Genomic DNA, 43227 nt, shown 5'->3' with positions numbered 1-43227 from the left:
CCCCACGCCGGCCGCTCCGCTGAAACCCAGCAATGCCAAGCCGCCCACTGCGCCACCCACCCGACCGGCTCCCAACGGTCAAACGATGTTTTGGATGGAGCAGGCTCCCCAGCGGGCGTTTAATTTGCAAAAAGATTTGCCGGTTTATGCCCAAATTTTCCAAAGCCCCACCTCCATGGGTGTGGTGGCTGTGGGAGTGGCCGAAGGAAACTATCGGTTGATGGTGCAAAACGGCAGCTTGTTTGTGCAGCCCACGCCGAACTATTACGGCCACACGGATCCGGGCAATTTGTCTTGGGGGCAGCGGGTCACCAACTACGGGGCTTGCAGTGACCAGGGCCGCAGTGGCGGTAACTTGGCCGTGGCCGATCGCGCCTGTGTGGAGCGGTTGTCTGGGCGGTTGCCCACGGCCCTCACGGATCTGTATGCCGCTGGCATTGATCCCTACGAAGATTTGCAAGCCTTGGTCAACGCGATCGACCTGTATAACCAAGCCAGCCCGGTTCACTCCCGCTGGTTTCCCCAGGCCTTGGCGATCGCTCGGCGGGGGGGTCTCTCGGGGCTGGAGGCCTATGCTTGGGCCCGAACGGCTTCCTTTTATTTAGACAGCAACGATCGGTTGGACATCCGCAACGGCACGAACCGGGCTTCGGGCCTGTTGGGCATTTGCTCCCGGGAAGGTCGCGCCGTCACGCAGTGGGAATGTGTCTATGCGGATCAGGCCCGTCGCGTCCAGGCGATCGCCACCACTTACCAGAGTTTCTTGAAGCTGGCCACCAACAAGAGTCGCCGGAGCTAGGAGCTGACTGGTTTTTGCCCGATCGCTCCATGGATGATTGAGGTGATTGAGGTCACCCTTAGGCCTAAACCACTGCCGCCGCTCGATCGCCCGTTAACCGTTCAATGCTGGCCACCAACTCCGGCGTAACGTGGGGCTTCAGCATATAGTCTGCGGCCCCCAAACTCAGGGCCACCTGTTTATATTGCGTGCCGCTACAGGAAGTCAGCAGGATCACGGGCACTTGGGCGGCGTTGGGATGCTGGCGGCGGGCGTTTAAGAACTCTAAGCCCGTCATGCGCGGCATTTCGATATCAGAAATGACAAGATCAATATCGGAGCGCTGCCGAAGCTGGGTCAAGGCTTCCAACCCATCAACCGCTTGCACCACACGATAGCCCTGGCGCTCCAGGGTCAGGGTCAAAAGGCGGCGCTCGGTGTCAGAATCTTCCACCACCAGCAAGGTTTTGCTGCCTTGGGCGGTGGCGGGACTGTGGGGCGCGATCGGGGCATTGGGCAACTCAGCGGGCAATTCCGGCGCGATCGCTGGCGGGGCGGCGGGCTGGGGCAACTCCGGAGGCGCGGCAGCAACGATCGGCACGGCCTCGACTTGGGCCAACAGTTCGTTACCGTCGATCGCCAAGACCATGCGCCCATCGCCCAAAATGGTGCAGCCATAGATGTAGCGCGGGGCGGGCAGGGCTTCCGACAGTTGCCGCAACACCAGTTCCTGTTCACCCACAACCCCATCCACCTCGATCGCCACGGGGGTGTCACCGGCATCCATCAACAGCAAGGGCGCGAGGCGATTGCTCAAAAATGGCGTGATTGCGCCCATGTCCGATCGCAACAGGCCCGGAGCCAAGGAACTGTAGCGCATCAGTTCCGCCAGTTTGCGAATGGGAATGGTGATTTCGGGATCTTCGCTGCTGGCTCGCCACCGCAAAATCCGCTGTCCCCCGAGCATTTGGGTTTGTTCCGGTTGAGGAATCAGAATTTGGCGGACGCTTTCTGAGGGCAGAGCATAGGCCGCGCGATCGGCCTGGCAAACCAACAGGCGAGCGGTCATCAAACTCAGGGGCACGCGCAGAATGAAGGCCGTGCCACGCCCGGGACTCGATTGGATGGTGACGGAGCCTTTGAGGGATCGCATTTGCGATCGCACCACATCCAACCCCACGCCACGCCCAGACAAATCGGTGACTTTATCGGCAGTGGAAAAGCCCGGCTCAAATAGCAAATCCAAGAGGGCTTGGTCTGAGGTGGCTTGGGCCCGATCGGGCGTGAGCCAACCGCGTTCGATCGCCTTCTGTCGCAGCCGTTGGGGGTCGATGCCTTTGCCATCGTCGGCCACCCAAATCAACACATGGTTGCCCTGTTGTTGGGCCCGCAGCTCGATCGTCCCTTCGGCGGGTTTGCCCCGATCGCGCCGTTCTTCCACCGCTTCAATGCCATGGTCAAAGGCATTACGCACCAGATGTAGCAGGGGATCATAAAGCTGCTCGATCGCCACCTTGTCAATGGCAACCCGCTCCCCCACCACTCGCAAATGCACCGTTTTGCCATAGCGGGCGCACAGTTGCCGCACCAGGGGCCCGAAACGATCGAACACGGCCGCCGCCGGTTGCATTCGGGTATCCATCAAACTGTCGCGCACCTGACCCAATAATCGGCGTTGTTTGTCGAGGGTGGTGGCCGTTTGTTGGGCATAGCGTTCCACCACTTCCGCCGTGGAATCTAGCCGCTCGGCACTGTCGAGGGCCGCATCGATCGACTGTTGCAAAATCAGATCGTTGGCACTGGTGACGGCGGGAGAACCATTGAGCGATCGGCGATCGGTGGGACGCTTTTCCAGTCGATCGCGTGCTTCCGCCAGCAAGCGACGGTGTTGGCGCAGGCCTTGGCGAAACCGTTCCAGGGCCGATCGCAACTGTTCATCCTGCAAACTTTGACGATTTTCATTAATCAACAGCTCCCCCACCAGGTGTTGCAGGGATTGCAGCCGATCGATCTCCACCCGAATCAGGGGAGTTGGGGTGAGCGGTTTGCTGTCCACCCGTTGCGGTTCCGCCGATCGGGCCGGTTCCGGAGTTCCACGGGGGGCCGTTTCCGCCGTCACCAAGGGGGCAGGCGGGGGATTGGGCGGGGCCGGAACCGGTGCGGCAACGGGCGCTGGAGCAGGTGCGGCAACCGCAGGCGATCCCCCAGCGATCGGGGGGGCAGGTGTGGGAGCTGGCGGGGAATCCGTGGTCAGATCCAACGTGCCATCGGTCAAATCCAACCACCCGGCCGGCATCTCATCACTGAGATCCATGCTGAGATCCAACGTGCCATCGGTCAAATCGCCCAGGTCTCCCGGTTCCGGCTCCTGACCCGCCAGGGCCGCCAATTCCGCCGACACTTCGCCGCCTTGGGTGCGATCGCCCGCCAAAACCGCCTCTTGGGCCGCTTGCCAATTGCTTAATACGGCCTGGGCCACCACCAAGGGCCGATCGCCCTGGTGAGCCACGGCCTGGAGTGCCGCCTCCGCGATCGCCTGGAACCCCGGCAGCCCCAAGGATTCCCCTAATCCCGTAAACACCTCCGATTGGGTGGCCACCGTTTCCAAGGCCGCCGGCCCATCCCCCGCCGCCACCAGCGTCGCCAACTGATCGATCCGTTCCTTCACCCCCGTTTCAAAAATCGACTGCACCAGGTCAAACCCCAGTTCAGCGGAGGTGGGCAACTTTTGTTCGCGCTCAAAGCAGTCTCCCAACAGGGTTTGGATCCGGGCAAAGGCATCGATCGCCTGATCCAACACCTCTTGATCGGCCTCCCGTCCCTGTTCCCATTGGGTGGTCAGGGCCAAGCGCAAACATTCATAGAGCTGAAACAACAGCCCCTCCAGTTCCACCTCCACTTCCGCTTCCGGGTCAAACAGGGCCCGAAACACGTCCTCCATGTGGTGGGCGATCGTGGAGATGGTTTCCAACCCCACATTGGCGGAAGCCCCCTTCAGGGTATGGGTGGCACGCATCAGGGCATGGATCCGCTGTTTCGAGGGATCGTCGCGCAGTTGCAACAAATCCGTCTCGATCGATCGCAGCAGGTCTTGGGACTCACTGAGGAAGTATCCGTAGGCTTCCTCGCGGATGGCGGGATCGAGCATAGGGGGCTACCGGAAACGACCTGGTTTTGGTCTGTTGGAAAAACGAACGGGGGTTAAGCAAAGCAGCAACAGGGAGCATCGGGGGCAACCGAGGCGCAACCGAGGCGCAACTCAGGAGCGGCGCGATCGCCCCCCGGCGATCGGGGCTAAGGCACTCGGCCGTTAGTTGACCTTGAACCGGCCCACACTGGCTTGCAGCTCTTGGGACATGGCCAACAGATCCTCAAAGGAAGCGGTCAGGGCCACGGAACTGGAAGAGGTGCGATCGGCGATCGTCGCCACCTCCGTCATCGTGTGGGCCACCGCTTGGGCCTGTTGGGTTTGGCTGGCGGCGGCTTGGTTAATGCCCTCCACCAACTGGCCAATTTGGGCCGTCACATCCACAATTTCGCTCAGGTTCGATCGGGTATCGCTGACCAGATTCGTCCCCGCCACCACCTGCTGAATCCCCGCTTCCATGGCCTGGGCCACCGCCTGGGTTTCCGCCTGAATCTCTTCCACCAGGGCCGCAATTTCCGTGGTGGCATCGGCCGACTGGCGGGCGAGCGATCGCACTTCATCGGCAACCACCGTGAAGCCACGACCATATTCCCCGGCGCGCGTTGCCTCAATGGCAGCATTCAGCGCCAACAGTTGGGTTTGGGTGGTGAAGTTGCCAATCAGGCTCACGATCTTCGAGATCTTTTGGGACGATTCGCTCAGGGACCGAATCTTGCGCCCCGTTTCCGCCACCGTGTCCCGAATCGACAGAATGGCATCCACCGTCCGGTTCATGGCCGCGTCGCCTTCCTGGATTGTGTTGGTGGCTCGTTGCACCGCCTGGGTCACCTGCTGGGCGTTTTGGGTCACGTCCGTGCTAGCTTCTGCCATGGTTTGCACCCGCTGCACCGCCTCCAGCAGGGCCCGATATTGTTGCTGGGCTTGGTTAGACAGCTCACCAATGGCGCTGGAACTGGTGGTGGAGGTATTGGACACCTTGGCCGCCGTTTCTTGCAGCTTCACCACAATCTGTCGCAGGCTTTGCAGGGTGTTGTTGTAGGCATCGGCGATTGTGCCCACTTCGTCTTCGGTAATCGGCGCGCGCACGGTGAGATCCCCTTCCAGGGCCGGCCGCACCGCCATCAGCAGGTTCAGGGCCTTCTGTTGCAGGGCTTCGCGGGCGGCCTTGTCCCGTTGGGCGGCCTCTTCCACCTGGGCCGATTTCCGCTGCAATTCTGCCAGGGTTTCCGCCTGCTTCAGGGCGATGCCCAACTGTGCCCCCACCTGGGCCACGAATTCCACTTCTGAGGTTTCCCACTGACGCGGGCCGCTGTTTTGGTAAACCGCCAGCAGCCCCCACAGTCGATCGCCCTGAAAGATCGGGGTAATGGCGTAGGCGCGGGCTTGGAACCGTTCCAGCACACTCAAATAGCAGGGGGTGAACCCGGCTTTGTAGATATCAGGAACCACAAAGCTTTCGCCTCGGGCATAGCGGCCCCCTTCGTTTTCTTGAAGGTAGGTGTCTCGCACTCGGCCGGCGTTGGCGGGGCGAGCTTGGGTCAAGCTGTTGATGGCTTCGCAATCGCTCATTTCCGTTTGGACACTGCCATCGCTGTCGGGAGAGTCCAACAGCCGCAACCAACCGGGGCCGACGGATTCCGCCATGAATTGCCCGCTCCAGTCAGGCTGGAATTGATAGATTCCGACCCGATCGACCTCCAGAATTTGGCGCAATTCCGTGGTGGTGGTGCGGAAGATGGTGCGGATGTCCAGGGAAGCACGAATTTTGTCGATCGTCGCGGAAATGGCCTTATTCCGTTCGGCAGATTTTTGGAGCTGGGCCGCTTGGGTTTTGAGCTGTTCCACATACTCGGCCTGTTGCAGGGCCAAGCCCAGTTGGGTTCCCAACCGAGACAGAATCTGCCCTTCCAGTTCTTCCCACTGGCGGGAGTTGCTGTTTTGGTAAACCGCCAACAGGCCCCAAAGGTCATTGCCCTTGAAGATCGGGGCGATCGCGTAGGCCTTGGCTTGGAACTGCTCCAGCAGGTCAAGATAGCAGCGGCTGAAGTTGGCTTGGTAAATGTCGTTGACCAGCAGGGTTTCGCCTTGGCGATAGCGACCGCCCTGGTTGTCTTGCAAATAGCTGTCTTCGACGCGGGCCAGGGAGCGCCCGCCCCGTCGGTTGTTGCCATCCCGCAGGCCAGCCCCATCGCGATCGAGCAGTCGTTGCCAACCGGGGGTGACCGCTTCGGCCACAAACTCGCCGCTCCAGTCCGGATCGAACCGGAAGATGCAGGCGCGATCGGCCTGGAAAATTTGGCGAATTTCCTGGGTGGTGGTGGCAAAGAGGCTGTCAATATCCAGGGATTCGCGGATTTTGTTCATCACCGTCAGCAGGGCGCGGTCTTGCTGCACATTGCGCTCAAGCTGTAGTTTTTGATCCTGAAGCTGCTTCAGATATTCCGCCTGTTGCACCGCCACACCCATTTGCTGGCCCATTTGGGTCACCAGGTCGGTTTCTTCCGGCTCCCAACTGCGCACCCGATCATTTTGATAGACCGCCAGCAGTCCCCACAGCTTATCGCTGGCAATCACGGGAGCGATGATGTAAGCCCGGCATTGGAACTGTTCCAGCAGTTTCAGGTGGCAGGGATCGTAGTCTTGGGTTTGGATGTCCGCCACGGTCAGGGTTTCGCCGTTGATGTAGCGGCCGCCTTTGGTGCGCTCAAAATAGCTGTCGCGGAAGGTTTTGCCCAACAGCGGTTTCCAGCCCCGACCCACGGATTCCGAGACGAAATCGCCGCTCCAATCGTCGCTGAATCGATAGACGGCGGCGCGATCGCACTCCAACAAAATCCGCAGTTCGTCGGTGGTGGTTTGCATAATCGTGGCCAGATCCAGGAATTGGTGAATCTTGTCCACGATCGTGGCGATCGCCCGTTGGCGGGCCACTTGTTTTTGCAGTTTCTCGATCGCGCTGAGCTGGGCAATGCTGCGGCTCACCTGATCGCTGGCATATTTCACCAGTTCCGCTTCCAGGGGACTCCAGGGGCGCGGGCCGCTGTTTTGATAAATGGCCAGCAACCCCCACAGTCGATCGCCCTGGAAAACCGGCGCAATCATGTAGGCTCGTCCCTGGAACCGTTCAATGAGCTGCACATGGCAAGCGCTGAGGCCACCGCGATAGATGTCCTCGCATTGGTAAACATCCTTGGTGTTGTAGCGGTTGCCTTGGGTGCTTTCAAAGTAGGTGTCGCGGAAGGTGTTCCCCACCAGGGCCATCCAACCGGGGGCCATGGATTCGGTGATGAATTCCCCAGTCCAGTCGAAATTGAACCGGTAAATGGCCACCCGATCGGCCGACAGTTGCAACCGCAATTCTTGGCAAAGCCGCCGCAGCAGTTCATCCAAACTTTGGCTGTCTTCGATGGTGCGATCGATCCCATCCACCGGTAGGCGGTTCCCGCTGGCCGCTTCCCCATCGGTGGTCACCAGGGCCGTGCCGATCGACTCCGCAAACTGCTCAATTTGCTCCATCTTTTCCATCACGAATCGATCGGGCCGGCCCGATCGTTCCAATTCCGCCTTCAGGGCATCGACTGCATCTTGGAAACGGCGCAAATCAGGAGCGGGGCTATGTTCAACGGGGGGAGTGCCGTTGCGGGCCGGGCGATCGTCACGAACCGTGCGCGAAGCATCAAAGTAAGCAGTCATAGGAATTTAGGCCAGAGAGCAATCGGAAAAACAGAGAGTCAGGGAGCCGTTACCAGTGGGCCCGCCAGGCCGCCAGCCAAGAGACCAGCAACCATTCAGCAGTTCCCCATCACGGTGGAAATCACGGCCACACTGGGGCCCTCGGGGCAAGGGGAGCCAAGCAACATCAAGCAAGGGAACGTCAAGCCATGTCCAAAAACATGAAGCAACATCAAACAATCAAACAAAGTTACAAAGGTTGCAAAAGTTACAAAGGAGCAGAAGCGGATTTGAGCAAAGGTGAGTTGGGAAAACAGGCTCAGGGCTGGGAAATTTCCCAGCAATGGCGGGGCAGGATTGGCGCGATCGCCCCGAGGGCCAATCCCAATCCCGATGGCCAAGCGTCCTAGCCGGCCTGTTGGGCGCTGGCCCTGGCGATCGCGCTGGGGTTCAACACCATACTGCTGGCCTCGCTGAGGTAGCCCTGAACAAAGGGCAAGAGCCGATCGGGAAACAAACCCGCGCTGGGCGGCTGAACATTTGGAGAATCGTGCCACTCGATATCTTCAATTTGGGGCACGACCAGCCCCAGATTCTGGCCATCACACTCCAGAACAATGGCGATGGCGGATGAGGTGGCCGTCAAATCCGGCGCAATGGCCGGAAAACCCACCAACTGGTTAAGGTCGATCGTCCAAATGATTTCACCGCGCCAGTTGTACACCCCTAAGACCGATTCTGGCATATGTGGCACGGGCAGAATGTCCGTGGCCGCAATTCGCAGCACTTCCCGCACCTCATCGATCGGGAGCAGGGCCGTATCCTCAAAGCCCAGGTGAAAACGCAGGAAACGCTGGCCATCGGTACTCAGGGCGCTGCCGGCCGACCTGGTGGGCAGGTTCAAAATGGCGGATCCGTCGCCCTGTTGCAGCCATTGGGCGAGCGGATCCAGGGGGGCGCTGGGTTCCGGCTCCGACGAGGCGATCGGGGCTGGCTCGGCCGCCTCCACCACCGGCAAGGGCGGTTCCGGCTCACGAACCGATTCATCTACCAATTCACGAACCGGCGCAGGCTCGAAAGCCACCGCTGCCACCGGAGCCGCAGGCACTTCAGCGGCGGTGTCGGCGGCTAGGGCTTGGTTAGCAATGTCCACCAGGGCCGCGAATCCTTCATCCCCAAAGAACCCCGAAGGCTCATCGTCGTCATCTCCGAAAAAGCCCAAGGGTTGATCGTTTTGATCCAAATCTGGGCCCAAATCTGGCCCCAGATCGGGTTCCGTATCGAAGGCGATGACGGCGGGGGCTTCCGGCAGCGACTCCACCAATTCCGGCAGCTCCGGCAGTTCCAGTAGTTCCGGTAACGGCTCGGCGGGGACGGCGGGATCGGGTTCCGGTTCCTCAGGCAAATCCAGAACATCGGCCAACGCTGGTAACGCTTCTGATAATGCTTCTGAGTCGGCCGCTTCAGTCGATTCCGTCAAGGCAGGAGATTCGGTGGCCTCAACTACCTCGGTGGGTGCAGCCGCTGCGATCGGCTCGGTGGATGCCGCTAACTCGGCCGCTGGGACAGATTCAGCAGGTTCCGCAGGGGCGATCGGGATAGGCTCCGGCTCGCGAGGGGCAGCCGACGCGCCATCGCCCAAGGATTCCGCCAGGGCCAGCAGCGCCGATCGGGGATCGCTGGATTCGGCTAATAACTGTGCCACCAAATTGACCAAACCGCTGCGCTCATCCGAAACAACGGAAGATTCCGGGGATTGCACCGGTTCGATCGGGTCGGGTAATGGTTCGATCGGCTCTGAATTCACCGGCTCTAGGGATTCGGTGAAATCCGCTAGGTCATCGGATAAATCATCGGTTGGATCATCTAAATCATCTGACACAACTTCTTCAGCCAAATCAGTTAATTCAGCTAGATCATCTTCATCAACATTGCTTGGCTCGATCGGGTCTGATAAATCGGTCAAGTCTGATAAATCATCTGGCTCAACTTCCTCAGCCAAATCAGTTAATTCAGCTAGATCATCTTCCGCTAATTCATCGACTAAATCATCGGCCACCACCTCGGGAGAAGCTGGCTCGATCGGGTCAGTTACCTCAACGGCCGTTGAATCTAAATCGGCCAAATTCGATAGATCAGCCAGATCTGACAAATCAGATAAATCATCGGATAGATCCGAGAGATCCGAGGAATCGATCGCCTCTTCGGGTTCCACCCAATCCAGCGATTCGGATTCAGCATCTGCTGATTCAGCTAATTCAGCACTCTCTGCCAATTCGTCAACAATTGCGGCCGATTCAGAAATTACTGCCGATTCCGGGTCTGTCGATTCAGTGGAGGCCGCCGCTGCGGGAGGTGGTTCTGGTGGGGGAGCGATCGGCTCGGGGGCAAAGCCAGCCAAACGGGCGATCGTGGCGATCGCGGCGTTCAGATCCAAATCGCTGCGATGTTCTGCCAGTTGGGTCAGTTGCGCAATGGTGCTGAGGGCTTCCCGAGGGCTGATGGTTGTGGGTTCTGCAATCAGTTCCGCTGCGGCCGTGCCAGGTTGTGCGATTTCTGGGTCTGCACTGGCTGGTGGATTGGTTAGATCTTCACCCGCTGAATCTTGATCAAGCTGGCTTAATTCATCATCCAGTTCATCGCCAAATTCATCGCTCGTTAATTCATCATTCAGTTCGTCACTCAGTTCATTGACCGTTGATTCATCACTCAGCTCATCGCTTGTTAATTCATCGCTCAGTTCATCACCAAATTCATCGCCTGTTGATTCATCGCCCGTTAATTCATCACTCAGCTCATCACCAAATTCATCGCTTGTTAATTCATCACTCAGTTCATCACCAAATTCATCGCTCGTTAATTCATCACTCAGTTCATTGCCAAATTCATCACTGAGCACATCACCTGTTAACTCAATATTTAGTTCACCAGTCAACTCATCACTGCATTGATCGTCAAGTTCATCACTGGTTAATTCATCATTCAGTTCCCCGATCGGGTCAGCCTCTTCCTGAGTGAGTTCTGCAATTTCTGGTGATTCCGGTAGCTGATCTAGAGTGATTAACTGGTCAGAGTCCTGCGCATCAATCAAATCAGTCGAGTCACTCAATTCATCTGATTCAGTCAAATCCAATTGCAGATCATTGAGGTCTTGATCGATCGGTTCGGGATCAGTTAGTTCCTGAGTTTCTGGATCAACGAGTGCCGAATCCAGTAATTCTGGATTGGGTAATTCTGGATCGGGTAATTCCAGATTCGCTGAATCGATCGCGGCTTGCTCTCCTTGATCTAAAGGTTCTGAGGAGGGTTCGGGCGATCGATCTGAAGGGGGTGGTTCCGGCGCTGCCACCGGGGGCGGACTGGCCAAGGCACTCAACCGGGCGATCGCCGCCAACGCCGTGTTCACATCCGCGTTGGGATGATGTTCCACCAACTGCACCAGACTGCTGATTGCGTCGGTCACTTTTTCAGCGATCGTTTTACCGCTGTCTGAGGCGATCGCGGCCAAAACTGTCCCGATCGGCTCCGATTCTGGCTCTAGCTCTGGCGTTGGGGAAATTTCCGTTGGCTCCGTGGGCGGCTCTGCGGGGTCGATCGGGTCGATCACTGTTTCTCGATCGAAGTCCAGGCTCGCCCCATCATCCTCCAATGCATCAGGGGATTCCAGCAAACCTGCCGTTTCTTGTGCCGCATCTGCCAAGGGATCCAGCAGCTCGGAATCAGCCGCCAACTCGGCCACCAGTTCCGCCGCTTCATCGATGACTTGATCGATCGTTTCGTCGATCATTTCATCAATCGCGGCATCGCTGGCGAACTCATCAATCGGGTCTTCTGAGTCGATCGCCGGTTCCACCAAGGTTGGCAGCTCAGGCAAGGAGTCGATCTCCGGTTCCGGTTCTGGAGCCACGGCCTCAGCGTTGGGTTCCGCCATCCCTTCTTCTTCGATCGCGGCCCAGTCGGCTAACTCGGCTTCGGTGAGGGCCAAGGCATCCGGATCCAGGCTGAGGGTCTCCGGTTCTAGGTCGCTGGTTTCCTCTGAGGGCAACGAATCCAGGACATCGATCGCCCCTAAATCCTGTTCATCCACTGCGAAATCGGGTTCCTCGGTTTCTGATGCGAGTTCTGGTGCTGGCTCTGGCTCTGGCGGTGACTCAACAATCGCCAGCTCTGGTTCTGTGATGGGTTCCGGCTCGGGTGGTGATTCGAGGATTTCCACCGGTTCAACGGCCGGCGCGATCGACTCCGCAGCACTTAACTCCGCAGCACTTAACTCGGGAGCTGCCAACGGCGATGGAGCGATCGACCCCACAGCCGTGACCAGGGAAGCGGCGGCTTTTTCCAGGGTGCTGGCCAAACCCGTCAGGGCGGCCAGGGTGGCTTGCAGTTGGGCTGCTTCAGTGGGAATGGGCAACGGTGGCGTTGGTACTTCTTCCGGCGTAATGACTTCCGGCGTGCTGACTTCCGGGGCGATCGGCTCTGGGGCGATCGGGTCTGAATCCGGTCGGTCAAGATCCGTTACCGCTGACTGATTGCAGTCCTCAGTTACATCTTCGGTTGTGTCTTCTCCCACCTCGATCGCGGGTTCAGGATCGATCGCGGGTTCCGGTGGGGCCACCGCAACCCCATGACCATTCTGGGACTCCGGCCCAGCAACGTCCGACAGGACAGCCAAGGGCGAATCGCTGATCAAGGCCGCTACGCCATTGGCCATGCTTTGCACCTGGGACTCCAAGAAGTTGACGATCGGGTCTGTTTCCTGATCGCCACTTTGGCCATAGGGCAAGGGCGGCAAGTCGATGTGATAGCACCATTTGGGCGATCGCTCATCCAGCGCTTGGCCGCCCACTTTCACCGATTGGATCACGGCCCGGTTCAATCCGGCCACGGCCAAATCCTCGATCGCCGGCTCAACGGTTTCCAAGGCCAAGCGGGCCGAAGGAGCTTGCTCACTGGCCAGCAGCAGATATAAACATCCCTCCTTCAAGGCCGCCTTCACGGTAATGGTCGGTTCCAGTCGATCGCGAATGAGCAGGGCGATCGCCTGGGGGTTGGCATCCAAAGCCTGCTGAATCAATGCGGTTTGCTGCTGTGCGTCCATCGCCCACGTTCTCCCACATCCAAAAACCCAATTTTTAATTGGCCGTCCTGGCCCGCCTCGGCTGACGCTTCGGCCGGAACCCGGCCATGGTGCAGGCCCCGGCCCATGAACAATCCATGGTTCAGTGTCCCGAACCCGATTATTTCTCTCAATTCCAGGCCCCACGGGCCCAATGGCAACCCCAATCGCACACCCTGATCATTGCCGGACTGATGCCTAATCACTGGTTGATCAATTCAATTAGCTGGGATTGGTAGCTGGGATTGGCTTGATCATCGGTTGGGTCATTGCTTAGGACATCGGTTGGATCAGTAGTTTTAACTTGCCCCGATCGCCCCTGTTTGATATCGATCTCGCAGCTTTCAAATTGTCAATTTCCTGCAAGAATTGTGGTTTTTTGTTGATGAACCTCAAGCTGAGCCTCAATCCCAATTCAGTGCAAATGAGACTCAATCGGCTTGATTTTTCATGGCTTACCGATCCGTCTGTTGCATCCGTCTGTCTCAACGGATGAACTTAAACCCCAATCCCCACACAGTCCCCACATACAATTCCCACATCCCGATCGGGCGTAGGTGGCAACCCCATACAATCCTTTCTCTATTGTTTCGCCAAAACTCCAAATTCATAGCGATTGTTGAGCATTTCTTCACCGAGTAAGTATCGATTCAGGGGGCCGGCGTTGTTGGGTTGAATGCCAGCGGCGGGGGCCGGATGCCAGCCACCACCATTGCGCGGCGGTGTGGGGAGGGTGCCTGCGGTTGTTGGCGAGGGTTGTGGTCGTTGGGGATTGTCCTGGGGTGGCGGTTGCAATCGATCGGGCAAATATTGCTGAAGCAGCGCAGCCACCTTTTCCAGGCGCAGAGGCTTGGGCACAAACACCGAAGCCCCAACCAGCTTGGCCCGCACCCGGTCGATCGCCCCGCGATTACTGGTGACAATCGCGATCGGCACATTGGCCAACAGGTTCACCCGTCGCAACTGGGTACAAAGCTCATAGCCATTCACAATCGGCATCACCAAATCCAGCAACACCATATCTGGTCGCTGCTCGATCGCCGCCGCCAAGGCCCTTGTCGCCTCCGTGATATGCACAAACCGACAACCCAAACGATGCACCACGGGGCGCAGCAGCTTGCCCACCATTGGATCATCGTCAATCAACATCACCAAGGGTTGTTCAGAGTTGGGGCCTTGGGTTGCTGGAGTGGGCTGGGGTGTTGGGGTCTGGTTCGCCGCCGGCCCACCCGATCGCCCTGGAGCGGTGGCGGCTCTGTCCCGGGGCACTGCGGACTGTGCGGGCTTAACTGGTGCTGCTTGCGGCGTGAACAGCAAATTCAGCACCGTGTCCGCCGGGCGATCGTCCAAGGGCAGAAAATCCAAGCCCCCACGCTCTACCAAGTGATGCAGCAGATGCACGACGATCGACATGGGCTGTTTCATCACCAGCGAGACATCCCAGGTCGATCGTTGACCATTCAGCAACGGAGCCAACGTTAAAAACGTCGATCGGTCATTTTGAGTTGTTGCGGACGGGGACCAATCCAACTGGGCCAACTGCGGCGCGCGATCGGCCTGCTCTGGCGACAACCCCACCGACTCCCACCGTTGCAGCAACTTCACCACCAACTGCATCACCGTCAACAGGGCCTCACTGCCGAGCAACTGTTGCGCCACCGCCCGCGTGTCCGGCAAAGCGGGCACATACTTATCCCAGTGAGACACCACCGTGGGATCGCTCGCCGCCGCAAACAGCACCTCCTGAGCCACCGACTCCAGCACCGAGTGCAACTGGACCGGTGTGACTTGACCCGCCAACAGCGCCGTCGCCAACCACCACACTTCCCATAGGGGCCGTGCCGTTTCCGTCAGCGGAACCGGCTGCAAATTCACCCCCGATCGCTTCAGGGCCCGTTGCCAACGGCGAATCCGAAACTGCTCATCGATCGCCCACAACAAGCGACCCTGCAAAAAAATCAAGCGCCAGCGACTCGGCCCCCGCTCCAGCACCAACACCCCCGAAGCCCGTCGCTGCACCACCGTCGCCAGTGTCCGCGACACCTTTGTCCATCCCGTTGCTGCTTCAGTCATCGATGGACACTCCCAATCCAACCCATTGACCCATTTGACCCATGGCTAATTGATCACGACGCTCCCGTCGTCCTCAAATAATCATTCGAGAATCATTCACCAATCACCGATTCCTCAGACCATTCATCGATCCCATTCATCGATCGCTGGCCAATTCCTTGGCCCTGGACTCACACCCCCAATTCCACCCCGATCATCCTTAATGCTCCCTTGCGAACCTTAATGACAGTCATGAAACCAACCTTCAACCCAATGGCAACCGCTGCGCCAGTTTTGCCCAAAGACCTGAAGCTTTACGACAGGCCCCGCAAAATTGGCACAGTAGTTTGATCTTGGTCTTGAGTCAGTTTTCAGGGAATTTCTGCCGCTGTAAAACTGATTCCGTCTGGGCGATAGATTCCTGAGTGATGGTCAACTTTGCTCGCCAAATTGCTTGATTTTGCTAATCAATGGCGATGAACCCAAAGCCGATGTGAATGTTATGTATTAATTGATACTCCAAATTCACCTCCTACTGAACTGATTTGAGAACAGGTTGAGCAAGCTCAAACGTTGTCGTGGTCTACAAACAGTCGCCTAGCAGCAATCGGGAAATTTACCGAAGAAATGGCGAGAGTTAACCCAGAGATCATGAGGACATATTCAATTATTAAATAATAATTTAATTGATTTCAAACGGTTATTAACTTTTCTTGATGATCGTGTTGGCTTCGGATCTGCTCTCTCGCGTCTTTCGCAGACTAAAACCGCTCCTCAGAACAGTTTAGGACTTGCCGGCTAACATATGAATGATTGGTATTTTTAATCCACTGGTTGCTTGGATGTTTACCAGATCTGTCTTTAAGGAATTTTAGATTTTTTTCATGTTTACAAAAATCACTCATGATCAAGCGATCGCTCGACCCACTCAGGGAATAATTCTCAAGAGATTAGTCACCCAAAAGCAATTGAATGATTTAGAAAAAATTCCCAAGAAATATTGATTCTATTAATTTTTTGCGCATTTAAACCCACCAACAAGTCAAGCTACCGCATAACTTGCTGCGCCTAATTAGCAAATCATGAATGGAACTTTATTCCATGCGATCGCAACTCTGGTCAGTTTAAGTTTTCACCAATGCTGCCAAGGCCTAAAACAATGACGAAAAGTGTTTTTTCAGAAAGCTGACCAAGCGTCAATTTTGACACGCTGGTCGCGACTGGAGCAGATTGACCAGCAAAATGCGGTCGATATGCTCAAAATTCCGCCAAAATGAGCCGATTGCCCTTTTTCGATCATTCCCAGGTTTTTCTTTGCATCCTGCCACTTTATTCAACCTTCAAAGATTGGTCGAAAAGCGAAGGAATTGTGGAGCAATGATGAAGGAGATCGCTAATTTTGGGTCATTTAGGGCATTTTGAATGAGACCCCAATTCAACTTCTCATCAATCGGTGGCGGGGGCTGTGGCGGCAAGGATCCCATTAGCCACGGCATAGCCCCGGGGGGTGATCACCTTGCCGCTGTGGGTGAAGGTGCTGGCGTTGCCAATTAAGACGACGGTGAGCATATCAATCGCCTGTAAATCAACCGTAGCCAAGGTGGCAATGGTGATTTGTTCGTCGGGCCGGTGGAGCGATCGAGCCAGAACCACGGGGGTTTCGGGCGATCGCTTGGCTCGCAAAATCTCGAAGGCCGTTTCAATTTGGGTTTGGCGCGTTTGCGATCGGGGGTTATACAACGCCACCACAAAGTCTCCGGCCGCCGCCGCCTGCAACCGCTGCACAATGACGGGCCAGGGCGTGAGCAAGTCCGACAGGGAAATGGCGCAAAAATCATGCATCAGGGGCGCACCCACGCGGGCGGCGGCCGCTTGCAGGGCTGTGATGCCGGGCAACACTTCCACCTGTGGAGTCTGGCCGTCCCAATGGCGGGCCGCCAAACATTCCAGCACCAGCCCGGCCATGGCATAAATTCCACAGTCGCCAGAGGAAACCACAGCCACCCTTAGCCCCCGTTCCGCCAGGTCGATCGCCCGTTCAGCACGCTGCTTTTCGCGGGTAATGGGGCTACCTTCAATGATTTGCCCCGGATGCAGCAGGGGGCGCAGCAGGTCTAGGTAGAGTTGATAGCCAATGATTACGTCGCACTGGCTGAGGGCGGCGCGGGCGGCGGGGGTGAGCTGATCCAAGGAGCCGGGGCCCGTACCAATCAGCCACAGCTTGCCCAGGTGGGGGGTATATTCCCGATCGGCCCGGGCCAGGGCGATCGTGCAAGCGCCGGAGCCACCGTTGGGGGCCCGAAACACCTGTTTTTCCCGGATCAGTTCGGCTCCGTCGGCCGCCAACCGGGCCGCCGCTTCCGCCACCGAGGGCGTGCCCACCTCTGAGCGCACCACCTCCGAAGGGTTGGGCACGGCGATCGGGGCCAGGGCGGCGGCGGTGAACCAACGGGCGGCCAGATCGAGCCGATCGACCAAAGCCAGCAACCCCACCTCATCCTGTTTCAGGTCGATCGAACCAATCCCGGCGATCGCCTCCGGAGCTAAATCCGCTTGCTCCAATACTTGGGACAAGGCCGCTGCCATCTGACCTTCGGGGGTGTGACGTTCGCAACCAATGCCAACCCAAAGGGTACGCGGATGCCAGGCCACGGCGGGCAAGGGCAAGGGCGGCAAGGGGCGATCGCTAATCCAAACGATCGCCCGCAAATTGGGGGGCAACTCGTCCAAATCCACCAAGTCCGCTTCCGACAGGAGCACAAAGGGGTGAAACTCCGGTAACTCCTCAATCCACAGATTCCAGCCGCAGGTTTGCACCACGCCCACGGTCTCGAACCGGGCGATCGCGCTGGCCACCCCCAGCCAATCCCCTTGGCCCCGTCGCCAACCGTAGCGATCGCCCAACAGATCGATCGCCGGGAGCTGCTGCCCTTCGGCGGCACTGGTAATCACCGGCTCCACCGCCAACAGTCCCGCCACCTGCCGGGTCAAGGCATCAGCCCCGCCCAAATGTCCCCCACAAAGGCTGATCACATGGTGACCCGTTTCATCAACCACCACCACGGCCGGATCGGTGCGTTTGTCTTGCAAATGGGGGGCGATCGCCCGCACCGTGGCCCCCACCGCCAACACAAAAATCAGCGGTTGCCCCGCTGCCCAGCGATCGGCCACCAGGGACCGAAAGTCTTCGTAGGTGCGAAGGGCATTCTGGGAACCCGCCGCCGCACTGCCCCGGGCCGCATCCTTCGTCCAAATCACGGAGCCGGGCAGTCCCGCTTGGATTTGTTGGGCCAACCGCAGACCGCGAGGCGTGGGCGCTAGGATGGCAACGGAAGGGCGATCACTCATGGGTTGGGTGCCAGGAAGAGACAGGACTTTTCAGCTTACCGACTGAGGGGCGAAGGTGATTGAACTGTGAGTAAAAAAACTAGCACCTACGGCTGGGTGGCCACGATCGGCTGGGTGATGGTGGCGGGCTGTGCGGTTCAGGCGGAAGCCCCCCGATCGGCTCAATCCTCCCGATCGGCTCAATCCTCACCCCCGGAGCGATCGCCCAACCCCAGCCCGATCGCCGCCAACGTCCCGATCGTCCCGCCCGACGGAGCCAACCCTTGGCCCGCAGAGTGGGAAGCGGTCTACCAAGCTCGGGGACGGGCCCTCATTGCCCAATTTGCCAACCCCAAAACCTACGGCAATGGCTATTTTGAAAATGAGAAAAAGTCCTATCCCAAGGCCATGCTGGACTTTTTGGCGGGCAACCGCGATCGGGCGATCTCCTTCCTGCAAAACCCCGACCCGATCCCCAGCAGCACCGAACATACCCTTGGCATCGATTTCTATCCCGCCTTCACCCTGAAGGGGCAGGTGCGCAAATACTTTTATTTTGGGCAATTTCTCGATCCGGCCTATCGCGATCAGATGAAGCAGGGAGCCGCCCTCTGGACAAAGTTGGATCCCCTGAAGCAGTTTTTCAGCACCCCGCAGCCCTTTTGGAATCGATCGCGCGATAACTGCATCACCTGGGTAGATTGCCGCAACACCGATAATTTGCGATCGATGCGAGAAACGGCCGTTTATCTGTTTGCCATGGAAGCCGGCAACCGAGAAACCGCCGCCATTTACCGCGATCGCCTGCAAAGTTTCGCCCGCAATCTTTACAAAATTGGCCAGGGGGAATGGGACTCGGAAACCTACTGGGGCCACACGTTCACCGCCTGGCTGAATCTTTACGACTTTGCGCCGGAACCGGAAATGCGTGCCACGGCTAAGGCCGCCCTGGATTGGTTAAGCATCACCGGAGCGTTGAAATATTGGCGCGGCGGCTTCGGGGGCCCCAGCAAACGCGACGCTAGCAAGGGAAATGCGCCCTTGGCCGCTTTGGCGAGCAAACTGCTGAATTTATATTTTGGGGAGGCGATCGCCCCGGATCCGGATCCCGACCCCGATGGTGTTCATGCCCTCACCAGTGGTTACCGACCGCCGGCCGTGGCGGTGGCCCTGGCCCGCAAACGGTTCGATCGCCCCCAAGAGGTGTTTGCGGGCAAACCCACCTATGAACATTGGAAACCGGGCGCGCGCGATCGCCCCTTGTATTACGAAACGCTCTACTTTGGCCGCACCTTCCAATTGGGCAGCCTGGCCCAAGGATCGATCGATGATGTGAACGGTTTTAAACTGCTAGCCACCCACCCCAGCCGGGGCGTGGATTACCTGCTGGCCGGTTCCGGGGTGAATCCCGAAAAAATTTCTACCCACCACCAACCGGACACCCACGACGCGATCGGGCAGTTTGGGCCCCTGTTGGTGTGGCTGAATGACGGGCGGGCCCCGTTTCAGTGGAGTTTGCCCCAAGCGGCCGCCAGCGAAACGGCCCAAACCGCCGCCGGTCAGCCGGTTTTGTTTTGGCAGTTGGCCGAAACTTGGATTGCCATTTACCCGATCGGGCTGACGCTGCCCCAGGTAAACGACAGCGAAACCACCAAGCTACAAAAGCGCTATCCCACGGATCAACTGTGGGTGGCTCGCCCCGATCGCCCTGCCGGAACCCTCACAGGCTGGGCCATGGAGGTTGGAGAACCGGGAGCTAATCAGAATTTCGCTACGTTTCGGGCGGCGGTGTTGGGGCGATCGCGCTGGGTTGTGAACCAAAACACGGTCACTTTCACCGGTTCCCAAGGCGATCAACTGGCCGTGACCCAACGGGGGCCCGATCGCCCCGTTGTGAAACGCAACGGGGAAAAGCTCGATTGGGGCCAGTTTGCGGCCTATCGATCGCGCAACCCAGCCCGCCCCGATCGACCGCTGATCACCCAAGATTGGGAAGGGGGAACCCTCCGCGTGATCGTTGGTGATCAAACCTGGACAGGCTCCGCTCCCGATCGCTAGATCAAGCAATCGCTCAATCAGGGCGACTCGCGCAAAACATAACCAACCCCCCGCAAGGTGTGGATCAGGCGAGGGCGCTGGGCCATTTCTAATTTGATCCGCAAGGCTCGGATATAGACTTCCACGATGTTAGATTCGCCACCAAAGTTATTGCCCCAGACGGATTCCAACAGTCGATCGCGCGAAATCACCTGACGCGGATGGCGCAACAAAAACTCGAGTAAATCAAACTCCTTGGCCGTTAAGTCCACCCGATCGCCCCCACGTTGCACCTCCCTGGTTAGCGGATTCAGGGTCAAATCTGCCAGGGTGATTTGATCGGGTTCGTGGGGCGAAACTCGCCGCAAATGGGCCCGCACCCGCGCCAACAGCTCCGCAATGCTGAAGGGTTTCACCACATAATCATCCGCGCCCGCATTCAAGCCCGTGACCCGATCGAGAATTTCATCCCGGGCCGTCAGCAGAATAATGGGGGCCTGTAAGCCCGTTTCCCGCAACCGCAAACAAAGATCCAAGCCCGACAGCCCCGGCAACATCCAATCCAAAATCAGCAGATCCGGCGACGGGTGCGATCGGGCGGCGTTCAGCCCCTCCAGTCCTGTGGTTGCCACGGTTACCCCGTAGCCCTCCAGTTCCAATTCTCCCGCCACAAATCGCGCCAAATTGGCATCATCTTCCACCACCAGAATTCGGGCTGTGGGGGGATTAAGCTTCAAGGGTGAAACCATAATGGCCATCAATCACGGATTGATCAACGGATCAACGGATGAATCGGATGCAGAGGGCATGTGCCAGCGAGGAAGTCTGATCGTGAAGGTGCTGCCCAGGCCCGGTTGCGATTGCAGATCGATGCGGCCGCCCATTCCTTCCACGGCTCCCTTGGCGATCGCCAGGCCCAAACCCGTGCCATCGCGCGATCGGGTCATTTCATCTTCACCCCGATAGAAGCGTTCAAAAACCCGGGCTTGTTGATCCGGAGGAATGCCCATCCCGCGATCGCGCACTTCAATGGCGGCCCAGCCCGCCTGATGGCTCAGTTGCAGGGTCACGGGCTGCTCAGGGGCGGAATATTTCACGGCATTGTCGAGCAAATTCCGAATAGCGCGGGTCAGGCGATCGCGGTCAGCCAAAACCACCACATCCTCCGCCACCAAATGCAAATGAATGGGCCGATCGCAGGCCAGCCGTTGCCAATCCGTCACCTCTGACAGCAGGGTATTAAGGACGATCGGCGCTTGCCGCAAGTGCAGTTGCCGATTATCAATGCGGGCCAGATCTAACAAATCCTGCAACATGCGCACGGTGCGATCGGCCTCCGCTTCCGCCGTGGTCAAGGCTTGCAACTGATAGTCATTCAGGTTGGTGCTGCGCCGCAGGAGGCTTTGCAAATAACCCAACACCACCGTGAGCGGGGTGCGCAATTCATGGGAAACATTGCCCACAAATTGCCGTTGTTGTTCCCAAGAACGCGACAGCCGCGCCAACATCTCATTAAAGGCTTGGGCTAGGCCCCGAACTTCATCGGGGGCCCCTTGCAACTCCAGGCGGGCCCCGGCCAAGTCATCGGCAGAAACGGCGCTGGCCACTTGGCTCATGGTGGCCAAGGGCAGGAGGGCTAAGCGAATTCGCCGCCCGATCGCCCCCAGAGCAACCACCATGGCTAAACCATTCACCAACCACAGCAGCCGCAAACTGCCATGGAGCTTGTGCCAATCATGGCTCACGTCTTGGGCAAAGTAGACCCGCCCGATCGCCCGGCCCCGTACCGTCAAGGGCTGCTCGCATAAAACCCAAACTCGGCCATCGCGGTGAACAATGGTCAACCGTTGGGCAGCGGCCGGTAAAGACTGCACCAAATTGCGGACGATTTGATAATTCTGATCATCTTTGGGTTGGGCCAGCAAGCGCCCTTGATCATCGGTGACCCAAGCTAACAGCCCCGCCATGGCCACCTTATCGATGGTGGTGGTTAATCCACTGGCTAGCCCTTCGTGCTGATCGTAGAGGGCCAGCTCCTCGGGAAAGCGCTGGGAAATATAACTGAGGGTTTGCTTGTGGGCGGTGGCGAGGGTCTGCTCCATTTGCCAGGTGGACCAAAGGGCCGCCGTGCTCAGGCTCAAGACCGCGATCGCCCCTAATTCAAGGGTGAGTCGCCCCTGCAACGATGACCACCGCCAGCCCGATCGGCCCAATGGCCCTGATCGATCGCCCGGGGCGGGTTGCGGGGCGATCGCGTCAGTCCCTCGCTCGGGCAGAGTTGGGGTTGCGGTTTGGGGCGATCGCTGGGAGGGCTTAGACCTCCAATGGGCAATCCTTCCCCGAAGCACTTGAGTGAACAGCATGGGAACCTTGGCCTCAGGGTCGCTTTCCCAGTCTAAACCCGTTCCAACAGGCCGATCGGGACTTGCTGAAACGGGTTAGGGCCTGTCATGGGTTTAATCGTAGGGGCGGGGTCTCCACGCCCAGCCCCTGTGATCCCGGTTCCAGGGCTGGGCGGGGTTGTGGCGATCGCTCGGGTTAGGGTTGGGAGACCCAACCCCTACGGCAATGGAAATGACGACAGGCCATCAAGCCCCTTGCCCCCTATGATCTTCAGGGCGGAATCAGAGTTTCAGACCATAGGGTCTCAGGCAATTCGCCGACCAGTCCTAGCCTTGGCGCAGTTTTTCTGACCAAACCCGCGTCGGCAGACCCCAAACATAGATGAAGCCCTCGGCGGCCTTGTGGTCAAATTCATCATCAGACCCGTAGGTAGCCAGCTCTGGCGTGTAAAGACTCTGCTCGGACTTGCGACCGACGATCGCCGCATTGCCCTTGAACAGCTTGATCCGCACTGTGCCGGTTACCCGCTTTTGGGTTTCGTTGATGAATCCGTCCAGCGCTGCCTTCAAGGGGCTGTACCAGAGACCGTTGTAGATCAATTGGCTGTAGGTTTCTTCAATGCCGCGCTTGTAGTGGCTCACATCAGCGGTCAGGGTCAGGCTCTCCAGATCCCGGTGGGCGGCGATCAGCACCGACAGGGCCGGCACTTCGTAGATTTCGCGGGACTTAATCCCCACCAAGCGGTTTTCCACCATGTCGATCCGGCCGATGCCGTGGTTGCCGACGCGGGTGTTGAGTTCCTCAATCAGGGCGATCGAGTCCAAGGTGCGGCCGTCCAGGGTGACCGGCGTGCCCGCTTCAAAGCCAATTTCCACGTAGTCCGGCTCATCCGGCGTGTCGGCGATCGCCTTGGTCATCAGGTAAATTTCTTCCGGCGGCTCCGTCCAGGGATCCTCAAGGGGGCCTGCTTCAATGCTGCGGCCCAGCAGGTTGCGATCGATGCTGAAGGGCGACTTTTTCTTCACGGGCGCGGGAATCCCGAACTTTTCCCCGTAGGCGATCGTTTCTTCGCGGCTGAAGCCCCACTCGCGAGCGGGAGCCAACACCTTAATGGTGGGGTCGAGGGCCGCGATCGCCACATCAAACCGCACTTGGTCGTTGCCCTTGCCCGTACAACCGTGGGCTACCGCGTCTGCGCCATATTCCGCCGCCGCCTCCACGAGCGCCTTGGCAATCAGCGGGCGCGCCAGGGCCGTTGAAAGGGGATAGCGGTTTTCGTAAAGGGCATTGGCCCGCAGGGCCGGGAACGCATAATCCTGCACGAACTCGGCCCGCAGATCCGCCACCAGCGAAGTACTGGCTCCGGAGTCGAGGGCTTTTTGCTTGATGGGGCCCAGTTCGTCGCCTTGCCCTAAGTCGGCGGCCAGGGTAATGACTTCTTCAACGCCCCATTCCTGCATCAGGTAGGGAATGCAAACGGAGGTATCCACACCGCCGGAGTAGGCGAGGACAACTTTCTTGGCGCGACCCATGTATTTTGCTCAAGCTGCGAGAAAACAACCCCATATTGTAGGCACGGCCCGGGCGATCGCAACGGTCAGTTAGCGTACCAACTTTGAGGACTTCTTGACTTTGGAGTGACTTGGGAATGATTTTGGAGGGATTTTGCAGGGTTGGCATTGATGGCTGGGCGATGGGGCCGTAACCGAAAATGGCTCATTGTTTTTTTAATGAGTCCCCCCAATTAGCGCCCTGATTCGCCCTCCTAGTAGCGCGACAGGCTTAATACATTGGGTCAAAATTGCGGAGCCAGTCGTGGTAACAAGGGGCTTGAGCATCTTGCTGCTTAACGATCAGGTGACGGTAACAGCTATGTAATTTAACCCAGCGAATTAAGGTAGCCATGCTACTAGAGCTTGGCTTGGTAGTCATCGATCGCCTGATAAAGCCGCTCCACCTCCCGATCGGGAATGAAATCCAACAGGGGAATCGATCGCTTGCCGGCCCCAATTTCGATCGCCATTTCCCCTAACAAAGCGGTCAGCTTGGCACGGCTGAAGGTGCGATCGAGCAAGAGGGGATAGATTTTTTCAGCGAGGGCACTGTGCAAATGGGCATGGGCCAAATCGAGATGCCATTTGGCAATGTCCAGATAGGCCACATCGCCAATCTCTGCGGCCAGGGTTTCGATCGCTTCATTACTGACAGATTTCGACATTTCAGCACCTGCGGTTGAGTTGGATCACTTGCAGACTCAATTATCCAGATTGCTGGGCGGTGAGGCCAGCTTTTGCAACTGAACAGCACATGCCTTCAGTTCCGGTTCAAAGGAGTCGGGACAAGCTTCCGGGTGGGTGAGGGCGTTGGCTTCGGCCCCGTCACCCCACAGGGATCCCCAATGCATGGGCACAAACACGGTTCCCGGCGCGATCGCCCGGGTCACCTTGGCCGGAAACCGCCCATCGCCCCGGCGCGACTTCACCGCCACCCAGTCGCCCTCCCGGATGCCCAGGGGTTCCGCATCCTTGGGGTGAATTTCGATGAAGGGATTCGGGTGCAGCTTTTTGATTTTTTCAATCCGACCGGTGCGGGTTTGGGTGTGCCAATGGCCATAGAGCCGGCCTACGGTCAACACGAGGGGATAGGCCGCATCGGGTGGTTCCGCCAGCCCGCGCGAGTGCACCGCCAAAAATTGGGCCCGCCGATCGGGAGTATGGAATTGTCCATCGGTATACAACCGCTTGGCGGGGGCTGGCTGCAAAGGGTCGATCGCCCCATCCGCCGGAAAAGGCCATTGTTGGGGGCCAGCGGTTCTGAGCCGATCGTGACTCAAACCGGTCATGTCGCAAGGGCGGCCTCGGGTCAATTGCACAAATTCGCCGTAGACCTCCGCCGAGGATTGGAACCAAAACTGCTCCCGGAAGCCGAGCCGCCGGCCCACCTCCGCAAAGATGGCCCAATCTTCCTTGGCTTCTCCCGGAGGGGGCTGAAACGCCTGGGAAAGGGTCACCATCCGCTCAGAATTGGTCATCGTGCCGGTTTTTTCGCTCCATTGGGTGGCGGGCAGCAGCAAATGAGCAAAGGCACTGGTTTCCGTGGGGTAATAGGCTTCTTGATAGATCGTGAAGGGCGATCGACTCAGGGCGGCTTTGGTGCGGTTCAGGTCGGGAAAACTAACGGCGGGATTGGTGGCCGCAATCCACAACAGGCCCACCGCTCCCGCCTCCAGCCCTTCCACAATTTCCCAGGCGGCCCGGCCCGGTGTTGAGGAAATGCGACCCGGGGGCAGGTTCCAAAAATCCTCCACTTCGGCCCGGTGCTGGGGATTGGTCACGGAGCGATAGCCCGGCAGCAACCGCGACAAACCGCCGGCCTCGCGGCCGCCCATGGCGTTGGGCTGGCCGGTGAGGGAAAAGGGCCCCGCGCCCGGTTTGCCCATTTGCCCCGTCAGCAGGTGCAGGTTAATGATGCTGCGGACTTTGGCTGTGCCTTCGGAGGATTGGTTAATGCCCATAGACCAAAGGGACAAGACCCGATCGCTCTGGGCCCAAATTCGCGCCGCCGCCTCGATCGACTCCACCGAAATGCCGCATTGCTCGGCCACGCGATCGGGCGGGTAATGTTGCACCAAATCTTCGTAGGCTGCGAAGCCGCCCGTGTGGGCTTCGATATAGGCGCGATCGATCTGATCCCACTTCAGCAGCAGGTGGGCCATGCCGTTCAGTAAGTCGATGTCAGTGCCGGGGCGAATGGGCAAATGGAGATCGGCCACCTGGCCCGTTTCGGTGCAGCGGGGATCCACCACCACCAATCGCACTCGATCGGGGTTGGCCTTGTGGTGTTTGCGGAACCGGTTAAAGACGATCGGGTGACATTCGGCCGTGTTGGTCCCGATCGCGAACAGGCAATCCGTCAGCTCCAAATCGTCATAGCTACAGGGGGGCCCATCGGCCCCAAAGCTGCGTAAGTAGCCCGAGACGGCGGAAGACATGCAAAGCCGCGAATTGGCATCAAAATTGTTGGTTCCCAGGCAACCCTTGATCAGTTTTTGGGCCGTGTAGTAATCCTCCGTGACAAACTGCCCGGAGCCATACATACAAAGGCCGTCGGGCCCTTGGTTGGCCAAAACGGTTTGGATGCGATGCACGATCGCCTCAAAGGCCTCGTCCCAACTAATCCGCTGAAAGTCTTGATCCAAAGCAGATCGCCACATGGGGTACAGCAGCCGATCGCGGTCGATCGACTCCAAAATCGTTGCCCCTTTTACGCAAACCATGCCTTGGCTGGAAGGATGGGCCCGATCGCCCCGCACCTTCAGCCCCGCCGGCCCTTGCACCACTTCCAAACCACACCCCACACCGCAGTAGGGACAAACGGTTCTGACAGATTCCATGGATTAATTAAAACAACCTCTAAGTTGCGAATATGTTGTGAAAATAAGTCAAGCCGCAGCTAGGCAACGATTCCAGCGGGCCATGAGTCAAAAAAATGCCCCTGGCGGGGCGTTGAACTGAATGTTGAACTGAGCATTGAGCTGAGGAGAGAGGCCCATGAGGCCAATTAAGCGCTGATCGTGTAGGAGCCGATCGCGTAAGAGCCGATCGGGGGCCAACCCTCAGCCCTATTCCGCCGCGTCATCGTGGGCATAGCGGTTATAGAGGAAGTCGAGTGCGTAGTTGCGCAGCTCGTAATATTTGGGATCTTCCAAAAGTCGGGCCCGATCACGCGGTCGGGGGAACGGAATATCCATCACCTCCCCAATCTTGGCGGCGGGGCCATTGGTCATCATCACCAATCGATCGGACAGGTAGAGCGCCTCATCAATGTCGTGGGTGATCATCAACACCGTGACCTGATTTTCCCGCCAAATTTGCAGCAACTCGTCTTGCAACTCTTCGCGGGTGATGGGATCCAACGCCCCAAAGGGTTCATCCAAAATCAACACCTTGGGGCAAATGGCCAGGGCCCGGGCGATCGACACCCGCTGTTTCATCCCCCCGGAAATTTCCGCCGGCCGCTTGTGAATCGCCTCAGTCAACCCCACCATCTCCAAATATTTCAGGGCCAATTGCCGTTGTGCTTCCTTGGGTTGGGTGGTGTAAACGGCTTTTACCGCCAACAACACATTTTCCAAAACGGTTTTCCAGGGCAGCAGGGCATAGTTTTGGAACACGACCATCCGATCGGGGCCGGGCCGAGTGATTCGCTGCTGCTCTAGGCGCACTTCACCGGCCGTCGGTTCCGCAAAGCCCGAAACCATGTTCAATAGGGTGGACTTGCCGCAACCCGAGTGACCAATCACCGAAACAAATTCACCTTCGGCTACCCGCAAGTTGACCCCATCCAGCACGGGGTATGGCCCCTTGGGCGTTTGATAGACCTTGGAAACTTGGTCAATCACCAAAAAATCGGGTTCCGCTGCGACAACCATGGGCGGGACGGTTTGAGAAGAGAGGGTTTGCATAGGATTGCCAGGGCTGAGGAAGGGGTCGATCGAGTCAGAGGATGAAGAGTTGGGGCGATCGGCATCGGGCCACAGGCGGGCCCCTTAGCTAGGGGAAACGGAGCAGCTAAAGATTTCATCGACCCGAATTTCGGCCACACGGACATTGCGTTTAATCGCCAGGTTGTCGAGGTAGTCGATCGGGCGATCGGGGTCAAAGGTTTGGCCGTCAAATAGGACGATCGGCTTGCGGTCTAATTCCACCTCCGGCAGTCCCAAATTGCGAGCCGCAGTCAGATAGGTGGCCGTCGGGTTCACCCGTTCCATCACCTCCACCCAATTGCGGGGGAAGGGCGTAATTTCCCAGCGGGCCATTTGGGCCAAAGTCCAAAGGGACTGTACCGCGTCGGGACAGGCCGATCGGCTCACAAAGAACTGATGGAAGGTGTAAAGCGCTTGGGCCTCGGAACCATCACCCCGATCGAGCGGCGACAGGAACCCGGGCGAAATCATCTCCACCGGCAGCCCCACATAGTCGGGGCGGGCCAAAATTTCCAACACCTCAGCCCGGTTGCGATGATCATCGCAATATTCACAGGCCTCCAGCAGAGCCGTCAGCAGGGCAGCATGGGTATTGGGATAGGCCTGGGCCCAATCTTCCCGCACCCCCAGCACTTTTTCCACATGACCCGGGAACAGGTCAAGATCCGTGGCCATGATCTGACCAATGCCCTCTTGCACGGCTCGGGAGTTCCAAGGCTCTCCAACGCAATAGCCGTCAATGTTGCCCGCCTTCAGGTTCGAGACCATCTGCGGCGGCGGCACGGTGGCCAAGCTGATATCCCAATCGGGGTCAATGCCCCCGGAGGCGAACCAATGCCGCAGCAACAGGTTGTGCATGGAAGCCGGATGCACCATGGCAAAGGTGTGAACCTTGTCCGGATCCCGCTCAATCAGACTTTTGAAGGTGGCCAGGTCATTCACGCCCTGTTCGATCAGGCGTTTGCCCCAGGTGATGGCGTTGCCGTTGCGGGACAGCACCATGGAGGCTTGGATTGGCACGGGTTCGCTTTCGCTGCTGCCCAGGGTCATGGCCAAGGGCATTCCGGTTACCATTTGGGCCGCGTCGAGCTGGCCGCTGGCGACCCCATGGGCGATCGATTTCCAATTGGGTTTGCGCTGAAGGGTGACCTGCTCTAGGCCGTGCTTGGCAAAGAATCCCTTTTCCCGGGCGATCGCCAGGGGCGCACAGTCAGTGAGGGGAATGAAACCCAGCTCCAAGTTGACCTTTTCCAGGCCATTGCCGGCCGCCACCACAGGGGCCGCCACTTTCCGTTTTTTGGAACGTTTTTGTTGATTGAGGAAGTAAACGATTTCGTTGCGCAGGCTGTAGTAGCTGGGATGGTTCACCACGTCCATGCGGCTGCGAGGACGGGGAATATCCACCTCCAGAATTTGCCCCACATGGGCGGCGGGGCCGGTGGTTAGCATCACCACCCGATCGCTCAGGAGCAAGGCCTCGTCCACATCGTGGGTCACCATCACGCAGGTGACATGGCTCTCTTCGCAAATGCGCATCAGTTGCTCTTGGAGGCCGCCCCGGGTCAGGGCATCCAAGGCCCCGAAGGGTTCATCGAGCAACAACACTTGAGGACGGGTGGCCAGGGCCCGGGCGATCGCCACCCGCTGTTTCATGCCGCCGGACAGTTCGCCGGGAAGCTTATCGGCCGCGTGGGCCAACCCTACGAGCTGAATATTTTCCTCCACGATCGCCCGCCGCTCTTCCTTGGGCAGGTTCTTGAGCACCGTGTTGACGGCCAGGGCGATGTTGTCGCGGACGGTTTTCCAGGGCAACAGGGAGTAGTTTTGGAACACCACCATCCGATCGGGCCCCGGGGCTTCAATTTGGCGACCGTTCAAGATGGCCCCGCCACTGGTGGGGCGATCGAGGCCCGCAATGATGTTCAGCAGGGTGGACTTGCCGCAGCCAGAGTGACCAATCAGGGAAATAAATTCCCCTTGCTTGATCTCAACGTTGATGTTTTGGAGCGCAATGTAGCGATCGCCCCCCGGCAGCGGAAAGATTTTGTCAACGTGATCGATTTCCAAAAAAGGAGTCATGGTGTTGTGCGATCGGTGTTGTGCGATCGAGTGAGTTATCCAAAGCTATGCCCAAACTTCGCCCGTTAGCGGCGTTCCGGCGGCACGGCAATGCTGCCCAAAAAAGCCACGAATCGATCGAGCAACAGCCCCACCAAGCCCACAAAAATCAACGCCAGGATAATTTCACTGGTCAGGGAGCTGTTATAGGCATCCCAGATGAAGAACCCAATGCCAACACCGCCCACCAGCATTTCCGCCGCCACAATGGCCAACCAGGACAGCCCAACGCCAATCCGCAGACCCGTGAAAACATAGGGAACCGTGGCCGGAAACAGCACGTTCAGGAAATATTCCACTCGCCCCAAACGCAGCACCCGGGCCACGTTTTTGTAGTCTTGGGGCACTTGCTGCACACCGGTTACCGTGTTCAGCAAAACCGGCCAAACTGCTGTAATGAAAATTACAAACAGCGCCGCCGATTGGTTGTTTTTCAAGGCTTCCAAGGAAATGGGCAGCCAAGCCAATGGCGGGATGGTTCGTAAGAGTTGAAAGACCGGATCCAGTGCGTCATAGATCAGCGGGTTGCTGCCGATCACAATGCCCACTAAAACCCCAATAATTGCCGCCGCTGAAAAGCCGATCGCCACCCGCTGCAAGCTGGCCATTAAATGCCAGAAAATGCCCACGTCGGTGCTGTTGGGATCCGTGCGATCAAACGCACCCACAATCAATTCCTGGGTGTCTCCAAACACTTCCAGGGGCCCCGGCAAGGGTGCTCCGGGAATTGAGCAAATTGCCTGCCAAGCCACCAAGCAAATGAGCGTTCCCACAATGGCCGCAATCACTTTGCGGGCATTTTTCTTAGATAGCGGCACAAAACGAATAATCGAATCAACGAGCGAACTAGAACTACTTGCAGCCATGGTGGTCAAACCTGAGTGTGATTAAATCCTCAATCGATCGTTGAGCATTCGATGGGCATTCGATGGGCATTCAAGTTGTCAGCCTGAGTCGATCGTTGCGCTTGCTCGCAGATGGCTGAAACCCTCCAACAACGGCTCATTCTTGATGAGATTATCAAGCCTGATCAAATGATTTGATTCAGGCGACTGACCCAGGAATTTTGATCGGGCAATCTCGATCGGGCAATCGCAGTCTAATCTCGATCAAGAGAAACCGTTACTGGTGGCTTCAGCCCTCCCTTCAATATGGCAATCATTCCTGAATGAAAGGTTTTGATTGCCTGACAACATTCGATTCAGAACCCAGCCCTAGTAGCGCGACATCCTTAAAATATTGGGTCAAAGTTGCGTAGCCAGTCGTGGTAACAAGGGGCTTAAGCCCCTTGCTGCTTAACGATCAGGTGACGGTAACAGCCAGGTCATTTAACCCAGTGAATTAAGGCAGCCATGCTACTAGGCTTTCAGGGCCTTGATCTTCAGAGCATCGAGATAGGCCTTGGGATTTTCCGGATCAAACTTCACCCCATCAAAGAAGGTTTCCACCCCGCGCGACGTATCCTTGGGAATTTCCGCCTCGGGCACACCCAGCGCCTTGGCTGCTTCGCGCCAAATATCTTCCCGGTTGACCTGATCCACCAAAGCTTTCGTGTCGGTGTTTTCCGGCAAGTAACCCCAGCGAATGTCTTCCGTGACAAACCACAGGTCATGACTCTTGAAGGGATAGGAGGCGAAGTCTGCCCAGAACTTCATGGCCAGCGGGAATTTTTCTTCCTTACGCCCATCACCAAAGTCGATCGTGCCTTGGGAGCGACCCAAGATATCTTCCGCCTTGATCTTTAGCCACTCGCGCTTGCTGATGATGTCGCACATTTCGGCAATGTTTTCGGGCTTGTCGCACCACATTTGTGCTTCCAGCACTGCCATGGTCAGGGCTTTGGCGGCGTTCGGGTTCTTTTCCACCCAATCGGCACGCATCGCAAAGGCCTTTTCCGGGTGATCTTTCCACAGCTCACCGGTCACCAAGGCCGAGAAGCCCAGCTTTTGGGATACCAACTGCGCATTCCAAGGTTCACCCACGCAGAAAGCTTCCATGGTTCCGGTCTTCAGGTTGGCCACCATTTGCGGCGGCGGAACCACAATCACCGACACATCCTTATTAGGGTCTGCGCCGGCCGATGCCAACCAGTACCGCATCCAGAGGTCGTGGTTACCACCGGGGAAGGTCACGGCCACTTTCACATCTTTGCCGCCGGCCTTGGTTTTGGCCAGGGCTTCCACAAAGGGCTTGGGATCGAGGGCGATCTTTTTCCCTAGGTAGTCTTTGCTAACTGAGATTGCCTGGCCATTGGTGTTGAGGCGGGCCAGGATGTTCATCGGCAAAGGCTTTTTGGTGACCTTGCCGGTGGTCATCAGGTAAGGAATGGGGGACAGGATGTGGGATCCATCAATGCCGTTGCCGGCCGATCCCAATTCCAGGTTGTCGCGAGTGGCGGCCCAAGAGGCTTGCTTGACCACTTCCACATCGGGCATTCCGTATTTGGCGAAGAGGCCCTTTTCCTTGGCGATGATCAAGGGGGCCGCGTCGGTGAGGGCAATGAAACCGAGCTTGGCTTTGGTTACTTCCGGCGGGGCGATCGAGGCGGCCGGTGAAGGGCTGCCCCCGGCGGAGTCGCCACCGGCCGGGCTGCTGGCGGCCTGGTTGCCACCTCCGGCAGCACAACCATGGATCGCAACGGTGGCTCCGGCAGCGGTGGCGGCGGTGAACAAAAACTTGCGGCGAGAAAAGCTGCTCATGGTTGCTGAGTTTGAAGGTAAAGAAGGGGAGTCAACGATCGGGAAGGATCGAGTGGTGTGTTGGGAGCTAAGGGCCGGGTTGGGTTACGCCTCGGCCAGGGCGGGAGATTTGCGCTCGGCTTGGAAATGCTCCACCAGCAAGTCCACCAGCACATCGTTCAGGTCTTCGCAGGGAATGCCTTTCATGACCCGATCGCCCAAGTGGGCCTCCTTGCCCACCTTGCCGCCGAGGAAAATGTCCACGGCCTCAACGGTTTTGCCGTCCTTGCGGGCCTTGCTGCCCATCAAGCCGATGTCGGCCACTTGGGGCTGGCCGCAGGAGTTGGGGCAGCCGGTCCAGTGAATTCGCACCGGCCGAGGCAGCTTGACCCGATCGGTGACGGCTTGGGCCACGGCCAGGGCACGCTGTTTGGTTTCAATCAGCGCAAAGTTGCAAAACTGCGACCCCGTGCAAGAAACCAGTTCCCGCACGAGGGGAACCGGGGCGATCGAAAAGGTTTTCAAAAGCGGCTCTTGGGTAAAAACCGCTAACCGGGAATCGGGAATGTTGGGAATGATCACGTTTTGCTCAACGGTGAAGCGCAGTTCACCGCTGCCGTAGATATCCGCCAACCGCGCCAGGTCAAACATTTGGCGCGCATTCAGCCGGCCCACGGGAATGTGTAACCCGGCATAGTTGAGGCCCACTTGCTTTTGGGCGTGGATGCCGATGTGGTCGCGTTTGTCCCAGCAATACTCATCCTGCTCGGCGGCGGCAATCAAGGGAAATCCCAGTTGCTTTTCGACAACGGCGCGGAATTTTTCAATTCCCCACTCGTCAATCAGCCACATCAACCGAGATTTTTGGCGGTTGGCGCGGGGGCCGTGATCCCGATAGACCACCAAGATCGCTTCGCAGAGGGACACCACATCGCGTGGATCCACCCAGGCATTGAGGGGAATGGCGGGGGCCACGCGGCTGGCGGAAAAGAACCCACCCACCACAACGTTGAACCCAAGCTTGCCGTCTTTGTAGGCGGGGATGAAGGCGATGTCGTTAATTTCGGCGTGAACCGAGTTGTCGCGGCTGCCGTCGATCGCGATGTTGAATTTGCGGGGCAGGTTGGTGAAGCTGGGGTTGCCATCACCGTTGTTGGTGATCATGTCCTGCACTTTGCGCACCAGCCCCCGGGTGTCGATCAACTCGTCGGCATCAATGCCGGCCACAGGGGAGCCGGTGATGTTGCGCACGTTGTCCATGCCCGATTGGATGCTGGTGAGGCCAGCGCGATCGAGCTGTTGGAAAATTTCAGGAATGTCATCCAACCGAATCCCGCGTAGTTGCAGGTTTTGGCGGGTGGTGATGTCGGCGCTGCCATCGTCGCCGTAGCGCTCAACGATGCTGGCGAGGACGCGCAGTTGGCCGCTGGTGCAAATGCCGTGGGGCAACCGCATCCGCAACATGAACTTTCCGGGAGTGACCGGGCGAAAGAACACCCCTAGCCACTTCAAACGGTGATTCAAGTCGTCTTCGGGGAGGTTTTCCCAGCCCAAGCGGGCAAAGGTGGCGAGTTCGTGTTTAACTTGCAGTCCGTCTTTTTCGGCTTTGAATTTCTCAAACTTGGTGAGTTTGGAACTTGCCGGGGCGATCGCTTGAGCCATAGTTACCAGCGAGGGGGTCAATGCCGGTGGGTAAAAACTTCTGACCGCTGGCCGAGGCCAGGGAGTATTCGGTCAGAAGTTGTAGTTGCTAGAGCTGAGAATGGGCAAATGCTAGCGATCGCGCCTCAGGGCTTTTGTAATCCAAGTTACAAAAAACTTTACAGAATCCGTTTTAAGCATGAATTTCATGCAATTTCTGCATTTAAGCACCCGTGAGCCGCTCGATTCCGCCCCGATCGCCCCGATCGCCCAGTCAGCCACCCCAAAAACAGCCGATCGCCTCGGCCCAAAACTGAACCAGGCGATCGGCTCCCAACACCGGCAAAACCCTTAGAAAAAACCTCAGAACGCAGAGCTTAGAACGCAGAGCTTAGAACTTAGAACGCAAAGGTAGTGCGCACCACGCCCACCACCTGCATACCGTTGTCCTCATCATGTTCCGGGTTCACAATCACGATCACGCCCGGCGTGATGGCGATGTTATCCGTCAACCGGTGGCGGTAGAGGGCTTCCACATGCAACGACGTGTCCCGATCCTCGCGGCTGGCCAAGTCGTTTTGGGTGGCCTTCGGCGGCATCCCGAAGATAATCCCGCCCACATTGCCCTCCTTGAACAAGTCCGGGAAAGCCATCGTGACAGCCCAAGTCCAGATATCCGCATTGGCCCCCCGATCGCCCCCTGATTTGGCCTCGGCATCCGTATAAGCTACCCAACCGGACAAATTGAAACGGGGACTGAATTGCACCGCCCCGATCAACCCGTAGGAATTGGCCGCAGTATCCACCCGATCGAACGGCCGTTGGGCAAAGGCGCTGCCGATGTTGTCCGTAATGTTCACATCCGCTTCATCGAAATAGGTGTGGGTGAAGGTGAAGCCAATGCTGGTGCTGGGGGTGGGTTGATAGAGCAATTGCCCCAAAATGCCGTAGCTGCCATTGAACAGCCCCGCCTCATCATCCGGGCTGCTGGCCCGAGGCGCACGGTAGGCCACATCAGCCGACCAATGTTGATTAAAACAATGCTGAATTCCCACACCGGGGCCGCGCAACCCGCGATAGATTGAGCTATAGCGCCCAAATCGGGACAGGGCCCCGGAACTGTCACTCCGCAGGTATACGTTCAGGGGATCCGTGATCCCATCCGTGCCGTGGCCATTGGCAATTAACCAGGCTCGGGTGCGATCGCCCAAGGGAAAGCGGTAGTACAAATCCCCTAACCGGAGTTGGCCGCCGCTGTTGCCGTCAAACCCCAGGCGGGTCATGCTGGTTCCCGTCAAATCGCCGTCGATCGGGAGGATGTTGTTGCTTTGTAGCCGCACCCGCAACTCGTCTTTACCGGTAAAGCTGGTGTTGAAATTCAGCCGTACCCAATAGGCAAAGGTGGCGTTGTAGTCCAAATCGCCGCCGCCCGCTTTTTCGTCGCCCCAAACATCGGCCAGGGCAAACATGGCTTCGGACTGGAGCTTGGTGGCCGGCGAAAAGCGATTGGCTTCCAGCTCTGCCGTGCGGGCTTCCAGGGCATCCACCCGCCCCCGCAGGGCTGCCAACTCCGCTGCGAATTCCTCTTGCAGTTTTTGCAATTTCCGCAGATCTTCCTTGGCAGCGAGTGGATCGGTGGCGGACTTGATTAGCTCATTGATCCGATCGAGGCAGGCATTCAACCCGGCGGCAAATTCATAGCGACTGAGGGGCCGGTTGCCCTTAAATGTGCCATCGGGATAACCGGCAATGCAGCCATAGCGCTCCACTAAGGATTGCAGCGCCTGAAATGCCCAATCGGTGGGTTGCAAATCCGAGAGCTGTGAAACGGCGGTGACTTGGGCCAGGTCATCAGTGCCTAAGGGATCCGTGCCTAAGGGATCCGTGCCCAGCAGGTCGGCTTCAGTGGCCACCGTGGGGCGATCGTCCAAGGTCAGCCGGGGAATTTCCGAGGCGATCGCCCCCGTGGGTATTCCCAAAATCAGGGTCAAAAGAGGCAACAGAGCGGAGCTAGAGAGTAGTGGCAGAAAACGATGGGTCATGGGTTAGTCCTCAATAATTGCCAAGCGGTTGCGGGGAGATTGACTGAGCCGCAGTGAGCCGCAGTGAGCTGTTGCCCAGAAAAAGCTGGCTCCCCGTCAATGATTCACCTCTGCTACTTTCAAAAAGCCGGATCAGGTATTTACGCTGAATGGCCACACCGGATTTAGTTAGAAAGAGAACACAGTGCGCACCACACCCACCACTTGGGTCTCGTTATCGTTGTTGTGCTCCGGGTTAAAAATCGCAATCACACCGGGCGTAATGGCAATGTTGTCCGTGAGCTGGTGGTAGTAGAGCGCCTCCACATGGAACGAGGTATCGCGATCTTCGCGGCTGTCCACATCGTTTTGGGTGGTCTTCGGCGGCATCCCGAAAATAATCCCGCCCAAGTTGCCTTCCTTAAACAGATCCGGAAAAGCCATCGTGACGGCCCAATTCCAAATGTCGGCATTGGCTCCCCGATCGTTGCCCGATTTGGCTTTGGCATCGGTGTAGCCCACCCAGCCGGACAGGTTGAAACGCGGACTAAATTGCACCGAGCCGATCAACCCATAGGAGTTGGCCAACGTATCAACCCGATTAAAGGGCCGTTGGGCAAAGGCACTGCCCACGCCGTCCGTGATATTCACGTCGGCTTCGTCAAAGTAGGTGTGGGCGAAGGTGAAGCCAATGCCAGCGCTTTTGCTGGGCTGGTATAGAATTTGGCCCAAAATGCCGTAGCTGCCGTTGAACAGGCCCGCTTCATCATCCGGGTTGCTGCCCTGGGGCGCACGGTAGGCCAGATCCACTGACCACCGATCGCTAAAGTCATGTTCGATCGCAACCCCGGGGCCGCGCACACTGCGGTAGATCGAACTAAAGCGACCAAACCGCGACAGGGAACCGGCACTGTCACTGCGCAGAAACGAATTCAACGGATCGGCAATGCCGTCAGTTCCCTGACCGCTGGCAATCAGCCACATGTGGGTTTTGTGCCCGATCGGGAAGCGATAGTGCAAATCGTCCAATCGGAACCGATTGTTGCTGTTGCCATCAAAAGACAGGCGGGTCATGCTGGTTCCCGTCACGGCCCCATCGATCGGGACGATGTTGTTGCTTTGCAGCCGCACCCGCAACTCGTCTTTTCCGGTAAAGCTGGTGTTGAAATTCAGCCGCGCCCGGTAAGAAAACGTCGTGTTGTAATCCAAGTCATCGTCGCCGGCCCGCCCATTGCCAAATACGTCATCCAAGGCAAAAATCACTTCGCCTTTCAGCTTGGTGGTGGTCGAAAACTGGTTCGTTTCCAGTTCCGAAGCGCGGGCTTCCAATGAATCCACCCGACCGCGCAGGGCTGCCAGTTCCGCTGCAAATTCCTCTTGCAGTTTTTGCAATTTCCGCAGGTCTTCCTTGGTCGCGAGCGGATCGGTGGCGGACTTGATTAGCTCATTGATTCGATCGAGGCAAGCATTCAACCCGGCGGCAAATTCATAGCGACTGAGGGGCCGGTTGCCCTTGAACGTGCCATCGGGATAACCGGCAATGCAGCCATAGCGCTCCACTAAGGATTGCAGCGCCTGAAACGCCCAATCGGTGGGTTGCACATCCGAGAGTTGCGAAACGGCGGTGACTTGGGCCAGGTCATCCGTGCCTAAGGGATCCGTGCCCAGCAGGTCGGCTTCGGTGGCCACCGTCGGGCGATCGTCTAAGGTCAGCAAGGGAATTTCCGAGGCGATCGCCCCCGTGGGTATTCCCAAAATCAGGGCTAAAAAAGGCAGCAGTGAATAATGAGCGAGTCGTGGAGCAAAGGGATGAATCATCAGAAATTCCTAGGCGTTTCCTGTGGAGCTAGCGGGTAACGATTCTGTAGGGCTAGCTGGCAGGTAGAATTCGCAGTCAACGCACGAGCACCCAAAACAGAAATCTTCAGATTCATAACCTATGGCGAATTCAGATGTCATCCCAAATTCTGCTGATTTCTACCCTCAAACTCCTTAATTCTTGGTTCGCGTTCTAATTTCAGATCGGTCAATTTTTTTGATTATTTCTGATTTTTTCCCTTTGTCAAATACCACCTTTCTGACTGTTTGTGCCTCCTTGGCAGATATTTGACCATGGTTGATCGTGATGGATTGCAGATCCCGATCGCGTATCAATTCAGACAGGGCGATACAGAGATCCGCCGGGCGATTGGAGCCGCTGAGCCGCCACCGGGCGATCGAGTCATGGAGGCGAATTCATAGGCGATAATGGGGGAGACTCTGTACTGAAATTGCCGTCAAGCCACCCCGATCGATTGTCTGCCCGCCTTTGCAAACAGGCCCGGCCGCCAATCCGTCAGGGCGGCTTGATTTGTGTCTCTACCGGTTGGCTATGACTGCGAATCTTGCTGCTGCGCAAACCCCGTCCGATCGCCGCTCTGAAACTGACTGGCGGCTTTTTTTGCGACTGGTGCCCTACGCCCGTCGCAGCGGCAAGCTGCTGATTGTGTCGCTGATTTTGTTGCTGCCCTTGTCCTTGGGCAATGCGTTGCAGCCAATTTTGGTGGGTCAAGCCATCTCGCTGATTCGGGGCGAGGCCAGCGCTTGGGATTTTCTGGAAGCGATGCCCCTGCGATCGGGTCTGAATACCGTGGGGCTGTTGGTGTTGGTGACGGTGGCGGTGCGGTTGGCGCTCCAAGGGCTTCAGGGCTACTTGGTGCAGGAAGTGGGCCAACGGATCACGGCGGATATTCGCAATGATTTATTCGATCATGTGACCGCACTGGCCATGCGCTTTTTCGATCGCACGCCAGTGGGTCGGTTGATTACCCGCCTAACCAGCGATGTGGATGCCTTAGGTGAGGTTTTCTCCACGGGCGCGATCGGGATTGTGAGCGATCTGTTGTCGATCGTGGTGTTGGTGGCCACCATGTTGACCCTGCAATGGCAATTGGCCTTATTGCTGTTGCTGATGTTGATCCCGATCGCGGGGGCCATTGTTTATTTTCAAGGGGAATTTCGGAAAGCCAACTATCGGGCCCGCGAGCGGTTATCGGATTTGAATTCGATGCTGCAAGAGAATCTGGTGGGCGTGAATGTGGTGCAATTGTTCCGTCGAGAACGCTACAACGCCAAACAATTTCGGAAAACCAACCAAGACTATATTCACGAAGTCGATCGCACCATCTTTTTTGACTCGGCCGTTTCAGCCACCTTGGAGTGGATTTCCCTCGTCGCGATCGCCGGGGTGCTTTGGTATGGCGGCGCATTGGTGGCGGGCAAAACGATCGAGTTTGGAACCTTGGCGGCTTTCATTCTCTTTGCTCAACGGATGTTTGATCCCTTGCGAGAATTTGCCGAAAAATTCACCGCCATTCAAGCGGGATTCACCGCCATTGAACGAATTAACGGAATCTTCTCAGAGCCGATCGAAATCCAAGACCCACCCAAGGTCGATCGCGCCCAATTTGCCAGCCTGAAAACCCGTGGTGAAATTCGCTTTGAGCATGTTTCCTTTGGCTACAAATCCGATGAAATTGTGCTCCACGACCTAGACTTCACCATTCATCCCGGCGAAAAAGTGGCCTTCGTGGGGCCCACGGGCGCGGGCAAATCTTCAATCATCCGGCTACTCAGCCGTTTGTATGAAGTCACCGAAGGGCGAATTTTGCTGGATGGCGTGGACATTCGCGACATGGCCCAGGCCGATTTGCGTCGAGAATTAGGGATTATTTTGCAAGATGGATTTCTCTTTTCCGGCGACGTAAAAAGCAACATTACCCTCGGGGAAAATTACAGCCTGACCGAGGTGCAAGCCGCCGCCGAACGAGTCAGCATTGATGAATTTATCCGGCAATTACCCCAAGGATATGATTCGGAATTGCGTGAACGCGGCACTAATTTATCGGGCGGTCAAAAGCAGCTTTTGGCCTTTGCACGGGTGGCCATTCGAGAACCCAAAGTGCTGATTTTAGATGAAGCCACGTCCAGTTTGGATGTGGCAACGGAAGCGGTTATTCAAGCAGCGGTCGATCGAATGATGCGCGATCGCACGGCGATTATCATTGCGCACCGGCTCTCGACCATTCGCAATGTCGATCGCATCTTTGCCCTCAAACGAGGTCGTTTGGCAGAATCTGGAACCCACGATCAATTGATGGCTTTGGATGGTCTTTATGCCAGCCTTTATCGATTGCAAATGCTGGGGGCAGATGTTTAGCAATGGCTTGATTTTGCTGGGCGATCGGTGATTTTGCGCGATCGCCCGGCCCCAAACCCCCAACAACCTCTGCGTAATCCCTGCCACCGAGCTAATCGACGTTGTAAAACAGAGACAGATTAGACCAATCCCACGGGAGTTTAAGTGATGGAACCGTTGGCAATGGGCGCAGCGGCGATCGGGGTGTTGATGTTGAAAAAATCGGCAGAAACCACCAGCGAACTGTTAACCAAGGAAGTTCTAGAGCCGATCTTGCCCCAAATCCGCACGGCGGTGGGCGCTTTGGCAGCTCCGGTGCGCGATCAAGTGGCGGCCCTGGGCGATCGGGTGGCGGCGCGGCTCCCGGCGGCTAATCTGGAAAATCCGTTCGATGATCTGACGCTGTTGGAGGCGATCGTGGTGGAAGAAACGGCCGATCCGGCGGTGCAAGACCTGGTGCATCAGGTGGCTCCGATCATGCCCGCGATCATGATCGAAAACTGGAAAGGCATCAACGTCAAAGGCGGTCAGAATACGATCTCGGGCAACAACTTCCAATTTTGAATCGGCGAGGGCGATGGAGATGGGCGATCGAGCCATTACCTACGACAGCGACTTCTATGGCTGGGTGCAGCAACAAACGGCGCTGATTCGCCAGGGTCAGTGGAGCGAACTGGACGCGCAGAATCTTTTGGAGGAGCTGGAAAGCTTGGGGCGATCAGAAAAGCGGGCGTTGATTAGCCAAGTGGCGCGGCTCTGTGCCCATCTGCTGAAGTGGCGCTATCAACCGGCCAAGCGCAGTCGATCGTGGGTGTTGAGCATTCGCAGCGCCCGCCAGGAAATTGCGGCGATTTTGCGCGATAACCCCAGTTTGCGAGCCAAGCTGACGGAGGTGTTTGCGGATGGGTACGATCGCGGCCGGTTGATCGCCCTCGAAGAAACGGGCCTGGCCGATCGCGACATTCCCGAAGTTGCGCCCTTTGACTGGCAAACGGCGATCGACCAGGCGATCGACCTGAACTCCCCCACCGATGCCCCATGAGTGAACCATCACCCCCGTCTGTGAATCGATACGGCATCAATGTTGAGGGCGGTCAGAACGTAATTTCTGGCAATACGTTCAACCTATCGTTGCCGCCGCTGGAGCCGACGATCGACGGGCCGCCCAATAATTTGAAGGTTTACGGTTTGACGCGCGATCGCTTTGTGGGGCGGGAGGCGGAGTTGGCGCGGTTGCATGGGCTGTTGCAGACCCAAACCCAGGTGGCGATCGCCGGGGTGAGCGGTTTGGGCGGTGTGGGCAAGAGTGAGCTGGCCTTGCAATATGCGCGGGAGCACCTGGGCGACTATCCCGGCGGGGTGGTGTGGCTGCGGGCGGCGGCGGCCTGTGGGGAGTTGGTGGCCTTTGCCCAGCCCCGTTGGTTTGCCCAGGTGGATTTCACGCAGTTGGACACACCAGAAAAGCAGGCGGCCTTTTGCCAAGCCCATTGGCCCAAAACCGCTGACGATCCGCCGGGGCGGGTGTTGTTGATTTTGGATGATGTGACGGATTTTGCGGCCCAGGTGCAGGGGTTTCCGGTGGTGGGCGATCGGTTTCGGGTGCTGTTCACCAGTCGGGAGCAGTGGCTGAATCCAGAATCGCGCCTGGATTTGGGCCTGTTGAAACCGACGGATGCCTTGGCGTTGTTGAGCAATTTCGTTGGGGAAAGTCGGATCGCGGCGGAACAGGCAACGGCGGAGAAGCTGTGCGAGTGGCTGGGCTATTTGCCCTTGGGACTGGAATTGGTGGGCAGTTATTTGTCGGCTGATCCAGAGTTGTCGCTGGCCAAGATGCAGCAGCGGTTGGAGCAGAAACGATTGGCGGCCAAGGCGCTGACCCAAGTGCCCGCCACCACGACGGCCGAGCGGGGGGTGGCAGCAGCCTTTGAGTTGAGTTGGCAAGTCCTGAGCCAGGAAGCGCAACGGCTGGCGGTGTTGTTGGGCTGTTTTGGAGCGGCTCCGGTGTTGTGGGCTTGGGTGCAGGGTTGTTTGCCCAATGACGACGAGGAAGAGCTGGAGGCAGCGCGGGCGGAGTTGGTGCGGCTGAGTTTGTTGGAGCGGCTAGGCAATGGGCAATATGGACTGCATCCGCTAATTCGGGAGTTTTTTGCCCAGAAATCCACTGATCGACCCGATGCACTTGTTCTCAAAACAGCAGTGGTTGAGGAATTGCTGAAGGCAACGGAGTCAATCAGCGACACGATGACGATTGACCAAGTGCAAGCCCTAGGGAACGTTATTCCCCATGCCCAAGCCGTTGCGGAGTGGACTGACTGGACTGAGTTAGGTAGCCCACTCGCTCGGTTAAACAGTTATTTATTCTTGCTCTACCACGCCCAAGGACTATTTGGCTTGGCAGAGACTTGGGCCATGCGATCGCTGGAAATCCGTGAGCGAGTGCTGGGAGCCGACCATCCCGACACTGCCACCAGCCTCAACAACTTGGCATCACTCTACTCATCCCAGGGACGGTACGAGGCAGCGGAACCCCTCTACCGGCGATCGCTGGAAATCCGTGAGCGAGTGCTGGGAGCCGACCATCCCCACACGGCCCTCAGCCTCAACAACTTGGCAGAACTCTCCTCCTCCCAGGGA

Annotated in this window: 27 protein-coding genes and 1 pseudogene; 11 read left to right on the top strand and 17 right to left on the bottom strand. The window is 57.7% G+C overall.

All coding sequences use genetic code 11. From position 1 onward, the window contains the following. Positions 1 to 799, top strand: a pseudogene (locus AMR42_RS20670) (hypothetical protein); the annotation flags it as partial. Between the two features lie 64 nt (positions 800 to 863). On the opposite strand, the gene AMR42_RS16740 reads toward AMR42_RS20670, so the two are convergent. Then, positions 864 to 3926: a hybrid sensor histidine kinase/response regulator gene (locus AMR42_RS16740; protein WP_099534795.1), complete on the bottom strand. Its 3063-nt coding sequence runs from the start codon at positions 3924 to 3926 to the stop codon at positions 864 to 866. Between the two features lie 34 nt (positions 3927 to 3960). On the opposite strand from AMR42_RS16740, the gene AMR42_RS21420 reads away from it, so the two are divergent. Further along, complete coding sequence (locus tag AMR42_RS21420) at positions 3961 to 4092, top strand: hypothetical protein (protein ID WP_255407562.1); 132 nt, start codon at positions 3961 to 3963, stop codon at positions 4090 to 4092. Here the strand turns inward: AMR42_RS21420 and AMR42_RS16735 are convergent. After that, a complete protein-coding gene (locus tag AMR42_RS16735; protein ID WP_099534794.1) occupies positions 4089 to 7619 on the bottom strand; it encodes a GAF domain-containing protein in 3531 nt (1176 codons plus the stop codon). The two genes, AMR42_RS21420 and AMR42_RS16735, sit on opposite strands and share 4 nt — an antisense overlap. Positions 7620 to 7807: 188 nt before the next feature. On the opposite strand from AMR42_RS16735, the gene AMR42_RS16730 reads away from it, so the two are divergent. Next, entirely contained in the window at positions 7808 to 8008 is a 201-nt protein-coding gene (locus tag AMR42_RS16730) for a hypothetical protein (RefSeq protein WP_099534793.1), read from the top strand. Here AMR42_RS16730 and AMR42_RS16725 read toward each other — a convergent pair. The 3 genes from AMR42_RS16725 to cobJ form a co-directional block, all read right to left on the bottom strand. Further along, the gene (locus AMR42_RS16725) at positions 8005 to 12696 is read right to left on the bottom strand and encodes a chemotaxis protein CheW (RefSeq protein ID WP_099534792.1); all 4692 of its coding nucleotides are present in this window, start codon (positions 12694 to 12696) and stop codon (positions 8005 to 8007) included. The two genes, AMR42_RS16730 and AMR42_RS16725, sit on opposite strands and share 4 nt — an antisense overlap. A gap of 600 nt (positions 12697 to 13296) precedes the next feature. After that, entirely contained in the window at positions 13297 to 14787 is a 1491-nt protein-coding gene (locus AMR42_RS16720) for a response regulator (RefSeq protein ID WP_099534791.1), read from the bottom strand. 1425 nt (positions 14788 to 16212) lie between these two features. Further along, positions 16213 to 18114, bottom strand: a complete 1902-nt coding sequence (gene cobJ, locus AMR42_RS16715) for a precorrin-3B C(17)-methyltransferase (RefSeq protein WP_099534790.1) — start codon at positions 18112 to 18114, stop codon at positions 16213 to 16215. A gap of 66 nt (positions 18115 to 18180) precedes the next feature. Here cobJ and AMR42_RS16710 point away from each other — a divergent pair, with 66 nt between their 5' ends. Further along, positions 18181 to 20151, top strand: a complete 1971-nt coding sequence (locus AMR42_RS16710) for a hypothetical protein (RefSeq protein ID WP_199858224.1) — start codon at positions 18181 to 18183, stop codon at positions 20149 to 20151. A gap of 17 nt (positions 20152 to 20168) precedes the next feature. Here the strand turns inward: AMR42_RS16710 and AMR42_RS16705 are convergent, their stop codons facing one another. Next, a complete protein-coding gene (locus AMR42_RS16705; protein ID WP_234407061.1) occupies positions 20169 to 20867 on the bottom strand; it encodes a response regulator transcription factor in 699 nt (232 codons plus the stop codon). Positions 20868 to 20891: 24 nt separating this feature from the next. Next, positions 20892 to 22313 (bottom strand): HAMP domain-containing sensor histidine kinase, encoded by a 1422-nt coding sequence (locus AMR42_RS16700; protein ID WP_234407060.1) that lies wholly within the window; start codon positions 22311 to 22313, stop codon positions 20892 to 20894. Between the two features lie 2 nt (positions 22314 to 22315). Here AMR42_RS16700 and AMR42_RS21415 point away from each other — a divergent pair, with 2 nt between their 5' ends. Beyond that, positions 22316 to 22447, top strand: a complete 132-nt coding sequence (locus AMR42_RS21415) for a hypothetical protein (protein ID WP_255407561.1) — start codon at positions 22316 to 22318, stop codon at positions 22445 to 22447. Positions 22448 to 22799: 352 nt separating this feature from the next. Here AMR42_RS21415 and AMR42_RS16695 read toward each other — a convergent pair whose 3' ends face one another. The 8 genes from AMR42_RS16695 to AMR42_RS16660 all read right to left on the bottom strand — a co-directional run bounded on the left by AMR42_RS16695 (position 22800) and on the right by AMR42_RS16660 (position 34416). Beyond that, complete coding sequence (locus AMR42_RS16695; protein ID WP_099534788.1) at positions 22800 to 24005, bottom strand: argininosuccinate synthase; 1206 nt, start codon at positions 24003 to 24005, stop codon at positions 22800 to 22802. Between the two features lie 377 nt (positions 24006 to 24382). Then, on the bottom strand, positions 24383 to 24691 hold the full coding sequence (locus AMR42_RS16690; RefSeq protein ID WP_099534787.1) for a DUF3181 family protein: 309 nt from the start codon (positions 24689 to 24691) through the stop codon (positions 24383 to 24385). Between the two features lie 36 nt (positions 24692 to 24727). Then, positions 24728 to 26866 carry a molybdopterin oxidoreductase family protein gene (locus AMR42_RS16685; RefSeq protein ID WP_099534786.1) on the bottom strand — a complete coding sequence of 713 codons (2139 nt, stop codon included), beginning with the start codon at positions 26864 to 26866 and terminating at the stop codon, positions 24728 to 24730. Between the two features lie 228 nt (positions 26867 to 27094). Next, positions 27095 to 27937 carry an ABC transporter ATP-binding protein gene (locus AMR42_RS16680; protein ID WP_099534785.1) on the bottom strand — a complete coding sequence of 281 codons (843 nt, stop codon included), beginning with the start codon at positions 27935 to 27937 and terminating at the stop codon, positions 27095 to 27097. 84 nt (positions 27938 to 28021) lie between these two features. Then, the gene (locus tag AMR42_RS16675) at positions 28022 to 30037 is read right to left on the bottom strand and encodes a nitrate ABC transporter ATP-binding protein (RefSeq protein WP_099534784.1); all 2016 of its coding nucleotides are present in this window, start codon (positions 30035 to 30037) and stop codon (positions 28022 to 28024) included. 65 nt (positions 30038 to 30102) lie between these two features. Further along, entirely contained in the window at positions 30103 to 30942 is an 840-nt protein-coding gene (gene ntrB / locus AMR42_RS16670; protein WP_099534783.1) for a nitrate ABC transporter permease, read from the bottom strand. 492 nt (positions 30943 to 31434) lie between these two features. Next, on the bottom strand, positions 31435 to 32775 hold the full coding sequence (locus AMR42_RS16665) for a CmpA/NrtA family ABC transporter substrate-binding protein (RefSeq protein ID WP_099534782.1): 1341 nt from the start codon (positions 32773 to 32775) through the stop codon (positions 31435 to 31437). Positions 32776 to 32859: 84 nt separating this feature from the next. Next, complete coding sequence (locus tag AMR42_RS16660) at positions 32860 to 34416, bottom strand: ferredoxin--nitrite reductase (RefSeq protein ID WP_099534781.1); 1557 nt, start codon at positions 34414 to 34416, stop codon at positions 32860 to 32862. A 187-nt stretch (positions 34417 to 34603) separates the two neighbouring features. On the opposite strand from AMR42_RS16660, the gene AMR42_RS20665 reads away from it, so the two are divergent. Continuing rightward, positions 34604 to 34750, top strand: a complete 147-nt coding sequence (locus tag AMR42_RS20665; RefSeq protein WP_158234521.1) for a hypothetical protein — start codon at positions 34604 to 34606, stop codon at positions 34748 to 34750. A 43-nt stretch (positions 34751 to 34793) separates the two neighbouring features. Here the strand turns inward: AMR42_RS20665 and AMR42_RS16655 are convergent, their stop codons facing one another. Together AMR42_RS16655 and AMR42_RS16650 are read right to left on the bottom strand one after the other, a co-directional pair. Beyond that, on the bottom strand, positions 34794 to 36437 hold the full coding sequence (locus tag AMR42_RS16655) for an iron uptake porin (RefSeq protein ID WP_099534780.1): 1644 nt from the start codon (positions 36435 to 36437) through the stop codon (positions 34794 to 34796). Positions 36438 to 36605: 168 nt separating this feature from the next. After that, the gene (locus tag AMR42_RS16650) at positions 36606 to 38234 is read right to left on the bottom strand and encodes an iron uptake porin (protein WP_099534779.1); all 1629 of its coding nucleotides are present in this window, start codon (positions 38232 to 38234) and stop codon (positions 36606 to 36608) included. Positions 38235 to 38528: 294 nt separating this feature from the next. On the opposite strand from AMR42_RS16650, the gene AMR42_RS21410 reads away from it, so the two are divergent. The 5 genes from AMR42_RS21410 to AMR42_RS16630 form a co-directional block, all read left to right on the top strand. Beyond that, positions 38529 to 38657, top strand: coding sequence for a hypothetical protein (locus AMR42_RS21410; protein WP_255407560.1), 129 nt, complete (start codon positions 38529 to 38531; stop codon positions 38655 to 38657). Between the two features lie 130 nt (positions 38658 to 38787). Further along, the gene (locus AMR42_RS16645; RefSeq protein ID WP_099534778.1) at positions 38788 to 40614 is read left to right on the top strand and encodes an ABC transporter ATP-binding protein; all 1827 of its coding nucleotides are present in this window, start codon (positions 38788 to 38790) and stop codon (positions 40612 to 40614) included. A 147-nt stretch (positions 40615 to 40761) separates the two neighbouring features. Then, on the top strand, positions 40762 to 41157 hold the full coding sequence (locus tag AMR42_RS16640) for a hypothetical protein (protein ID WP_099534777.1): 396 nt from the start codon (positions 40762 to 40764) through the stop codon (positions 41155 to 41157). A gap of 19 nt (positions 41158 to 41176) precedes the next feature. After that, the gene (locus AMR42_RS16635; RefSeq protein WP_158234520.1) at positions 41177 to 41635 is read left to right on the top strand and encodes a DUF29 domain-containing protein; all 459 of its coding nucleotides are present in this window, start codon (positions 41177 to 41179) and stop codon (positions 41633 to 41635) included. Beyond that, the coding region (locus AMR42_RS16630; protein ID WP_143473153.1) for a tetratricopeptide repeat protein at positions 41632 to 43227 on the top strand (1596 nt) is incomplete at its 3' end. The genes AMR42_RS16635 and AMR42_RS16630, both read left to right, overlap by 4 nt.

The organism is Limnothrix sp. PR1529, assembly GCF_002742025.1.
In the GTDB taxonomy this organism is placed as follows: Bacteria; Cyanobacteriota; Cyanobacteriia; order CACIAM-69d; family CACIAM-69d; genus CACIAM-69d.
The sequence above is the reverse complement of the archived record's forward strand: the minus strand, read 5'-3'. Positions and strand labels throughout refer to the sequence as shown.

Excerpts from the sequence above, each read along its gene's own strand:
- AMR42_RS16690 (WP_099534787.1), bottom strand. The coding sequence starts at position 24,691 with ATGTCGAAATCTGTCAGTAATGAAGCGATCGAAACCCTGGCCGCAGAG.
- ntrB (WP_099534783.1), bottom strand. The coding sequence starts at position 30,942 with ATGGCTGCAAGTAGTTCTAGTTCGCTCGTTGATTCGATTATTCGTTTT.
- AMR42_RS16675 (WP_099534784.1), bottom strand. The coding sequence starts at position 30,037 with ATGACTCCTTTTTTGGAAATCGATCACGTTGACAAAATCTTTCCGCTG.
- AMR42_RS16720 (WP_099534791.1), bottom strand. The coding sequence starts at position 14,787 with ATGACTGAAGCAGCAACGGGATGGACAAAGGTGTCGCGGACACTGGCG.
- AMR42_RS21410 (WP_255407560.1), top strand. The coding sequence starts at position 38,529 with ATGGTTGATCGTGATGGATTGCAGATCCCGATCGCGTATCAATTCAGA.
- AMR42_RS16650 (WP_099534779.1), bottom strand. The coding sequence starts at position 38,234 with ATGATTCATCCCTTTGCTCCACGACTCGCTCATTATTCACTGCTGCCT.
- cobJ (WP_099534790.1), bottom strand. The coding sequence starts at position 18,114 with ATGAGTGATCGCCCTTCCGTTGCCATCCTAGCGCCCACGCCTCGCGGT.
- AMR42_RS16665 (WP_099534782.1), bottom strand. The coding sequence starts at position 32,775 with ATGAGCAGCTTTTCTCGCCGCAAGTTTTTGTTCACCGCCGCCACCGCT.
- AMR42_RS16655 (WP_099534780.1), bottom strand. The coding sequence starts at position 36,437 with ATGACCCATCGTTTTCTGCCACTACTCTCTAGCTCCGCTCTGTTGCCT.
- AMR42_RS16735 (WP_099534794.1), bottom strand. The coding sequence starts at position 7,619 with ATGACTGCTTACTTTGATGCTTCGCGCACGGTTCGTGACGATCGCCCG.
- AMR42_RS16730 (WP_099534793.1), top strand. The coding sequence starts at position 7,808 with ATGTCCAAAAACATGAAGCAACATCAAACAATCAAACAAAGTTACAAA.
- AMR42_RS21415 (WP_255407561.1), top strand. The coding sequence starts at position 22,316 with ATGACCACCGCCAGCCCGATCGGCCCAATGGCCCTGATCGATCGCCCG.
- AMR42_RS16640 (WP_099534777.1), top strand. The coding sequence starts at position 40,762 with ATGGAACCGTTGGCAATGGGCGCAGCGGCGATCGGGGTGTTGATGTTG.
- AMR42_RS20665 (WP_158234521.1), top strand. The coding sequence starts at position 34,604 with ATGCAATTTCTGCATTTAAGCACCCGTGAGCCGCTCGATTCCGCCCCG.
- AMR42_RS16660 (WP_099534781.1), bottom strand. The coding sequence starts at position 34,416 with ATGGCTCAAGCGATCGCCCCGGCAAGTTCCAAACTCACCAAGTTTGAG.
- AMR42_RS16645 (WP_099534778.1), top strand. The coding sequence starts at position 38,788 with ATGACTGCGAATCTTGCTGCTGCGCAAACCCCGTCCGATCGCCGCTCT.
- AMR42_RS16635 (WP_158234520.1), top strand. The coding sequence starts at position 41,177 with ATGGGCGATCGAGCCATTACCTACGACAGCGACTTCTATGGCTGGGTG.
- AMR42_RS16680 (WP_099534785.1), bottom strand. The coding sequence starts at position 27,937 with ATGCAAACCCTCTCTTCTCAAACCGTCCCGCCCATGGTTGTCGCAGCG.
- AMR42_RS16695 (WP_099534788.1), bottom strand. The coding sequence starts at position 24,005 with ATGGGTCGCGCCAAGAAAGTTGTCCTCGCCTACTCCGGCGGTGTGGAT.
- AMR42_RS16740 (WP_099534795.1), bottom strand. The coding sequence starts at position 3,926 with ATGCTCGATCCCGCCATCCGCGAGGAAGCCTACGGATACTTCCTCAGT.
- AMR42_RS16685 (WP_099534786.1), bottom strand. The coding sequence starts at position 26,866 with ATGGAATCTGTCAGAACCGTTTGTCCCTACTGCGGTGTGGGGTGTGGT.
- AMR42_RS16725 (WP_099534792.1), bottom strand. The coding sequence starts at position 12,696 with ATGGACGCACAGCAGCAAACCGCATTGATTCAGCAGGCTTTGGATGCC.